Here is a 50338-nt window from a genome sequence, read left to right as displayed (position 1 = left end):
AAGCGCGATAAATCTCTTTCCGCTGTTTCGGAGTTAATTTCGTGTTTTTATGAATGTCCATAGGGCCTCCGTTGTTTCCAGTTACGCTAGTGTACAAGCTGAGTAAACTGTAAACAACGCGCTATTTTCTAACATGTTAATGTGTTAAAGTGTTCCTGTGTTCCAGTTCCCCCCGTCGGCCCCCGCTTGGCGTTAGCCGTTTCCAGCGCCGATGACTGTTATAACATCGTGGTATGTGGACACGAATGGCGTTTCAACGAATCGTCAACGATACTTAACAAAAACCCTCTTAAGAAGGAGCTACCACAATTTTTGAGTGCGCTCCTTACATTTTGACAATTGTTTCTACACAATTTGCAATAATGGAATTCGCAGCGACAGAGAATAAAGAAGAAACAATCTCCCTCAAACACTTTTGTTGCGCCTTTCTCCAGCTGAGAAAACATCCGGCCAAACTTAGGAAACATGAACTGTAACACGATAACACTCTAACACATTAACACTGCCGTTCCCGTCTTTTCATTGGAAATTCTGTTTGAAAACAGTGAGATTTAACCTTCGGAAATTCTGAATGAAAGGGAGTGACAATGGGGAGTTTTTGGGAATGGTGGCAGTATCTGCCGGCAAAGATGGATCCGGTTATATTTACCATCGGCAGTTTTCAGCTTCGGTGGTATGGCACCATGTACATCGTTGCGTTTGCTGTAACCTACATTCTGACTCAGTACCGTGTTAAGGATGAAGACCTGGAGTATTCCCAGGAAGTCATCGAAAATTTCTTTATGTATGCCATCATCGGCGTGCTGGTTGGCGGGCGGCTGGGATACGTACTCTTCTACAATTTTGGATACTATCTTCTGCATCCGCTGGAAATTATTCTGCCGGTTCGGTTCGGGAATGGTGTGGAATTCACCGGGATCAGTGGCATGTCGTATCACGGTGGCGTGATTGGAGTGATACTGGCATTTGTTTACGTGAGCAAAAAGCACAATTTGAACTTTTTCCGGTTTACCGATCTGGTTGCTCCTGCCATTCCACTGGGCTACATGTTCGGTCGCATCGGAAATTTTATTAATGGGGAATTGTATGGCCGGGTCACCGACGTCTCCTGGGGAATGTATTTTCCGTTAGATCCCACTGGCCAATTACGCCATCCATCCCAATTGTACGAGGCATTCTTTGAGGGCCTTTTTCTCTTTGCGATTCTCTGGATTATAAGAAAACGGACACCGTTTCAGGGATTCCTGCCCGGCCTTTACCTTATTGGATATGGCGTCGTTCGGTTTTTCATTGAATTTTACCGGATGCCGGATGAACATTTGGGGCTCGTTTTTCTTGGAATGACTGCCGGACAGATCCTCTGCCTTGCGATGATTGCTGGTGGAGTGGTCTTCTGGCGACTTGCGAAACGCGCGGATTGAGCGGATTTCGTTATCAGGATCACACCTTCGGAGTTCGAAGTTGAAAACATGTAAAAACAATCGTAAAATCGGAACCGAATCGGGTTAAATTTTAACTTCCACCGCATATTAATTCCTTGGACGGACAGGGGAGGGGCGTAATGAATCACAAAATTATCATCGTATTGACGGGTATCCTGGTGAGTTTAGCGTGGAGTAGCCCGGGATCCGCGGCAGAAGTGAACCTTTTGAAAAAAAACGGGGATGTCACGATCAAAAGAGCTGATGAGGTGGCCTATTCCGACGCAATTGAAGTCGGTGATACGGTTACAGGTGGCGATTCCCTGAAAACCGGGGAAGACGGTTTTGCCGCATTATTGTTCAGGGATGATAAAAGTATAATCAAAGTCCGCCCCAAATCACTATTCACGTTAATATCTCAGGAAGAAGTGGATGCGGAAGTCCGGGAAATACGAATGGAGCGTGGGAAGATATTGCTGGAAGTCACAGGCTCCGGTGGAGTTACCTATCAACTGGCCACTTCCACCTCTGTCGCCTCTGTTAAGGGTACCAGTTTCTGGACCGTTTCCGATGGACAGGGGAATGATCGGTTTATCGGCCTGGACGGTACCGTCGAAATCGTAAATACGGTAAGCGGTGATACTGTCCAGCTTCACGAAAATGAAACGGTCATCTCGTCGCCCTCCGGTTCCATTATGGCAACGCCAATGATCCAAAGCGATCCGCCGGCCGACCCGTATCCCGAAGGGATAGAAGAAGGCGAGAGCGAGCCAATGGATGAATCGGCACCGGGCGGTGAACCTGCCATGCCCGAGGAGCCGGAACAGCCGGAAGATACCGGTGAAGGTGGAGGCCCGTTCGGCATGAGTACGAAAGCAAGTGTCGGTGCAGCGACTATTGGTGGCCAGGTATATAATCAAATTCGGATTCAGCCGGAATTTTCCATCGGAAAAGTAGGGGTCGGTTTGGATCTGGCTCTCTATGTAGATCAGGATGGAAATATCCGGAGTGAAGATTGGGATGACGCTGGCGATGTTATCGACAAGGTTTATTACATCCGATATGGACAACCAGGCCAGCCATTATATCTTAGAGCAGGGGCAATCGATAATGTGTCTTTGGGATATGGTCTGCTCGTAAACAGGTATTCCAATGCCATCGAATATCCCGGTGTTCGTCGCGTTGGTCTGGAATACGAGGTCCAATTCGGAGATTATACGGTGACCGGTTTTCTCAATAATTTTCGGGAATTCACAACGAAAGATGGTCCCGGTCTCTTTGGTACGCGGGTCGCCTACAATCCGTTCTGGAAGGTCGACGTCGGTTTCACCTATGTGGTGGATGGCAATCAATATCTGGGAGCGACGGATACCGACGGTGACGGCTATCCCGATCCGGTCGACAAATTCCCTGAGGATGGCAACCTGGTCAACGATTCGGATAACGATGGGCTCCCGGACTGGTATATTGACCAGTATGAACAACATGATGGGAATCCGCCAATTTATGACAAGGATATTAACAACGATAATATCATAGACGAAGGATACACCCTTACGCAGGCGTTGCAGTCAATCAATGGGGTGGACCAGGTGCCGTTCAGCATCGCAAATCGCTTTTTGAGTCATGCCGCGGCTGTTGACGTGGGAATCCCGGTGCTGGACTGGCGATACCTGAATCTGCACCTGTTCTCTCAGTTTGCGCAGATCCTGCCCACCGGCAATGAAGACGCCTCTAAAATCGATATGTTCAAGAACAGCTGGGGCGCCACGCCGTTCGGCATGCTGATGCAGATCGGTTTTGTCCAGACGCAGTTCGAGTATCGCTATTTCCAGAAATTTTTTGCGTCGGATATGTACAACAGAACCTACGAGATCGACCGTGTCACCACCGGCCGGACTGAGCAGGGTGATCTTGCCTTCCTGACGAAAACCGAGCAGGTACTAAACCGGTATGATTATACGCAAAAGGGGTTCTATGGGAGTGCTTCAGCAAATCTGTTTGATATGGTGACGCTGACAGCCTCCTACCAGGATATGTTCGCCGGAAATGACCGGCTGCGTTCTGCCTATACCGAACTGGGGTTAAATACGATGTTTATCCCAAAGATCCGGACGGCCAGCGCGTACATATACAAGTCAAATGTGAACAATCTGACCGTACTCCGCACCCCGGGAACCATTATGGGATATTCGTTTGAATATGAGATTTCAGGCGGTGCGGCACTCCGGTTGAATATGCAGGAGACGTACCGGGATCTAAACGGGAATGGTGAGATCGAAGACGGCAATGAAGTTGTGCGATCTACCAGTATAGAGACGGTCTTCTCCTTCTAGTTCCGCTTTGGATTAGGTGTGGTGATTTTGTCCGACGGTAATTAGTTTAATATTAAACTAACGTTGGAAACACGCCGTAAAAGGAGAAGACGATGCTACAGAAAAAAATTGAGCAATATAAATCGTATGCGCCATTATTGCTGCGATTAGGATTGGCCGCGGTCTTTATTGTCCATGGATATAATAAACTTTCCGCAATCGCCAATACCACTGAGTTTTTCGCCAGCATCCAAATCCCGTTAGCCGGTTTCTTTGCCTGGCTGGTCGCGTTTGTTGAATTTTTTGGCGGAATTTTAGTTGCGATCGGGCTATACACCAGGATTGCAGCGGCCCTCATCGCCGTAATTATGATAATGGCTATGTTCCTGGTCAAATTTGCCCAGGGATTCGTCGGCGGCTGGGAGTTTGATTTTACGCTCTTTATGGTGGCGCTTGCCCTGATTCTTCTGGGAAGTGGCGACCTTTCGTTCGGTAAATATCTGGAGTCGAGATAATTTATCCCTCCGTCTGATGACAATAATTCTAAATCAGAACAGTTAGTATTGAATCCACCACATCGAATTTCGGGAGCACTTTATGTTTGCCTCATTATCGTTGTGGCTAGCCTCCTTGCCAGCGCCACTACGATCTATGGCCAGTCCCCTCCAGAGTCTTACAGGCAAACGCTGTCCTCCGATTTTCGGGCGAGCGGGAATACCCTTATGGCGTATGCAATCAGCCCGTTGCATTGGGAAAAAACGGGGTGGGTTTCTAATGGGGCACGTATCGCCGGTGTCGGCGCAGTGAGTCTCGTTGATGAGAGCATTCGGTCGCAGATGCGAGACTGGCGCGGAAATTCCAACCACTGGTCCATGCGATCCGGGCGGGTTGCCGGGAGTAAGTACACAGCCGTTTCTTTATCCAGCGGGATGTATCTGGTCGGTTTATTCGGGGAGTTCCCTAGTGTACGTGTTACCGGGCGATTGCTCATGGAAGGATATGTGGCCGCCGGAGCAACCACCACCATATTAAAAACCCTGATCGGCCGGCATCGGCCATATACTGATGACGGTGTTTATGTTTTTACTCCGCCCGGCCTCGAAAGTCCATCCAGAGCATTACCTTCAGGCCATAGTACCACAGGGTGGGTGACAGCGACTGTGCTCGCCAAACGGACAGACAATACCCTTGCCGATGTTCTGTACTATTCCGGGGCGACACTCATTTCCGTCTCCCGGATTTACCATGACAAACATTGGCTCTCGGACGTAGTCGCCGGTGCGTTTGTCGGTTATGCTAGCGGCGCATTTGTGGTTCGGAAGGAACGGGAACGGCAAGACGCTGTTCGCAAAAATAACAGCAAGATGTCATTTAGCGTGCATCCACAACCGGGTATTACACTTCGGTGGCAATTCTAACATTATAGCGGCTTAAAGACCGGCGGAGCCGGATTGAACTACCAGTTGCAACTTCTGTGGAAGTCCCCTATAATCTTACTGTTTATTTTCGTTTATCTGGCTCGGATTACCCGTGAAATTGAAGGAAGTTTTCTATGCCTGAAGACCAGTTCTATGAAAACCGTTCTCTTTTTTCCGACTACTACCTGGAACATCGACTGACTGACCATCCCGAATGGGATGAATCCGTCGAAAAAGCATACCAATCATTCCAAGACCTGTATCAACAGAACACAGAGCTGTATCCCAAGCTTACAGGCAAGGAAGCCAAGACCGAAGAAAAGTTTATCAAACCGGCATTCGACATCCTTGGGTTCTATCCCGAAGTACAGGATAAGGCCGAGAGCTATGGCGAGTTAAATTTTCCGGATTATTCGCTGTTTGTCAGTGAGGAGCAGCGGACTGAGGCGTTACAGCATCTGGACGAGAGTGAATACTTCAATTATCCCGTGGCCATTGCCGATGCCAAATACTGGGACCGGCCCCTGGATTCGCAATTTTCGGATGCAGAAGAACGACTCTCAAATCGCAATCCCAGTTTTCAAATCGTCCATTATCTTGTTGCCACCGGAGTCGAGTGGGGTATCCTGACCAACGGGGCAGTCTGGCGTCTGTATTCAACCAGGGCCCGGTCTCGTGTGGATACGTATTTCGAAGTGAACCTGCAAACCATTCTCGAAGAAGAGGACAGAGAAGCCTTTAAATTTTTCTACCACTTCTTTCGGGCTGCCTCGTTCGTAGAATCTCCTGAAACGGGTGATACTTTTATCGAGCGGGTGTTTACCGGTTCCATTCAGTACGGAAGTGAGCTGCAGAATCGGTTAAAGGAACTGATATTCGATGAAATTTTTCTGCATCTAGCGGAAGGGTTTATCGAATTCCAGCAGAAAAACGGCACAAAGGATATTAATAGTCCGGAGAATCTGGACGATATCTACGAAGGGACGCTTCGCCTGCTCTACCGGTTGCTATTTATCCTCTATGCTGAAGCCAGAGATTTGCTCCCGGTGCAGGAGCGAGGCTACCAAAAATACAGTATGATGCACCTGAAACGGCGGGCCTGGAAAGCGGTACGGGAAGGAGAGACACTGAGCAGAGTAGGCCATGATTACTGGAATGACCTGCAAAGTCTCTTCCGGATTATAGATTTAGGTGACTCGGATTTAAATGTGCCGCGATACAACGGCGGTCTATTCCGGCAGAATCATCCCCAGAATGCCTTCTTTATTGACCATTCGGTGCCCGACAAATACCTGGTGCCAGCGCTGCACTTGCTCACAATGGACGAAGACCCGGAGACCGGCGAGAAGCGCTTTATCGATTACAAGACCCTCGATGTGGAGCAGCTGGGTTCCATCTATGAAGGACTGCTGGAATTTCATCTCCGTATCGCCGATGAGCCGCTGGCTGTCACCAAAGAAAAAGGGCGGGAAGTCTACAAGCCGGTAGATGAGGTTGACAAGCCTCTCCGTATCATCGAGCAGGGTGAGCCATACCTTGAAAATGACAAGGGCGAGCGGAAAGCCACAGGCTCCTACTACACGCCGGAATACATCGTGCAGTATATCGTGGAAAATACGGTGGGACCGGTTTTAGAAGACCGGGCAGCGAAATTTGCAGAGCTGATGGAGGAGATTAAAGAGAAGAGCAGCGGCAACCGGAAACAGCCGGTGAAGCAACTGGAGCAGGAAGCAATCAATACCTTTCTCGGCATTAAAATCTGTGACCCCGCCATGGGCAGCGGGCACTTTCTGGTACGAACCACAGATTATCTCGCAGAACACATCATCGTGGAGCTTGACAAATACCCGGATAATCCGGTTATCCGGCGGCTGGAATCCATTCGGCAGGATATCATTGAGACGCTGGAGGAGCAGGATATCTCCATCGATGAACGGGTGCTGAAAGATACCAACCTGCTGAAGCGGATGGTGATGAAGCGCTGCATTTACGGCGTTGACCTGAATCCCATGGCCACCGAACTGGCGAAACTGAGCCTCTGGCTGGATTCGTTTACCGTCGGCGCTCCGCTGAGTTTTCTGGACCATCATCTGAAGGTGGGGAATTCTCTCATTGGAACCACCGTCCATGAAGTTGAAGAAGCGTTAGAGCCAGAAGAAGGCGTAACCGAAGACCTGTTCGGCAGCCCGTTCCGGGGCCTGCTCCAGGCGGCCAACCTGATGCGGGATGTGTCTGCGCTGACCGACGCCACCTTCTCGGAAGTCGAGCAGAGCATCTCCAAGTACGATGCGTTCGAGCAAGCCATACAGCCGTATAAAACCATCCTGGACCTCTGGGTGAGCCGTCACTTCGGAAACGACGGCGTCAAGCAGGTGATGGAAGTCCACGGCCAGGACGTGCTGGACGCTCTCAAACAGGGGAGCCGGGAGAACCTGCATACCTCCGAAAACGAATCCCTCCAGTTGACTGAAGCATTATCCGGGGAACATCACTTCTTTCACTGGGAGCTGGAATTCCCGGAAGTTTTCATCAACCTGGAGCGGTCTGACTGGAAGGAGAATCCGGGATTTGATGCGGTAGTGGGGAATCCTCCTTACTCGTTTGGCAGGGATTGGGGACAAACAGGTATAAAAAATTATTTTAATGCAGTTTACAAATGTTCAAAGTATCAAATCGATCTTTATCAATTATTTACTGAGCAAGGTATTAGAATCAATAAATCGGGAGGATATTTTTCACATATTGTACCTGATACATGGACAAATGCAATTTATTCGGATATTCTTCGAAAGTTTATTCTCAAACAAACTGAAGTTTTAAAAATAACAAGCTCAGATATTCAAATTTTTCCTGATGCAACAGTTGATACTATAATTTTCTTATTCAGGAATTCTGAAAGGCATGGTAGTAATGAAGTATCAATACAAAAATTTACTAAAGACTTAACCATACATTATTTATACAGTATTAGCGTTTCAAGGTTTGAAAAGAATGAGAATTCACTTTTCAACTTTTGGCTATCACCTGAAATTGAGACAATAATTAATAAAATCAGGTCGAATGCAATTGTATTATCTGAAGTCTGTGAAACAACCAGAGGTATAAATGCTTACGATAAAGCAACCGGACAATCAGAAGAGGTTATTAGTAACCGAGAGTATCATGCCGAAGGAAAAATAGACGATTCATTTGTTCCTGAACTTATGGGGAAAGATATTGGTCGGTATGAGAATAGATGGGATGAAAATCATTATATAAAATATGGTAAATGGCTTGCCGCTCCACGGGAGATTAGGTTTTTTAAATCCCCAAAATTGCTTGTTCGTAAATTATTATCTGCCGGTAGAATTGTTTCCATCGTTGATTATGATGAATTTTTTGTTGACCAACAGCTATATATTGGAATTCCACATAATAAAAATTATAACCTGAATTATTTGTGCTCAATCTGTAACTCAAAGTTGATTAGTTTTGTTTTTAACAATGAACAGAGAGAGGAAGGAGTATCATTTCCTCATTTAAGAGTAGACGCTTTTGATAATTTGAAAATCCGAAAAATCGACTTCACTTCCTCCAATTCTGAAAGGGAATCCGGATTAAAAGAATTCACCGAGTTGCACAGTGAGCAAATCGAAACCGCTCAATTCGATAAAATGCTGGAATTGGTCAGCGGGCATTTGTCCGCCTCGCCGGAGCGGTCGGGTGTGGTTCATGACATCCTCGCCCACCTGGCGCAGCAGATGCTTCACATGCATGAACAGAAGCAGGACGAAACCTCCGGCTTCCTCTCCTGGCTGGAGCGGTTTATGGGGACGGCGCTGGAGAATCTCTCCGGCTACACCATCATCCAGGAATATTACGACATCGACGGCGGCAAAGAGGAACTCATCGACCGCCTGAAACGGAACAACAGTAAAATCCCCGACGCAGACATGACCGCCCGAGCAGCCCAGGAAAAGGTCATTGAGGAATATGAAAAAAGTATGGAGACACTCCGACCGCTCCTTGACCGCATCGAGAAAACCGATACGCTTATTGACCGGATTGTGTATCAGCTGTACGGGTTGACGGAGGAGGAGATTAGGGTAGTGGAGGATTCACCATAATTATTAAGCAAATGAGTAGAACAGCGGGATTTTCTGCCGCAGATCTAACATCAAATGAAACAAATCCTATTGTCGATGATTACAGTTATACTTAGATACTTCCAGGTGTAAAAAAAGTCGATAGGTGCAGGTTCCGAAATTTGAACAGATTTTATTTGGGTAGGAATTAAATTGGGTCAATACCATGGATATAAAAAAAGCCAGGCTGGGAACCGGGCAATCTGATGGCACACTACCTGAATAAAGCCGGACTACCGGGGAAATGCTTTCCGCATTAGTTTCAGTATACTTTTGCCTCCAATCATACAGCAGATCACATGTGCGTGAAAGCGGCCCTGAGGGATTCCAGTATCAAATTAACGGAAGGGTATACACATGAGAATTTAAAGCGGAAACTGGTAGTAATACAGAAACATATGGATGTTTAATTTGTTACTAACCAATTGCGGATGTCTGTGGTAATACTCATAAAAGATTATTATACTATATTCTAATCCAATTAAAAGTATGGATTGTTTATATTAAAGGAGGATTTATGTCTGTTTGTGTCGCTGTAAAGGTGGGTGAGGGATTAGTTTTTGCTAGTGATAGTGCCACAACAGTTGCTGGGGCCCCTGCATCATCTGGAGGACAACAGGGACCACAAGGTATAGTTAAAGTTTTTTATAATGCCACTAAAATATTTCAGATTGATAAATTACCAGTAGGAGTAATGACTTGGGGTGCAGGTTCATTTAAAGCTAGAACGATTGCTAGCCTTATAGAAGAGTTTGAAAACCAAGAAGAAATTAAACAACTTAAAGCAAGTAGTTTAGAGGTTGGCGATTTAGCAAAAACGTTATGGGACTTCTTAAATAAGAAATCTGATGAATTTTTTAGTGAGATCCCGAAACAAGCCAGACCACAAACCGGTTTAATACTTGCTGGTTACTCCGGAGATAATTTTTTTCCAGAAGAATATTTAATGGCAATACCAATGCAAAAACCGAGAAGGGTTCGGGAAGATGTTGAAGGACAACCAAATTTTGGAGCCAATTGGTATGGAATGACAGATGCTATAATTCGATTCCATCATGGTAGAGCAGATGAAATCACCGATATTTTAAATGAATTGGAAATTGATTCAGATACAATTGACAAATTTGAAAATCGCATACAACAAGACATACAATACAAGGTGCTTTTTCACGCTATGCCGTTGGGTGATGCTATAGATTATGCTCGATTCTTAATTGACTTGACAATAGCTAGGTTTAGGTTTGTGGTCGGGGCTGAACTTTGTGGGGGACCGGTAGATATTGCCACTATCACACGAAAATCTGGTTTTAGTTGGATCAGTCATAATAAATCTGAGTATGATATCAAATCACCAAAGATATATAAAACGAATACGGGGGGACAATCAAATGAGTAATTTCAGGGAAAGTACCAGCGGATCTACTGTAGAGTTAAATTTCACCTATAGATTAGATGAACAATCCATGGAACTGTTTAGTGAATCTGAATGGGTTATTGATGAATCTGTTTTAAATATAGACGAGAACGGTACTGACAATGCAAAGAGCTCTTCATCCGGTAGCTGGGATGATGTGAAAGAATTAATACCAACATAATATTAACTGTCACGGTAATTGATTAGGTGTGAAATTAAATTCAATTTTTGTAGATACTGCAGCTATATTAGGATTATTTAAACCAAATGATTATCTGAAGGAAATTTCAAAGACAATATTGGCAGAGTTATTAGATGATTATGATGTAAATTTGGTAACTACTAATTGGGTTCAATACGAAGCTCTATCTGCGTTAAAACAATTTGGATTTGAATACTGTGAAAGATTTTCAAGGTTTATCGATAAAGACATATTAAAAGTATATCGTATCAATAAACAATATGAGTTAAAAGGCCTTCAAACTTTTTGGCGATATAAAGACAAAGCATGGGGAATTGTTGATTGTACTAGCATGGAATTTATGTTCTCAAATAGCCTGATTTATGTATTTACTGATGATAATGACTTTGCCCAGGCTGGACTATTAAAATTGATAACATCAGATAAATCTGGTACTCCAATTAAGAACTATAGTATGCTATCATTCTTTGAATAGTCAGATTACGGTCATCAATAAATTGACAAATCAACTGACAAATTGAAATCTGCCCTGTCATACCAGTATTTCAGAGGAACTCATAATCTATTGGTAGTATATTCGAGCCCTGCTGGAATGCCATTGTATAGACAAACCCTCTAAGAGTTTAGGTGCAGATTAGTAGATAATCTTAAACATCTCACACTGAAGTGGGGAGGGGGATGACTAAAATTTTCTCCGCAAATGGTGCCCAATAAAATTCGCCTAATGGTAACTGAATGGTAACTTATTTTTCAGGTGGGAGTAATGGATTAAAAATGAAAAAACCCGCAAAGCCTTATGTTTAGTGGGTTTCTTAATGTGCGTCAGGGAGGAATCGAAACACAAGCCAATTGACTAAGAATCAATCATGAGTGAAAAATAAGCAAATGAGATTAGAAGTCAGCTATTAATTGTGCACAACAGATCAAGAGTAATCCAACAGAGACCAATCAAATAGTTCTAAGCTTCATCAAAGAAATCCGGAAACTGCTGTATTATTACTTCTGTCCCATCATGTACTTCCAGAAATTCGACCGCAGTTAATTCGTCAATAGGTTCAATATCATCTTCAACGGTGTCCTTTTCATCGAATTCCAGGTTAGACGATGAACCGGTTTCGAGATGTAAGAACAGATTGCCTTTGTGAGTCCGGTACAGGGTTTTTCTCCGGAAATCAGAATCCGCCTCTGGCTTTCTATTCGTCCAGGTGTTTAAGATTTCGGCAGTCTCGGTATCGTACAGTTTACCTTGAATTATTTTACGCATGGTGAATCTCCCTTCAATTAGGTTGTTCGTATGACCTGTTTGTCTATGAAGGGAATGGGTGAAAATAGGGGGGAAATCCCGGAATTGTTGTACCTATAGCTGTACCAAAAATTAAAAACCCCCTGCTATCGCGCTGATAGCAAGGGGTCGAAAATTACTCAGTACGCCCGGAAGGATTCGAACCCTCAGCCTCCTGGTCCGTAGCCAGACGCTCTATCCAGTTGAGCTACGGGCGCAGCAAAAGTAGCGCATAGGGGATTCGAACCCCTGTTACCGGCGTGAGAGGCCGGCGTCCTAAACCCCTAGACGAATGCGCCATGTCAAAAATCTTTTGTTGCAGTTGCGGGACAGGGATTCGAACCCCGATTGCACGGTCCAGAGCCGTGTGTCTTGCCATTAGACGATCCCGCAATATGCCTCACTTCTCAAATAGCGAGGCTAATTTATTTCAAGCCCCGGCGAATGTCAAGGAACTACAGTGTTCAAGTTCGGAGTCTTCGGGTGTTTCCCAAAGGGATCTCTTCGGAGCAAGTGGTAAAGTAACAGCGTAATAATGTGTTAGTGTTATCAATGGTAGTGGCGGTTGCTTCTTTGTTGGTTGTTGGTAGGTAGTTGTCAAACGAATACCCCCTTCGTCCTTAACCTCCCGGAAAACTTTCGATACGCGCCCACAGCGAACCACCAACCACGAACAACTAACAGTCTTCATTCTTCCCTTTTCATTATGAACCAATAACCGCTGAAGCGGTTACTACCAACGGCTTTTCTTTTTCCTTTTTCCCTTCTCCTTTTCTCCCGCTTAAACCCGCTTCGCGGTCTTTAAGCGGGAGACGAAGCCCCTTATACCTTATACCTAAAACACCGCGCCACCACCATCGTGACAATCGGTACAGGCCATGCTCTGCCAGGCGCCGCCGATATCCATGGGATGCTCAAATTCCAATCCCTGCTGATCGTTTTCGGCAAATTCCATGTCGCCCGGCGTCCCCTGTTCCAGGATTACGTGACAGGCCGTGCATTCATGGGTGATATTGTTTCCACTCTCGTTCGCCATATATCCATTATGACACCGATAGCACCCTAAATATTTGCTGTGACCTACGTTGTTCGGGTGAGTATCCCAGCGTACCTTCATATACGGAAAGAAGTTATTCCGGTATTTCTCCTGAACCGTAGAGATCGCCTGATTCAGTTCGGCTCGAAGCGAGTCCTGGACATTTGGATAATTCTCCCGATAGAAGCTGCGAATCTGCTCTTCGATTTTTGTCAACGCTGAGTCCTTCTCCGTGTAATCGGCTCGGAGTGCATAAACGGCCTGCTGCTTGATGTACGGCAATTTTGGGCTGATTTCGCCAGTATACAGAGCGTTGTCAACTAGATCGACCGGCGTGCGGTAAATGTGCGTCGGCCGATTGTGACAGTCGATGCAGTCCATGACCCGGGTTTCCGCCTCTTCTATGGTAGAATCGGCCAGCGGTTCGTACATGGATTCGTACACTTCTTCGCTGCCGTCCTCATAGGTAACCTTCACCCAGGGAATGTCCTGGCGGGCGGAATCTCTGGCGATATATTCAACTTCATTATCGATATGCCAGTGAATGCCCGAATGCTTGCTGCCTTCATATTTTTTCCCACCGATGTCGATGAGTAGATTGTACGTCCATCTGGTATTATTTTCGTCGGCCATGTAACGGTGGATTTCCTTTTGACGGGAACCATAAAACTTATCCGGCCAATGGCACTGCTCACAGGTTTCCCGTGCCGGACGCAAATTTTCAACCGGCGTCGGAATCGGGCGGGGATATACATTGGCTATTGCGGCATACACCTGATACGCCCCGGACATTTTTGATTTGACATACCAGCTGGCGCCTTCGCCCACATGGCATTCTGCACAGGTAACCCTGGCATGGGGAGATTGCTTATATGCGACATATTCCGGTTCCATAATATTATGGCATACCTGGCCGCAAAATTCGACTGTCTCCGTATAGTGATACGCCTGATAACTTCCCACAGCGGTGCCGATGAGGAAAATCGCCGTAATAACCAGAAATCCGGCAAAGGCGTTGCGCTGCTTTTTGTTGGTGAAATCCACGGTAAACGTATACGGAATGAGCGGGGCAATGTCATCCCGGCGATTTCGCCGTTCATGCAGCATCCCGATGGGGATCAAAATCAGTCCCAGTAATACGCCGACCGGCAGAATCATATACGTGATAATACCGAAATACGGGGAAGATTGTGCGGTGGTCAAATCCAAAACGTATAAAAATGCAATAATCGAAAAACTGACCAGCGCAACAGCGGAACCGAGCAAACTTATCCAATTATAGTAAAGCGCCGGAAGTTTTTTATTCTCCATGAGCGAGCCTCCTTTATTCGAAAAAATATCCGCTACAATATAAAGACTCATCCATCTGATTACACGGAAAAATCAGTAAGGAAGCCGATTGGAAAGATCTTGAGTTTCGAAGGCTAAATCAGTAGAATAATTTGAAATTAATCAGTCCGTATCGATATAATTTAATCCGCCAGAATCAAAGGCCTGAGAACAGTATGGTAGAGACAGAATCAAAAAAGTTAATGGTAGTGGATGATGACCAGGGAGTCCGAGATATGCTTTCGGAATTTCTGGCTGGCCAGGACTATGATGTTACGACGTGCAAGGATGGTGAGCATGCGCTGGAGGCAATGAGGGAGCAAACCTTTGACCTGGTTATCAGCGATCTGCGCATGCCGGGAGTCGATGGCCTGGAAGTCATTCAGCATTATAAGGAATCCTATGAGGACGGTATCGGTATTATCATTACCGGACTGGCTACCGTCGAATCTGCCGTTGATGCTCTGCGATTAGGTGTAGATGATTTTGTGCTGAAGCCGTTCAATCTGAAACACCTCAGTGATATATTGGACAAGGCGTTCGACCTGCGGCGGATTCAGGAAGAAAACCGGCGTCTCCAGCAACAGATCAAGGAAGAGCGCGATGAGCTGAAAAAGACGGTGACTGTACTCGAAATCATTAAAAGCATCGCGCTGAAAATGAACTACAATTTTTCATTCAGCGATCTCATCCTGCTGGTGATGAAGCATATTGCCCGAGTTGTCCGGTACGATTATTCGGTGTTTGTGGATACGCGTCAGGAGGTCATTTTTACCCATAGCGATACACCGTTAAACAAACAGCAGAAAATTACAATTGCCCGGATCGCTGCCCATACACTGAAAGAGAAATATGATTTTGGGCAGGAAATAAAAAAGTACAAGTTCATCAGCGACTCCACCGCATCCCACGATGATTCGTTGCCGGAGATAAAGTCGACCCTGTCACTAGAACTCAGTTCGGAAGATGACCAGGCGGGGATCATTATCGCGTTGGGGACGGACGAGGCTCAGTTCCGGAATGTCGAGGAGTCATTTCTGGAACAGCTCTCCCGGGATGTCACCCAAATTTTCGATCAATTCTGGCACCTGCTGACGGAACAGAAGCACAGGATCCAACTCTTGGTAGACAATCTCTCCGACGGGGTGGTCCTCATCGACGTTTTTGCCAAAGAAATCGTATTTAACCCGGCGGCGGCTGAAATTTTTGAACGGCATTCCTCGGCGTTTACCATTGAATCGTTCCTGGAGACGCTCGGATTTGACATGACGGAAATCAAGGAGGCCTGCTTCAAGAACGACGAAGTCCTTCAGCAAATAGTCGATCTGGAAATTGAGGATCAGAAGAAGGTGCTCGATGTGCAGGTGAAGGGGTTTAAATATTCCGGATATATGGAGGAGGGGATCGTGTTTTCCGTCCGGGATATCACCAAGAAATCCCAGGTAGAAAAAATGAAGGCCAATCTCATAGCCAATGTGAGCCATGAGTTGAAAACCCCGATTGCGATTATCAAGGAATTTCTGTCCCTCCTGGAAGATGGCATTGGCGGTGAATTGAATGAGCAGCAGATGGAATTTGTGCAGATTTCAAACGTGCATCTGGATCGACTGGATCGGCTAATCTACAACTTCCTGAATTTGTCCAAGTTGGATTCCGGGCGGCTGTATATTAAACCGAGCCTGTACAATATGAACACGATTATTGACGAAGCCGTGGAACCGCTGAAATACCGGATAGGTCAGGAAAATATAACCCTTCAAAAGAAATACGATACCGACATCCCGGAGACGCAGATTGACCGGGATGCATTTTTGCAGATCATGATGAATCTCCTGGACAACGCAATCAAGTATTCACCGGAAGAGGGGACCATCACGGTGGGTACCCGCAATGACAACGGGGAAATTCTCGTCTGGGTGAAGGATGAAGGGAAGGGGATTGCGAAAGAGAACGTCGATAAAGTCTTTGAACGGTTTTATCAGGAACTATGGGATGAGAACAAGCCTCCGGGTACCGGGCTGGGACTGGCCATTACGCGGCAGTTAGTGGAAGAGCACGGGGGAGAAATCTGGGCGGAAAGCCCGGACGATGCCGGTGCACATTTTTATTTGAAAATTCCGGTCAGGCAAAATTCCGAGATGGAAAACCGGGAATAAATTTGCGCAGATACGGGACATTTTGTAGCAAAAATTGCTATGCGAATGTAAAAAAGATTTGACAATACTTGCCGATGGCAATATACTTGTGGTGCTCTTTTAAAAGCTATCTCGGTTTTTCCGGCGACAGAACAGCAGGAAGACGAGGTAGTTTTTTTTGATGCTAAAATCAGCTCAATGGTTATGTAGCGAGATGTAGAACCATTGAGTAAAAAAATAGGCCGATTTGGAGTAAAGAATTATGGAAAATATTTACCTGATTGGTGACTTGGCAAAGAAAACGGGTTTATCAATTGATACGCTCAATTATTATCTGCGCATCGGGTTGATAAAGGAGACCGCCCGGAGCGAACGTAGCGGGTACCGGCTGTTCGACGATGAAGTGCTCGAGGAACTGGAACAGATCGTTGAATTGCGCTCGGACAACGTGCCAATTAAAGACATCATGAGGCAGCGACAAAATGGAGTACTTTAACCTACTCGGGTTAGAGCGGGAACCGTTTTCCACTACTCCTGATCCCGAATTTTTTTACCGATCGCAGGAGCACAAGGAGTGTCTCTATCGTCTTGAGATCACGCTGCGGCTCCAGCGGGGACTCTCTGTTATCATTGGAAATGTCGGCACGGGAAAAACTACTTTGTGCCGGACGTTTCTCCGTACCCTGGAGGATACCGATAATAATAAATTCATTTATCGTATGATCCAGGATCCTTCGTTCAATTCCGAATACCAATTTCTGCAATCCCTGATCGACCTGTTTGAAATTCCGGAGTCACCACGCTCAACCCTGGAAAGCAAGAATGTGATCCAGAATTTTCTGTTTGAAAAGGGGGTGGTCGAAAAAAAATCTCCCGTGCTGATTATTGATGAAGGTCAGAATTTGACTCCAACGTATATCGAGGCACTCCGGGTATTGCTGAATTATGAAACGAATAAGGAAAAACTGCTCCAGCTCGTCATCTTTGCACAAAACGAATTTCTCGAACGGCTCAAAAAGCAGCAGAATTTTTACGACCGGATCGCGATGGGATATTTCATTAACGCCTTGAATGAAGAGGACACCAAGGCACTCATCCGGTTTCGTCTGAAAAAGGCCGGCCTGGATGATGACAAACGACTGTTCGACGATAATGCACTTCATCGGATTTATCTGTATACCAGGGGGTACCCGCGCCGGATTATCTCCATTTGTCACGAGGCACTCATAACGATGATTCGGGAGGAAAAGGAAATCTGTGACAGCGAACTGATAGAAGACATCATCCTGGAAAAGGAGAAATGGAGTCCCTGATATAGGCATCCTATGGCTGATAAGAAAGAAATAGCGACAAATCGATTGCTCAACCTGCTCCGTGAAACGGAAGAAAAAGATTCTATCAAAGATCAGGAGAGCCTTGAAATAACCAAAGCGCGGGGGATTCAGCCGAAGACTTCAGATACCGAGACGGCTGAACAAGCAAAGGCTGATCAGGATTTTGACGTTGCCGTTGAGGAAATCGAGGAATCTGACGAGGATGAATTTGAGGCACTGACCGGGGATCTACCGGACGAAGATGACATCTCCGAAGATTTATTGAGCTATATCTTTGAAGAGCCGTCCGAGGTGGATAAGGTCCGGGTGAAGCCTGAAGATAAAAAGGAAGAGCCTGAAGGACAGGGAATTGAGGTCGGCGAGTCAGAGGAAACAGAGCCCTCGCAGGAGTCATCTGAGGAGCAGGAATCGCTGGAGGAGGGCTCACCGCACCCGGAAGAGTTTGAAGTTGAAATCGAATCACATGCCGGGGAGGAGGAAGAAGCCGAGGGGAGCCCGGATCACGATGAAGCGGAAAACGAGACTTCCTCCTATTTTGACCTCGAATTGGACGAGGACGCGCTGAAGGAAAGTGTAGATGACAAATCCGACGATTCCCTGGATTTTGATTTCGAAGAATTTGTAACGCCTACTGAAGACAGGGAGGAGACCGGTGGGAAGGATGTCTCCCCGGAAATTGTATCGAAAGAATCGGAAGAGCGAACAGACGACACTCAACCAGATGTTGATGCAGGGGAAGAGGAGAGTGCTGAAGCCAGGGATGAGGATGCCAGCGCCAGAGTCGTTTCTCAGACTGGTATTGAGATGGACGAAATCCAGTTTGACGAGTCCCTTGACCTGGAGAAAGAGGCTGAGGAGGAAACAGCCGATGATATGGGCAGCTCTGGCGAATTGGAAGTTGAGGATGAGGTCCGGGACGTTGTTGAAGATGATTTAGATGCGGAAGATCCGGGCGCTGACGAAGCCGGATTTGAATTTGAGATGGAAGGGGTTGCCGAAGAGGAGGAGGACGATTGGGATATTCCTGCCTCAGGTTCTAACGGGGCGGAACACCGGGAGTCAGAACCGCCGGTATTCCATATTGGAGAGACGGAGTCTGATACGGGCACTACCGCTCAACGGGAGTCCACCCCGGCGGCGGACGAGTCGTTCTGGGAGAAGACAATCCGGTTGGCTCTGTCGTCAGGAATTCCGCAGCGGGTCAAATCCTGGCTGGATCTGCCGGACCTTAGAGAAATTGCCGCGATTTTTCCGATCCAGAAGACGTGCATTGGTATTGATATCAGTGAGTATTCCCTGAAATACGTCAAACTCCGCAAAGGAAAAAAGGCCACCATTGAGGATTACCATTATGAGGTATTTCCGGTGGAGATGATCGAGGATCCCCGGTCCAGAAAAGCCCATGTGGAGGAAATCCTGCACGGATTATTGGATGGCAAAGAGACCTTCCAAAGTTATGTGCATACGACGGTGGTCAGCAGCGAAATCAGCATCAGAAATATCAGTCTGCCGCAGGTTTCCAAGAGCGATCTGGATACAGCCGTCCAGTGGTCCAGCAAGAAGTCCCTTCCCATGGATGTCAATGACGCCGTTATCGACTATAAGGTTGTGGGCGAAATCGAGGAGTCTGGCGTTAAAAAAAATGACGTACTGGTCGTGGCCGCGCTGGAAAAGGACATTGAATCTCAGATAAAATTCTGGGAGAGTTTCGATCTGATCCCCAATAAGATCTCCCTGCACCCCATTGCTGCCTGGAATGCATTCAAAAACTTTGTACCGGATACGGGAACGGAGACGGTGATGCTGGTTGAACTGGGGGCTAATTCCTCGTTCATATGCGTGATCACCAAAGGGAAACTCCGGTTTGTGCGCATGATCAGCGTCTCCGACAGCGACTTCACCGAGGCGCTCACCGGGAACATCAGCACGGGGAACACCAGAATAAACATCGGTATGGATCTGGCTAATCGGCTGAAGGACGAATACGGGTTACCTCTGCCGGATGCCGAAGGGAAAACAGACGAAGGGATCTCCTATGCACAGATTTCCTCGAGATTTCGGCTGCCTGTGGAGCGCCTCGCCAAGGAGATCCAGCGTTCGCATTCCTACTATCAGAAAGAAATTTCAGACGGGAAAATATCCAGAATCTTTGTTTCAGGTGAAGCGGCCCGGATTAAAAACCTGGAATATTATCTCCAGGAAGAATTAAAGAACACGGGCGGGTTAGACATCGACCTGGAAATTATGGATCCGCTGAGTCAGGTCGAGTTCGACGAACATCTGGAAGACACGCAGCAATTCGCCGATGTGGCGCCAGCATTCGCTGTGCCGCTTGGGCTGGCAACGGACCGGAGTAATTTACTCAATATGCTGCCCAAACGATTAAAGGATCTCCCGAAGTTTGCTTTGGTCAAGGTGGGTACCCTCGCTGCGACATTTATCCTGATTCTGAGTATGATCATTATGTCCACGGTGACCGGCATCCGGCTGGAACAGAGTCGGGAGCAGCTGGACCAGGTCTGACAGGAATATGCCCAAATCGATCCGGAGCGGAAGGGATTCATGGAAGCGCTGGATCGCAAGGAGCAGATGATGCAGTCTCTTACCCAGCTTCAGGAGCAGATCCAGTTTGCCTCTATTGATGCACGGCCACTCAAAGCACTCAGCAACATTGTGCCGCCGAGCGTTTCCCTGGAATCCCTCGGAATCTCATTAGCTGATAATGCGCGAACCCTCAAATTTGACATCTCCGGGGATATTTACGCCAAGGTAACGACCACCGATGTGGAACTTATTAAATTTGTTCAGCAGCTGGAAGGCACAGGCTATTTCCAAAATATTCAAATCGAAAAAACGAAAAAATTTACAGATGTGGAGCAACCCGGAATGTTCTTTAACCTGACATTTCAAACACGATGAACGAATTTTTAAGCAAAATTTACCTGACCAGGAAGTACGCGATTATTTTAGCTCTCGTGCTGCTGGGCACTGGTGTCTGGTTTTTCACTTCTCATCAGAGTCGCGTATCGCAGTTGGCAACACTTGATACGGAAATATCCGAAATGCAGAACCAGATTTCTCAGGCACAATCTGTCATCGGCGATGTTGGGTCGGTAAAACGGGAGATCGCGTCGTTACGGGAGATGAAGCAGACACTCACCAGTAGCATCCGTAAGCAGGAAGAGATTTCCGAATTGGTGAGTAAAATCGTCTCCGTGGGGGAAGAGGTTGGCGTGAATTTTACCTCCATCAATTTGGAGGCAAACAAATTGTTCTCCACCAGGGACCGAAATTCGGAGTATGTTAAAGTGACAATGAACCTGGATGCCCGGGCGGAATATCTGGAATACGGGCAGTTTCTGGAGCGCGTAAACAACTTACCGTTCACTCTGAGCATCGAGCAGGCAAAACTGAATTATAGTTCGGCACTCTATCCGGACCTGAAAATTTCGAATAGAATTTTACTCGTTTTAAAATAGGTCGATAAAAGGACTATGGGAAATTTTACCACGTCTCAAAAAGTATTAATGGGAATCCTGATTATCATGCTGGGGTATTTGATGTATGATATCTGGTTTGGCGGAAACCAGGATCAACCAATCCAGTCTGGCACCAGAGCCGTGGTACAGTCTCAGAGAAATGCCGGGCAGGGATCATCCGGTAATACTGCCGGCACGGCAGGCGGGACACCGACCCCGGCAAATCTGGCATCCCTGTCAAATAACTGGTTCAAAAATTTTTCCCACGACAATTGGGAGGACGATCCGTTTCGTCATCCTTCACGCGCCCTCCCGCAGTCCCAGGGAAATTCACAATCGCAGCAACCGGTGTCACAGGTGCTTTCTTCACGGTTTCATCTGACGGCAATCAGTAAACGTGGCGGAGACGATTACGTGCTAATTAACAATGAAGTGTTAGCGGTTGGCGACATGGTCGATGGCGCGGAATTGGTGGAAATTCGGACCAATTCTGTGGTTATGGATTACCGGGGAAATAATATCATTGTACCATTATCATCCCCGCAGAATAACAATTTAAACTAATGATAAGGAATCGACAGATGTTTGATTCTATGCTTCGTTCCGTGCGTCAATTAATAATTCTGGGCATTATAGGGTGTCTAACGGCCACTGCCCTGGCTCAGCCGGGTAATAGTTTGGAGCAGCGGGGCGATCAACTCATGTCCCTGGAATTTGTTGATGCGGATCTCAAGCATGTGCTGCGTCTCATCGCCAAACAGAATCAGCTAAATATTATTACCAACGATCAACTGTCCGGGACGGTGACCGTTAACTTCCAGGAAGTTACCCTCAAAGGTGCACTGGAGGCGATCCTTGTTTCCAACGGATACAATTATGTTATCAAGGATAACATTATCATAGTGAAAGAGCGTGGCCAGCGAATGCTGGGCGAGGTAGAAACCCGGGTTTATGAGTTTGATTACATTGAGGCCCCGGATGCGATCAGTGCACTGTCCAACGTGGTTACCTCTGAGCACGGCGAGATGGAAATCTTCCGCAGGAGTAAACCGGGGGGAAGCAACCAGACAACCACCAGGACATCGACAGGTGGCAGCAAGTATATGGTGATCACCGATGTTCCGGACAATTTCCCCCAGATCGAGGATGTGATTGACCAGATTGACGTCCCCGTCCCCCAGGTAATGATAGCGGTCAAATTTATCGAGACGCGCCTGGATCATGAAGATACCCGGGGAATCAACTGGACAGTCAAAGCCCGACTGCAGGGTGGGCCGCCACAGTCCCGGACAGGGACCACCACTGGCGGAACCGGAACCACGGTCGGAGGGACCGGAACCACTGGAGGCATCGGAACCGGATCTGCCGGATTCCCGGTCTTCGGTGAATACCAGAGTCTGGATGTCGCTACCCTGAACCTGCAGGAATTCCAGGCGGTCCTGGAAATGTTATTTACCAAGGGCAATTCCCGCTTACTCTCCGATCCCCGGATTACAACCCTGGATAACCAGGCGGCGACTATTGAGGTCGGGACGACGGTGCCCGTGTTAGTTCCCCAGCAGCAGGGAGCGCAGGGGGGAGGCGTCAGCGGATTTGGCTTTGTGCAAAATACCTTTGAAGACATCGACATTAATATTAGTCTCCGGGTGCTTCCCCGGGTAAATCCGAACCGATATATCACCATGTCCGTCGAGCCGCTGGTGGAGGCCATTACGGGCTATTCCGGTCCGGATCAGGATCGGCCGATCGTCGCCAGTCGCTCTGCGCAAACCCAGGTGATGATCAAGGATGGAGAAACCATCGCTATCGGCGGCCTGATAAAAGAAGACAAATTTGAGACATATAAGAAGGTACCTATCCTCGGAGATATCCCGCTGGTCGGACGGCTGTTCCAGTACAAGTCAAAGCAGACTGAAAAGACCGATCTGATCATTTTCATTACGCCGAACATCGTCGGGCCGGTCACACAGGCACAGGCCAGCACCGAAAGCGGGAGGGGGCAATAACATGGCATTTAACCTGTTCCGGGTCCTGAAATATGCAACATCCCAGGGATGCTCGGATCTGCATATCACCGCCGGTGAACCGCCAATTATCCGGGTCAACGGGCAGATCCGCTGGATTAAACACGACCCGCTGACGGAAGAGGAAGTGCATGACGCCATCTACAGTATTTTAACGGAGCGCCAGATTACCCAGTATGAGCAGGATTTCCAGCTGGACTTTGCCTGGAAGATAGCCGACGTCGGGCGGTTTCGCACCAACATATATAACCATAATCGCGGCGAGGGTGCCGCCTTCCGGATCATCCCGCCGGAGAGTATGACCCTGGAAGAGATCAACGCCCCCAAAGCGGTGTATTCGCTGACACAACGTCAGCACGGCTTTATTCTGGTGACCGGCCCGTCCGGTTCCGGAAAAAGTACCACGCAGGCGGCGATGGTGAACCGGATCAACCAGAATAAACGAGCGCATATTTTAACCATTGAAGATCCGATTGAGTATGTACACGCCAGCAAGAACTGCCTGGTTACCCAACGGGAGGTCGGAGCGCATACGCACGATTTTGCCTCGGCCCTGCGCGCCGGACTCCGTGAGGATCCGGACGTCATCCTGGTAGGGGAAATGCGCGATCTGGAAACCATATCTCTGGCATTAACCGCTGCCGAAACCGGGAACCTCGTCATCGGAACCCTCCACACCAGAAGTGCGGCTGGCGTGGTGGATCGAATTGTGGATGTCTTTCCGGCCGGCCGGCATAATCAGATCCGCTCGATGCTCGCCAGTACGCTGGAGGGAGTGGTCGCACAACAACTCCTGCCTACCAAAGATGGAAAAGGGCGGGTGGCCGTCATGGAAGTTATGTTGGCCAATTCGGCTGTACGAAATCTTATTCGGGAGATGAAGACCAACCAGCTCCATTCCACAATGCAGACTTCAACCAATGAAGGGATGCAGACGTTTGATCAGGCGCTGTATAACCATTACGAAAATGATTTGCTCAGTCTGCAGACCGTACGCGAACATGCGAATGATTTAACCCAGATTGACAAATGGCTCAGGCGCGCCGGCGGTGGATCGCTGCGGTCACTGACGGAAGAGGAATCCCAGTCCGAAATGAATATAGAGGAAGAGCATGAAATCAATTACTAACGGAATTTTACTGTTCAGTGGAGTACTGTTGCTGGTCGGATGGTTCGGCTGTTCCCAAAATCAGATGGCGAACGAGGATAATAACAGGGAATATACAGTGGCCGGATATGTATATAGCCAAAGCCACATCCCTGTCTCGAATGTCAACGTTCGGTTGATAAACTGGGGCCAGGCGTATTCGACCACCACGGACAGCGCCGGGTTTTTTATGCTCGAGTTCTCTGTCTCCCGCCAGGACACCATTTATAACAAGCAGGTTGCGTTAGTGCTGGGAACATCGGACGCTCAATATCAGTCACGGAAACTGACGGTTTCCATTCGCGAATTTGATAACCAGCGGTACGTTTTCGAAGACATCCCCCTTCACTATGCTCTGAGAAGGCAAGAGCCCAGCGCTCCAACGGCAATGAACTGGGCAAAGCTGGATTCCCTGCAGCACCGGATTGATTCTCTGCGGGCCGTGATGGAAAAATACCCCGCGCTGGTTGACTCTCTGGAATCGGTGATTGCGGGGTTGCAGACAGAGCGGGATCAATATTTTGAAAGGTATGTAGTGAAAGAGGGAGACTTTCTGGCGAAAATTGCCGCGGATTCCAGCTTCTATAAGGATCCCGAACAGTGGAAGGCAATTTACAATGCCAACCGGGAAATTATTGACAATCCAGACTTAATCTATCCTGACCAGATATTAAAAATCCCCATGGAATCGCCAGCAGAATAATCCCTGTGCCGGTTTCAATTGGGTGTTCGATGTCATGAGGACCGGACACCAGCGGAGGTAACTTTCAGGAGAACCAAGGGGGCTGCTCTGATAACTGAAAGAGGGATATTGCCAAACTTAGGAGGCAGAAATGGCTGAAGGAAATACAATACTGATTGTTGAGGACGAAAAAGATTTTGCGCGGGCTCTGGAAATCCTGTTAAAATCGAAAAACTATACCATCGAAATTGCGTACGACGGGATGACCGGCTTGCAAAAGGCACGTGAGTTAAAACCGGATCTTGTTATCCTGGATATTATGCTGCCGAAAATTAATGGGTATAAGATCTCCCGGCTGCTGAAATTTGACGAACAGTTTCAGGACATTCCGATTATTATGCTGACCGCCCGCGCGGAAAAGCACGATAAAGAAGTCGGCATGGAAACCGGTGCGGACATTTACATGACCAAGCCGCTGGACAACAAGGAATTACTCCGGAATATGCAAGATTTACTCGGAGAGCAGCCTGCCGGTGATGAGTAGGGATATCCTTGCAGCATTGGCGTTTGTTCTCGGGAGCATCCTGGGGAGTTTTTTTAATGTTTTAATCTACAGGCTGCCAAGGGAAGAGTCCGTGATTGCGCCACCCTCAAAATGCCCCCACTGTGGACATCGTATCCGGCCATGGGAAAACATCCCGATTCTCGGGTATTTTGTTGTCCGCGGCAAATGCCGGAATTGCGGACACCGAATTTCTGCCCAATACCCATTGGTTGAGATGGCAAGCGGCCTCATTGCGGCGTTGATCATGTGGAATATCGGATTGTCATGGTATGCGGTGAGCCTGGTAGTACTCTTCTATTTACTCGGGTTGGCTACAATCACCGATTTCAAGCATCAAATTATCCCGGACGAAATTACTATCGCTGGTATCATCCTTGGGATCATTTTCTCCGCGTTTCAATTTCCGGGTTTCGACGGCATCGTGCGGGCAGTATTGGGCGGCCTCGCCGGCGGCGGGAGTTTGTACCTGATCGCACTGTTTGGAAACTGGTTGTTTCAGCAGGACAGTATGGGGGGAGGCGATATTAAACTGGCGGCCATGTTTGGGACATTTTTGGGATGGCAATTAACGTTCCTGGGGATCTTTTTGGGATTTTGTGTCGGCGCAGTATTTGGCGGACTTTACCTCCTGCTGACGCCGAGAGCCGGGAGTGAAGCAAAGACCTCCGAATCCGCAAAAAACCAGACAACGAAGAGCGAAACACCGCGGTCAGGCACTATACTGCCATTTGGGCCATCGCTGGCATTCGGGGCTGTATTAAGTTTGTTTTGGGGCCATGCCATACTGGACTGGTACCTGAATTCATTCATCCACTAACTGATTAAGAATTTCTGACTCCATGGCAAAAACCAAGAAAAAACGACTCGGCGAAATCCTGATTGATAAAGGGCTGATTACCGAGGAGCAACTGGAACAGGGCCTGGAGCGGCAGGCAGAAACCGGGGAAGCGCTCGGCACCGCCCTGGTTGAGCTGGGATATGTCTCAGACTATGAGTGGCTGGAGGCTACCAGCGAACAATTGGATATCCCGTATCTCACGCTGAGCAATTATATCGTATCTGCGGATGTGGCCCACCTGATTTCGGAAAAACTTGCCCGGAAATACAAGGCGATTCCACTCTTCCAGATTGAAGATTCCCTGACCGTTGGCATTGCTGATCCCTCCAACGTGGTAGCCATCGATGACTTAAGCCGCCAGACCGGATTAGAAATTGAACCGGTCCTCTGTGCGGAACGCGAAATCCAGGAGACACTGGACGAAGTATACGGCGGTTCGGAATCGATGGATGAACAGATGAAGGAGTATCACGAGGGGAGCGAGGACGAAGGGCCCGAAGGGGAAGGCGAAGTCGAAGCGCCAATTATTAATATCGTTAACCTGATATTTAACCGGGCTATTAAGATGGGGGCCAGCGATATCCATCTGAACCCGGAGGAGAACAGCCTGCGGATCCGGTACCGCATTGATGGCATCCTGGAAGACATCTGGACCCAACCCAAGCATCTCCAGGGATCTATAATCTCCCGGATAAAAATTATGGCGGATATGGATATCGCAGAACGGCGCCGGCCACAGGATGGCCGATTCAAGCTGAGCATTGATAATAAAACGATTGATTTTCGTGTTTCAACCCTGCCGACGGTTTTTGGCGAAAACGTGGTGCTCCGAATTCTTGATCCCACGTCGGTGAAGGTGACACTTTCGGATCTCGGCCTCAGCGAATCTCTGGAAAAGACCCTTCGCCAAATTATCGCCAATCCGTACGGAATCGTACTGGTGACCGGGCCCACCGGCAGCGGGAAAACCACCACCCTCTATGCTTCGCTAAACGAACTGAATGAAGTTGAAAAAAATATTATCACCATTGAAGACCCGGTGGAGTACCAGCTGCCGCTCATTCGTCAGGCAAATATGAATCCCAAAGCGGGGATGACATTTGCCAGCGGGCTGCGGTCTATTTTACGTCAGGATCCGGATATCGTGATGGTGGGAGAGATCCGGGATGGTGAGACGGCGACCGTTGCAGTGCAGGCGGCGCTCACCGGTCACCTGGTGCTGAGCACCCTGCATACCAATGATACCGCCGGGGCACTGACCCGGCTGGTGGATATGGGGGTTGAACCGTTTTTGGTCTCGTCTTCTACCTCGGGGATTATTGCCCAGCGACTGGTGCGTAAACTCTGCGACCACTGTAAAAAATCATATACGCCCGCCAAGGATGAATTGAAATCCCTGGGACTGGATAAGGTAGATCGGGAGTTCCAATTCCATAAGCCCGTGGGGTGCAAGAAATGCCGCGATTCGGGGTATTTGGGGCGAATAGGTATCTTTGAGATTATGGAACTCACGGATCAAATCCGGGACCTGATTTTGAAGGATGCCAGCTCCGACGTCATAAAAAAAGCCGCAATTAAAAACGGTATGACGACCTTGCGACACGACGGTTTGCGTAAAGTCGTCAATGGAATTACATCCGTGGAGGAGTTGTTGCGGGTAACTCGTGCATAGGAATGATTGATTCCTATTCCATATTATTGATTTCAGAGTCAAAGGCAACAGTACGGAAATTTCGCACACCCCTGCAATCTCTGGGAAAAGTGGAGGTGGCGCGGTCAGGCTATGATGCTCTGCAACTTATCGTACTGGAGCAATTCAATCTCGCCCTGCTGGATTTTGACATGTCGTTGATGGGCGGGATGGAAGCCCTGAAACATCTCCGGAAAGACACCCTGACCTTACCGGTGCTCATAATTCCCAGGGAGAATACGTTCGTCAGCGACGTGGCAAAATCATTGGAACAAAACGCCCAGGGATATGTGCCCGGAGATGCAGACGACGAGTTATTGCTCAGCAGGTGCCGCGCGTTTTCAGCGCGTGCAAATGTGCCCGAAGTAGTTGCACGCTACCGTCGGGATATTTCCCGGAAAGGGCGACCCTTGCAATTAATCGGGAGTTCCGGCCCGATGAATGAAGTATTCCAGCGGGTGGCAAAAGTTGCCGGCAGTGACGTTTCCATTATGCTGCGTGGGGAAAGTGGAACGGGAAAGGAATTGGTTGCCCGGATGCTGCACACGATTAGTCCCCGGGCTGACCATCGTTTTGTGGCGCTGAACTGTGCAGCAATCCCGGAGCATTTGTTAGAGTCGGAGTTATTCGGCCATGAAAAAGGCGCATTTACCGGAGCGGAATCTCAGCGAAAGGGAAAATTCGAAATCGCTGATGGTGGAACACTCTTTCTGGATGAGATCGGGGACATGAGTCCTGTACTGCAGGCAAAGTTGTTGCGGGCGCTGGAATATGGCGAATTTGAGCGCGTCGGTGGTAACGAGGTTATCAACACGAGCGTGCGCCTCATTTCGGCGACAAACAAGGATCTGGAAGAACAAATTGAATCCGGCGAATTCAGAGAAGACTTGTACTACCGGCTCAATGTCTTTACCGTGCAATTACCACCGCTCAGAGAGCGCAACATGGATGTAGCACTGCTGGCAATTTATTTTGTCCATCAGTTTAACAAAAAGAATAACCAGGCTGTGGAGCATATTGAGGACGATGTGTTTCGTCTGCTGCGCACATATCACTGGCCGGGAAATATCCGGGAACTCCAGAACACCATGGAACAAGCTTCGCTGCTGGTCGAGGGTGAACAATTGCGCCCGGAACACTTCCCCGGACTTCCGGTGGCGGAAGATCTGCTGCATGGTGAGGCCAGGGAATTCAACGGCGAATCGCGGGGAATATTCGGGAGAATGAAAGAAATTATTCCCATGGAACAGCTGGAAGCCGCCGCAATCGAACACGCTCTGCACCTGACCGAGGGCAATTTGTCGAGGGCGGCGGAACAGCTCGGATTGAGTCGTGTTACGTTGTACCGGAAGATAGATAAATACAACCTGGATGTTACCGGGGCAGAGTGAAACAAGGAAAATGGAAAAAGGGAGGAAGGAAAAGCTGTTGGTAGTGACCGCTTCAGCGGTTTTAAGCGGGAGAATAGGAAAAAGGGAGAAAGGAAAAGGGAACTAAAAACTGAAAGAATAGCACGCAGATGACGCGGAAACACCGGATGACCACGGATTAAAACAAAGAGAACACCGAAAAGCACCGAAGAAAAGCATAAATTAGCCGCGAAGATACGCAAAGAATCACGAATGAAACAACCACCATCAAACATCAGACAACAACGGATGACCACGGATTAAAACAAATACACTCACCACTGAAAAGCACTGAAGGCACTGAAAACAACGAACAGAAAATAATCGAGTCCCATAGATACGCGAAGAAAACACCAATTGAACGATAATCAACCGGGACCACCAACAAGCCAGATTTTGGGACACATGATTGAGGGACACACGACACATGACCGTTTTAAACACTAACACTCTAACACGCCGTTACTTGAACACATGAACACTATAACACTTGAACACTAAATAATGCCCACATTCAAATACAAAGCGATGGACGAAGCCGGTACTGAGATGACCGGTGAATTCGAAGCCGAAAATGTTGCGGTGGCGTACGAATACATAGAAGATAGTCTGGATGCGATCCCGATTAAAGTGAAGGAGCAAAAGACCAATCCCGTCGACGATTTTCTTCAGCAACTCCAGGGAGTGAAGCGGCAGGAACTCATCAACTATACGGCCCAGCTTACCACACTTCTGAAAGCAGGGGTGCCTTTGCTCGGTGCGCTGGATGCCCTGCGGGAGCAGACCGACAACCCGGTGCTGAAAAAGGCCATCGAGCAAATTTATCGCGACGTGGAGGCCGGTTCCAGCTATTCGGATGCCATTGAGAAACACGACAAGATTTTCCCGCATTTGTATGTCAATACGGTGCGAGCCGGTGAGGCCGCCGGAAACCTGGATGTGGTGCTGGACAACCTGGTGAAGCAGCTGGAACGGGACGAGGAAACCCAAACGAAAATAAAAAGCGCGCTGCGGTATCCGCTTATCGTAATTGTGGGGATGATAGCGGCAATGGTTGTGTTGGTCACCTATGTGATACCGAAATTTGCCAGCCTGTTTGCCTCCGGGAACGCCGAACTGCCGCTGCCGACCCAGATCCTCATCGGACTGAGCGAGTTCTTTCAGGCCTATCTGCTCTATATACTCATCGGCGCAGCCGTATTTGGCTTCCTCTTTTACCGGTGGATTAATACGGATGCCGGCAGCAGAGCCTGGGACGGCATCAAACTGGAGCTGCCGCTGTTCGGCAAGATCATCCGGCTTATGTCAATCTCCCGGTTTGCATTTATCCTGGAGACGCTGAACAAGAGCGGCTTACCCATCCTGGAATCCCTGAGTATTTCCGGAAATACCGTCGGCAACAAGGTCATCGGAAGATCTATCGATCAGGTGGCCGACAACGTGGAGAAAGGGAAGGGTCTGGCTCTGCCGCTGAAGGAGACCAAACTCTTTCCGCCGCTGGTGATCCAGATGATTAAGGTGGGCGAGGAATCCGGGGCCCTGGACGAAATGCTCTCCAAGGTTGCCGCGCACTATGAATCCGAAATCGAGGAGATCACCGACAGCATTATGGCGGTTATCCAGCCGATTATTACGATATTCATGGGGGTGATGGTGATTATTATGGCGCTGGGTGTCTTTCTCCCCATGTGGGGCCTGATGGACGCCTTTCAGGGGGCGATGTGAGGAACGACAGTGAAGAAAGGGTAGGGTATAAGGTAAAGGTATAAAGGGCTTCGTCTCCCGCTTAAAGACCGCGAAGCGGGTTTAAGCGGGAGAAAAGGAAAAGGGAAAAAGGGAGAAAAGGAGAAAAAACTGTTTGTGGTTCGTGGTTGGTTGTGTGTTGTGGGAACGAATCGAAAATTTTCCGGAAGGGGAAAGCAAATGTTTTACCCGCCAGGTAGCTCTTCCTGGCGGGTAGCTCCTAGGCAAGCTAGCCACCTTCCGGGAAAAATAGCTACCCGGAAGGTGAAAACGCGGTTAAAGCCACAACTACCAACTATAACACAATAACACAATAACACTTTAACACATTAACACTGCCGTTGAATCTGTAACAAAATGAAACACAAGGAAACGCAACTGTTACATTCTAATGCAGATATTCGGGTACTCAGAACGAATATCCCCTTATCTCCCGGCATTTTAGAATTGGCATTATAATTGAAGTATTACATACATGAATTTGAAGGATAGAGGAGCTGATATGAACAGAAAAGGTTTTACCTTAATTGAGCTCACCATTGTGATTGTGATTCTGGGGATTCTGGCCGCGGTAGCTGTCCCGCGATTCACCGACCTTGCTGACGTTGCAAGATCCCGGGTATTCGAGGCAACCATGGGGAATTTTGCCAGCGCAATCAGTATTACCCATATGAAGGCCCGGGTGGACGAAGTGATGTCCGGGGAAATCCACATCGATGAAGACGGGATTGCAGATGCGTATGTAAACCAGTACGGTTATCCCCAGGATGCTGCCTCAGCCCAGGGCGGGAGTCAGCGGGCAGACGCCCAGGCGGCGGCTGCGGTATGGCGAACGGTGTTGTCGAGTGCACCCCAAATTCGCGCCGAAGGGGAACCGCAGGCGGAAGAGGACTGGGTGGCGTCTCAGAACGGTACCACCGTGGACGGGGCCCCGATTTACGAATATACCTATACGGCGCTTACGACCGGCGTAAACAGTTTTATCTATAATACCCAGACGGGTGTGATTCAACGGGTGACAGGTTAAATGAATAAGAACAAGAGAAAAAGGAGTACAACAATGCGTAACACAAAAGGTTTTACCCTCATCGAGTTGGTGATGGTCATCGTGATCCTTGGTATCCTGGCTGCAGTGGCCATACCCAGGTTTAGTGATTTGAGTACGAATGCAAGGACTTCATCCTTTAAAGGTGCAATTGGTGCTGTGAAAAGCTCAGTCGTATCACACCTTGGTAACACACAGGAGTACCCTGCAGTTGAAGCATTCACGACAGCTGATTCAATATTTACAAGTGACGATTTTAGCATTACAGATAGTGACCCATCTGGTTCCCTTGAATCAATTCCAGCGACTCCAACTTTTAGCACTGCGGGTGGTAATGCATCTGAGACGATGTATTTAATTGATGGCCCGACTGTAGCATCTGCTAATTATTATGTTACATTAAAATACGAACCCACTTCAGGTACAGTCTATGCACCAACAAATATGGAATAAATCCATATATAAGATACTACTATGGGGCGAATTATTGCAGTTCGCCCCGTTTGGTATTAAGGATATCGGGAGTTGAAAATACCGCTTTTCTGGGAGAATTATTAATAGTGGTGCGGAACGGTTTTACACTTATTGAACTCGTAATGGTGGTTCTGATTCTGGGGATAATGGCAGCCGTTGCTATTCCTAGATTTGTCGGACTCCAGGATTCTACCAAGGTAGCGCTGTTCAAGGGGGCAACGGGTTCACTGGTTTCGGGGCTTGGGACGGCATACGCGCTGAAGGGCGGTGAATATCCCACCCTCACCGAGTTAGTCGATAACTCCTATACCGCAAAAGACGGCGAAGAACAAAATATTATGGACGCCTCGGACTTCGAACTGTCTCAAACGAGTCCGGGCGCCGGAATCGAGGAGGTTGGTGCGGCGCCGGCAGATCCCGGAGAAGGATGGGAGGCAGTATATCTTTACTACCCCTCTGAAACCAACGCAGAATACTATACCCAAATTTGGTACAACGAAGACGAAGGACGATTAGAAGATGGGCTGTGAAAGAAGGTATAAGGGGTATAAGGGTATAGGGGTAGTGTCGTTTCATAATCTTAATCTTACTCCTAATCTTACTCGGTTTTGTTTAAAAGGAAAATGGAAAATGGAAAAGGGAAACAAGGAAGCTGCTGGTAGTAACCGCTTCAGCGGTTATTGGTACATAATGAAAAGCGACGAATGAAGAATGAAGGCTGTTCGGGTGGTTCGTTGTGTGAGCGTATCGAAAATTTTCCCGCGAGGGGAGAGCAAGGGCTTTACCCGCCAGGTAGCTCGGGCTACCTGGCGGGTAGCTTCTAAGTACTAGCCACCTTCCGGGAAAACCAGCTACCCGGAAGGTGAGTACGAGGGCTTTCTTCACACAGAAACTTGAACACCCAAACACTTGAACACTACCGTCATGGTTAACATCACCGAACTCTTAGAATTTACGAAAAAATCCGGGGCGTCGGATCTGCATCTCAACGCTGAAGCCCGGCCCATGTTGCGCGTCAACGGGGCGATGAAGAAGTTAAACCTGCCCGTCCTCTCGGCAAAAGAGATGCACGTGTTGACCTCGGATATTATGACTGAAGACCAGCAGAACCGGTTCGAGGAGAAGAAGGAGATCGATTTCTCCCGTGAACTGGGGAATGTCGGGCGGTTTCGGGTGAATGCATACTACCAGAACGGCGGCAAAGCGGCGGTCTTCAGGGCCATCGAAAATGAAATCAGGAGTTTTGAAGAATTAGGGTTGCCGGAAGTCGTTCGGTCCCTCTCAATGCGGCAAAAGGGAATGGTGCTGGTCACCGGCCCGACGGGTAGCGGCAAGTCCACAACCCTGGCGGCAATGGTGGATCATATCAATGAAACCAGGCCGTATCACATTATTACCATCGAAGATCCCATAGAATATATCCATGAGAGCAAGAACAGTCTGATTAGCCAGCGGGAGGTTGGTCGGGATACGCACAGCTTTGCGAATGCGCTACGCAGTTCACTGCGGGAGGATCCGGATGTGATACTGGTTGGGGAGCTCAGAGATCTTGAAACGATTCAGCTCGCCATTACTGCGGCGGAGACCGGCCACCTTGTCCTCGGAACCCTGCACACGGCATCGGTGGCAAAAACGGTCGCCCGGATAGTGGATGTGTTCCCCGCAAACCAGCAGGCGCAGATCCAGACCATGTTTGCGGATGCGGTGGAAGGGGTTATTGCGCAAAAACTGGTGGCGCAGAAGGACGGGAACGGCCGGGTCCCTGCGCTTGAAATACTGGTGGCAAATACCGCCATCCGGAGCCTGATCCGGGAAAAGAAAACCCACCAGATTCCCTCGACGCTGCAAACCCACGGATCGCTGGGCATGCAGACCATGGATCAGGCGTTAAAAAACCTCTATACGGATAACAGAATTGCCAAAGAAGTGTATGAGCAATACGGCGATGAAAGGGTATAAGGGTATAAGGGTATAAGGGTATAGGGGTATATGGGTATAAAGGTATAAGGGTATAGGGGTAGTGTCGTTTCATAATCTTAATCTTACTCCTACTCTTAATCGGTTTTGTTTAATAAGGAGATGGGAAAATGGAAAATGGAAAATGGAAACAAGGAAGCTGCTGGTAGTAACCGCTTCAGCGGTTATTGGTTCATAATGAATAGCGACGAATGGAGAATAAAAAGGGAAAAATGAAGACTGTTCGTGGTTGGTGGTTCGTTGTGGGCGCATATCGAAAGTTTTCCGGGAGGGGAGAGCAAGTGCTTTACCCGCCAGGTAGCTCGGTCTACCTGGCGGGTAGCTTCTAGGTAAGCTAGCCACCTTCCGGGAATAGCTGCCCGGAAGGGGAGAACGAGGGCGTTCTTCGCACATGAAACAGGGCTCTCTTGTGATACCAGTCACACAGGAACTTGAACACTTGCCCCGAAGGGATCCCTTTGGGAAACACCCGAACACTCTAACACTATGAAACATACAAAAACCTTGGAATGACAGCGGTTACAACGTATAATGAAGTACTAAAAACTAAGGCAAACTTGCGGCGATTATGAACCTGAATGAACTCATAAAAAAGATGGTCCAAAAGGATGCCTCCGACCTTTATATCACGGTTGGGGCCCCTCCGATGTACCGGATTGAGGGCGGAGTGTATGCCATGTCTCCGACCAAACTTACACCGGAGATGACCAAGGCTATTGCATACCAGTTCCTGAATGAGGAGCAAAAGGAGAAATTCGAGAAGGAAAACGAGATCGATCTCGCCTACTCCATCAGCGGCGTCGGCAGGTTGCGGCTGAATATTTACCGCCAGCGTGGTTCTATCGGTATTGTGATCCGGCATATCAAATCCAAGATTCAGACACTGGACCAATTGGGGATGCCGTCGATATTAAAAGAACTGGCCATGGCGAAGCGGGGGCTGATCCTGGTTACCGGCGCGACGGGCAGCGGAAAGTCCACCACCCTCGCCGCCATGATCGATGAACAGAATACCAACCGGACCTGCCACATCGTGACGGTGGAGGATCCGCTGGAATTTCTGCACTATCATAAAAAGAGCATCGTGACCCAGCGGGAAGTGGGCATGGATACGAAATCCTACCAGCGTGCGTTGAAAAGTGCGCTGCGCCAGGCGCCCGATGTTCTGTTGATCGGGGAAATACGGGATCAGGAAACCATGTCCTCCGCCCTAAAATTTGCGGAGACCGGGCATCTGGTGCTGTCGACCCTCCATTCGGTCAACACCAACCAGACCATGGAGCGGGTGATGAACTTTTTCCCGTCCGAGCAGCACAAGATGGTGCAGTTACAGCTGTCGCAGAACATGCGGGGGATTGTCTCCCAGCGATTGGTGGAGCGCAAGGACGAAGATGGACGAATTGCGGCCCTGGAAGTGATGCTGAATACTCCCAGAATTTCTGATCTGATTTACAAGGGAGAGTTCGATAAGATCAAGGAGACCATCGCGGCCGGTTCCCAGGAAGGGTTGCAGACGTTTGACCAATCGCTGTTCAAACTGTATCAACAGGGGGATATAGGCTATGAAGAAGCCCTCAGAAACGCCGACAGCGCCAACGATCTGAAGCTCCGGATCAAAATGGAGGCCGGGGGAGATAAAAAATCGGAAGAGACCGACAGCGACGAGAACATCGAACTGGCCATCGAGGACGATTGATGGATATCAAGAGTTCATACGATCTGTTAATCGGGTTACTGGTGGTCTGCGGCGTATTATTTACCTTTTTCCCCAAGGCGATGATCAAACTCAACCAGATAGGCAATATTGTTCTGTTCAGTGATGAAGACATCCTGAAACATCCCAAGGCCATGGGGATTATTTTGATATTTATTGGAATCGTGATCTTCGTGGATTTACTGGTGTTTTTATGAGACACAGACTGAATAAATCCGCTGGCTTTACGTTGATTGAACTCGTCATGGTGATAGTCGTACTTGGAATTCTCAGTGCGGCCGCGATCCCGAGAATCACCGGGGCCATTGAAAATGCCCGGATTCAATCCACCAAAAAGGAGCTGCAGACTATCAAAGATGCGATTATGGGCGATCCGGAATCGACTGTGGGTGGGCAGATTGCAGACAAAGGTTTTTACGGGGATAATGATGCGCTACCAGACGATTTAGAAGATTTAGTGTCCCCGCAGCCAACTTCAGGACCGGGTAGTGATACCTGGGACCCATTTACACAGTCAGGATGGAATGGCCCTTATATAAATCCCGAAGGTGATGACGACTGGAAAAAGGATGCCTGGGGGAATCCGTACGAAATTAGCACAACAAATGGGGGCTCAATAACTAGTGCGGGACCAGACGGCGAGATCAATCAAACTGATGATAATATAACCATTCAACTAAATGCGGGTTAAGCATTCAAGTATAACAAAAAAGGAAAACCCAGAAAGGGCCAAACGATGAAAAGGCTACCAAATATCATTTTATCTGGGAATCGAGGATTTACTCTTTTCCAACTTATTGGTGTATTAGTTGCAGTTGCTATTGTAGCAACTCTTGCTTTACAGGTTGTTGCAAAAAGTGTAGCAAAATCTAATTATACCATTGCTAAACAAGAAATGGTGGAAATTGGGTACGCAATTGCGGGGAATCCGCAAATTGCGGGTGAATGTGGATATGTTGGAGATGTCGGGGCTTTACCGTCTTCTTTGATGGATTTAATAAAGAAACCTGCCGATGTGTGTGATTCTTGGAATGGGCCTTACCTGGATGTCACTGAATATCCAAATAATCCTGAAAAAGCAATTAAAGATCCCTGGAATAATGAATATGGATATGATGATGGAACTGTAGTTGTGTATTCAAATGGTCCTAATGGCGTTGATACACTCCTCACTTACAAATTTGCGTCCTCAGAAGAGGATATTTTAAACAATGATATGACAATTTCATTTAATCGGGCCGGTTATACCCCATATGTATTGAGTGGTTGTGATACCGTGCCATTTACAAAAGTCAACAACACGGATAATCAATGGATAGCAGATGGATTAACAAAGTGTCCTGGCGATATTTTTTATATCGATTCAAATGGTGATAAACAGCCTATAACCGGGAATGAAAATATAGCATCTCAGTCTGAAACCAATTCGCCTGGTGTTGGAATTATCCAATATGTTAATTCCCCTGAATCCAAGAAAGCGGATGTATATGGTGGCAATAACCATATTGTTGATTATACAGCTGAAAATACGGGTGACGTATCTTTCCAAATTCGTCAAATGAGAATTACTTGGGAGTCTTTTGGGAATTATTGGGGGCCCTTTCAACCCAAATTAGCTTCTGCTACAGTTGAAGGTAATACCCTATTTAATCATGTTAATCAGGGTGAGGGAGCACGGCTCAATAGTGGTGGTATCATCCATTTTGGGTCAAATGAGCCGTTTACATTTACGCCAGGGCAGATGGATTTTACCTCCATGGTATTTCAGGACGTTGTCAAAGGAGATGTTTATAATGTTGATATGAGAGGTACCCGGTTCACAATAGACTATTGGCCAATTAATGCCGGGAAACAATCAATTGCCTTCGAGATTGGCAATTATGGGATACCTGGACAGATACAGTATGTTACTAATTCCTTAGTAACTGGTCCTGAAGAGCAAACCGGTGGAGAAGAGACCGATGAACCTCTCACAGATTACTTTATTTTAGTTGATGGTGATATAGATATTGCCGGAAACCATCACAATATTAACCCAGGGGATATCCACTCGAATAGTGATATCACCATAAACGGAAACACCCAGAGTACGTTCTGTGGAAATGTCACTGCCGTCGGTACCTTCTCATCACCCGGAAGGGATCCGGCATTTTGTAACAATACTCCGCAGGGTAACCAGGCAAACGTGGAACTACCTACAATGGGAGAACCGTGGAGTTATGATTCGAATGAAGTCAAAGTTGGGAATGAATCTGGGAATTACACCCTGTCCGGCAGCGCTCTTACCTTTGAGTATGACGTCATAAAGGTAAATAATGGCTCACTGACCATCAGCGATGCCACCATAAGCGGCAGCGTGATATTTGATGTTTCCGGTAATGTGAACGTTCGTGGGGATCTGCTGACTGCAAGTGAGGACGATGAGATAATCATCCTGGCCGGGGGGAATGTGACCACGAGCGGAGGTAATACTCACACCGTGAACGCTTCTATCCATGCTGATGGAGCTGCTCAAATCAGCGGGAATAGTCATACGTTTGAAAAGCTGATCTGGGTGGACGGAAGCGCCCAAATTTCAGGGAATTCGAACGTATTTAATGAAGGGTTCTGGGCCGGCGGAAGTATACAGTATACGAACACGTCGGGTTCCCTGACTGGCTTGCTCTGGAGCGGTGGTTCAACGCATATTGCAGCCAGTGATCACGATTTTGTCGGCGGAATCATAGCTGGCGGAGATTTGGATATCAGCGGATCTCGTCTCGGAAGTGGGTATAATTCTGAATATGTAGTATCACCAATTGATAATTCAAATGTGCCACAAGCCAAGGTGTACGAATTGGATTTTACCCTTAAAAATGGTGGTGAAACAAAGGTTTTCGTGAAAGAAATTTATTTTGATTGGCATGATAGTGAAGTGTATTTGACGGAAGCCGAGTTTGGTGGGGTTACTGTTTTTAACAGCGAAGCAAATGGAGGTGATAGATTGTCCAATAATAGTACCCTGACATTGGATTCTCCCCTTACATTTGGTCCAGGTAAAATTGCGCCCAATTTACTTCATGGATTCTATGATGCAAGTACAGGAGGTGACCCAGTTGATATGGAAGGCATTAGTGTTGAGGTTATCTTTAAAGACCCTTATGGAAACGAATATCCGATTGCTATTCCAGTCTCTGGATTGACAAGTTAAATAATGCGCTAAGGCACTGGTGGTTTGAATTTCTACTATTGAAACCTGAAAAATATTTCGTAAAAGGAATATTAGGAGGAAAATAGTTAAAGCTTCAGTAAAGCCGAGTAAAAGGAGCAAGGATTAAGAGCACATTAAAAAGTTTGTTGCAGGCTGAGAATGGATTCTCACTGCTAGAACTTGTCTTGGTAATAATAATCATAGGTATCCTTACAGCTGTTGGTGTTAGGTCATTAAATAGGTCGTTGGATAATCGCAAATTCCTTGGAACTCAACAGGAAATGCAGGTGATTCGAACAGCGATAGTTGGTGACCCGGATCTGCGGGATGGAGGAGTACGCACTTACTTTGGATATGTAGGGGATATGGGTAAATTGCCAGATACTCTTGGACAGTTAGTTGAAAATTATGAAAATTCACCTAATTGGGGTGGGCCATATTTAGAGATAGATTTTGCTGATGATCCCAATTCATACAAATACGATGCGTATGGAGAACGATATGAATATTATCCAGACCCTCCTGATAGAACAACGCCTTACATTTATAGCCCAGGAGGCAATTTCTCTATTAATATAGCATCTTCAAGAGATGCAATATTAAATAATACTGTTGAAGTTCGTTTGTTCGACCAAAATGGAGTCGTAATAATACCCAGTGAGGTTCCAGCGAGCAATATCTCAATACCAGGTGTACCAGATCCCAGTTGGGTTTCTGCTGACAAATTGTATAAGTTTAATAACAATGTACCAATTGGGAACCGAGAGATTGACATTGATGCAAGCTCACTTGGTATTACAAAAACGGAACCTGTATCCGTCGATTTAAATGATGACATAAGGATGAACATTACCCTGGAACCGAATTATGGAGAATTACAGTTGTCAGGAACTGCACCGACTACACAATGGGCAAATTCATCTGATCCAGAAATTGTTAGTTTCACTGTCTCTAATACTGGTGTACCACCCTACATAATTGAACGAATGACCGTAAATTGGTCCTCTTCGGCGAATGGAGATTGTTGGAACGGAGAGACTCCATATTTAGGTTCAGTGCAGTTATCCGGTGGTAGTACAGAATATTGGGATTGGGATAATCCTCCTGATAGAACCTCCAGGGTTGGCTCAGGGAGTCAAATTGTCCTAGATAATACCATAACTATTGATAGTACGAATTCTCCCTTTACCCTTGAGATGCATTTTGCTGATGACATAGGTAGTGGTGGTGGGGAGTTAAATATGTCCGGAACGACCTTTGAGGTTGAACTTGATCCGATGAAAGGGCCAACGCAACGAATAACTTTCGATATAGCACGCAGCTGTAGTGCCCCAAATATATCGCGAATAGGCACATACAGCGTCACTGGTTCGAACATTGCAGTAACTATTGATAATGAAGGTACTCTTGGCGCGAGAATAAATGCGATGACCGTGACTTGGTCGGGCGGAAGTGGTAATCTTTTACAGCAAATTGTGAATACTACCGGTTCAACTAATGTTACCTACTATAATGACGATGGACGCGCAAGTGGTGATAAAGTATATCTTAATAATACTTATTTACTCCCGGGTAGTCCTAACCAAAATTTTCAATTTCAATTTAATAACGATATGACCTCACCAGTCGTCACTGCCTTTCAGGTAAAATTTCATTTTACTGATGGCAGTGCACAAACTGTCGTTTTCTAAACTATGTATCTCGCATTCATTATTATTGGCGCGCTCTGCATCCTGTTCGGGATCATCTTTCTCGTTGCGCCTGAATTACTTATCAGGCTGAATGAGAAATCCCGCCGGGTAGTGACCACGGACAGCTTTGCCATCAGAAACCACCGGGTGGTCGGGATTATCTTTCTAATCATTGCGGTGGTTTTTCTGTATTTGCGTCTCACCATGTAAATCCGTTATAATCTCACATGGAACGAAATAAGCGATTTATGAAGATGGCCCTCCGGGAGGCGGAAAATGCTTTCCGGGAGGGAGAAGTCCCGGTCGGGGCGGTGGTTGTCTCCCCGAAGGGGGATGTCCTGGGCAAAGGATATAACCAGCGGGAGCAGATGAACGATCCGACTGCACACGCCGAAATGCTTGCAATCTCCGCGGCGGCAAACACCCTGCAGGACTGGCGGCTGGAGAACTGTCTGCTGTATGTGACCCTGGAGCCGTGCCCCATGTGTGCCGGCGCCATCGTGAACGCCCGCATCGAAACGGTGATCTACGGAACTGTGGACGAAACAGCCGGCGCGTGCGGTTCCCGTTTCGAGATCTGCGGCCAGCCGGTAATGAACCACAAAACCAGCGTTGTTTCCGGGGTGTTGGAAGAGCAATGCCGACAGCTCCTGTCCGAGTTTTTTACCCAATCCCGAAATCCGTCGCCACCAAGATTTACGTAATTCCGTATCCGGTCGAAGAATGGGTATAGGGGTATAAGGTATTAGTGACCGGAGATCGGAATACAACAACCGATAACCAACTAACTACGAACAATACTCCTTTAAAAGGGAACTACCACCATTCCCGGGCTTTTAGGTTGAGGATGTGAGACGCGCGACTCGTGACGATTTTAACAATAGCACTCTAACCCATTAACACTTCTGAAACTAGAACACCTGAATACTTTACTACAGATTTTCTTGCGGAGAGGGAGGGATTCGAACCCCCGGTCCGTCAAAGACGGACACCGCATTTCGAGTGCGGCACATTCAACCAGACTCTGACACCTCTCCGTGCAACTCAAATATAACACCACCGGGTATCAGTCCAAAGTGGATTTCCGGCACACCTTTGAAAAGCCGGGGAAATCAGAATGACTAGTCCGGGGCTTTTCCAACGGGCTCCCTGCGGGGCAGGTGTTCAAGTAACGGCGTGTTATTGTGCTCTCGTTGGTAGTCGCGGCTTTAGCCGCGTTTTCACCTTCCGGGTAGCTATTTTTCCCGGAAGGTGGCTAGCTTACCTAGGAGCTACCCGCCAGGAAAAACCGAGTTACCTGGCGGGTAAAACATTTGCTTTCCCCTTCCGGAATGCTCCCGATTCGCTCCTACAACACACCACCAACCACTTACAATCCCGGGAGGGGGCCCTTTGGGGCGAACAGTGTCCATTTGTCCTTCAAAACCAAAAACCGCTAAAGCGGTGACTACCAACAGCTTCTCCGGTCTCCATTCTCCATGGCAATCTCCGCTTAAACCCGCTTCGCGGTCTTGAAGTGGGAGACTCAGCTCCTATACCCTCCCGTTTTCTTTTTCCAGGTCTCCCTTTTTCATTTTTTATTACGGGAGGGAGTGAACAAAATTCAATCTTCATTCTTCAATCAAGGCGAGGAAGGTCACTTGGAGAGTGGCTATTGGATCATTGCTTCTGCCTTTTTAGAGGTTTTATCATCCCCCTGTCCCCCTTTAAAGGGGGAACGGGTTTGTGTCGCGGTTGCGGAAAATTATAAAGTTTGCTGCGACTGCTCCATTGGCCTCTGACTCCTGTCACAACACACAACCAACCACGAACCACTAACAGTTTTCATTCTTCACTTTTCAATCTGAAAACCGCTGAAGCGGTTACGACCAACAGGTTTTCCTTTTCCCTTTCTCCCCCGCTTAAACCCACTTCGCGGTCTTGAAGCGGGAGACTCAGCCCCTATACCCTTATACCATATACCTTATACCCGTTTTCTCTTTTCCTTTCTCCTTTTTTCCTTCTTCGATCGAGAAACCTGCCCCAGTCAATTGGACTTTGATAATTCATTTGGCCAAGCCCTTATTGCCTTGACTGCACCGGAGTCCATACATAAATTCTCCTCTATTTATGGAGACACTGGATATAGACCGGAAGTTGCGCCTCAAGGATATAAAGGCGACGGTGGCCGACGAGATGGATACCTTTCAGGAGGCCTTCTCTGAGTCCATGAAATCCCGCGTTTTTCTTATCAATAAAGTTGCCGGTTACCTGATTAAACAGCGAAGCAAGAAAATTCGGCCGATGCTGGTCATCCTGGCGTCAAAGCTTTGCGGTGAACCGAATAAAAATACCTACCAGGCCGCGGTGCTGGTCGAGCTGATTCATACCGCCACCTTGATTCACGATGATGTGGTGGACGGGGCAGAACTACGGCGCGGTATTCCGAGTATCAATGCCGTCTGGAAGAACAAAATTTCTGTTCTTATGGGCGACTATCTGTTCAGCAAATCCCTGATCAACATGATTAAACTCAAGGATTTTGAGGCGCTCGAACTTTTATCCGACACTGCCGAACGCCTGAGTAGCGGGGAAATCCTCCAGATCGAAAAGGCACGCAGCGACGGTATGGATGAAGATGTCTATTACGAGATGATCCGGGATAAAACTGCCTCGCTGATTTCGGCAGCCTGTAAGCTTGGCGCCATTACCGTTGGCAGCAACACTGACAAAGCAGAAGCACTGGCGGAATACGGTGAAAACCTGGGCATCGCCTTCCAGATTAAAGATGACCTGTTCGAATTCGTCGGTAAGAAAAGTATCATCGGCAAACCGGTGGGGCAGGACGTGAAGGAAAATATGATTACCCTGCCGTTGTTGCACACGGTCGAAAAATTGCCTGATAAAGAATCCAGGAAAATTCTGAAGACCATGAAGCGCGGCGCCAAATCCAAGCAGGTCAAAGAGATCGTCCGAAAGGTTGCCAACAACGGCGGTGTTTCCTATGCCAGAGAAAGGCTCCGGGAGTACACTGAAGCTGCGATCGACGCGTTGGAAATCTTTCCGGATGGACAATACAAACAGGCCCTGATCGACTTCGCCGAATTCAACATGATCCGGGAAAAGTAACCTATTTTTCCGGCCATGTATGGACACGATTACACCATCTTCGCTCAATCGGATTTTACTTATTCGCCTCAGCTCCATTGGGGACATTGTACTGACCACCCCGGTGCTGCGGACCCTGCACAAAAAGTATCCTGACCTCAAAATCGATTTTCTCATCAAGGAGCAGTTCCGTGATCTCATTGCCTATCATCCGGCGGTGGATAACACCATTACTATCCCCAGTGATTTCTCTTTCCGGGATCTCCTGAACTTTCGCCGGGACGTTCAGTACAGCGGGAAATTCGACGCAATTGTCGACCTGCACGATAATCTGCGGAGTCAGGTGTTGACCTTCCGGAGCAAAATCCCGTATACGCGATATGACAAGCAGCGGTTTTACCGGTGGCTCTATGTGTACTGGAAAATCAGGACGCCGGCTGTGGAAAAATACATCACGGAACGCTATTTCGAGGCGGTAGAACCATTCGGCGTGGAAGATGACGGGGAAGGACTGGATTTCTGTTTCCCGGAGAATTTTGGTTTCAGCGATCCGGGTATTGCCAACGAGGTGGACGCCTTCCGCCGGGCGGACAATCCGGTGACCGTTGCACCGGGCGCAGCCTGGGCAACGAAAAAATGGCCGCCGGAGCGGTTCGGGAATGTGATTCAACAACTTATCACGAATTATAACGCCACCGTGGCGCTATTGGGCGGACCGGCGGAAACGGACTTAGCAGAGCAAGTGATCAGCCATGTCAGCGAATCCCATCGGGTTTTTAACTTCATTGGAAAAACCACCTTGCTGGAATCCGCAAAGATTATCCAACATGCTGACCTGCATCTGGCGAATGATTCAGGCATGACGCATATCGCAACCGCGTTTCGAAACAAAGTACTGCTGATTCTGGGGTCGACGGCGATGCCAATTGTATTTTATCCGAAATATACGCAATTTGAGACGGTTGCTGACACAAATCTGAGTTGCCGCCCGTGTACACACATGGGAAGAAAACGATGTCCGCTGGGGCATTTTCGATGTATGAAAAATATTGATGAATCGCAGGTACTTGATGCCTACAGCCGGCTCACGGGGGAAGCATGACAGTTTTTTGGTTTTTGGTGTACAATATATTTGCCGTCCCGATTCAGTATCTGATTTTTCATATCGTTGCCCCGTTTAACGCCAAGGTCCGGCGGGGAATAATCGGCCGCAGACGCCTAAAACAAACGTTGAAAGAGTTTAATGCTTCCCGGGATCGTGGTGCGAACTGCTATGTCGTCCATTGTGCATCTCACGGCGAATATGAGATGGCGAAGCCGGTCATCGAAGAAATTAAACGCCTGGAGCCGGAGACGGTTATTATACTCACCTTTTTTTCGCCCTCGGGATATGAGCAGGTCAAGGAGAATTCGCCGGCAGATTTAGTGACGTATTTACCCTTCGATTCCGGGCGGAGTGTCGCCGATTTTCTTAATCTGATAAATCCGGATAAACTCATCCTGACCAGCTACGAGATATGGCCCAATTTAATCTGGATTGCGTCCCGGTTCGGCATTGATGTATATCTGACGTCGGCCCGTTTGAGCGGTACCAGCAAAAAATTACTACCGGTCATTCGTTCATTCTATAAAACCGTCTACGGGAGCATCCCTTACATTTATCCTATTACCATTGAGGATGCGAAAATCCTGCGTGATCTGACCGACAACCACAACATCAATACCTTTGGTAACACCCGGTATGATCGGGTGCTGGAACGAGCGAATAACGCCTCGGACCAGACGGGATTACCGGATTCTTTTCAGCATTCACCAACACTGATTTGCGGTAGTATCTGGCCGCCGGACAACCGGGTTGTCCTGCCTGCATTTACCTCGCTGTTAGGTGAATTCGAAAATTTAAAACTCGTCCTGGCCCCGCATGAAACTTCAGAGGATCATATTGAAGAACTGTGTAACTGGTGCGATAAGAACAATTTTTTATACACGGTGTACAGTAACATGAATGGGACAGAGGCTCGGGTGTTAATTGTTGATGAGATTGGAATGCTTGCCGAACTCTACCATGATGGCGATGTGGCATTCGTCGGCGGTGGATTTAATGGTTCTGTGCACAATGTCATGGAGCCAGCTGTCGCCCGGTGTGCGGTGCTGTTTGGCCCGGATCACCAAAACTCTGATGAAGCCACTCAGCTGATACGGGAAAACGGTGGAAAAGCGGTGGCTTCGACTGATCAATTTCGGAAGATAGTTCGCAGGATGCTTTCCGACGAGTCAGAGCTACAAAAGATGCAGGATGCCGCCTACAAAGTTATTGAAAGTAACGCCGGGGCCACCCAAAAGACGGTCAGTCACATACTCCAGCACCAGTCGTAAACTAATGGGTAAGATAGCCTGTACACATATCGATTATCGCCCGGAGAAGTCAGCGTCCTACGTTTTCACTGATTTCTCCATAGAGTTGGGTACCGATGAATGCACCGTGCTCCTGGGGGAGAGTGGCACCGGGAAGACGACCCTCGGTCTGCTGCTTGCCGGCGCAGTGCAACCCGAAAACGGGAAGATGACGTTTGAGGGCCAGCCACTTCATACCCGGACAAAGAAAATCGGATTCCTGCATCAGAATCCGGAAAATCAGGTTTTCGGTACTACGGTTGAGCGAGACATTGCTTACGGTTTAGAAAACGAAGATGTCCCGGTAGCCCGGATGCGGAAGAAGGTAAACTGGGCATTGAATCTGTTGGGATTACGGGAGTTACGGGAACGTCCGGTGCAGTCGCTCTCCGGAGGAGAAATGCAGCGCACGGCTCTGGCCGGGCTCCTGGTGATGGACTACGATTATCTTGTCCTGGATGAACCAACATCGTATTTGGATTATCCCTCGCAGCGGACCCTGTTTGAGCATCTTGGGCATTTACAATCGCTGGGAATCGGGCTGCTCTGGATCACCCAGTATCCGGCAGAAGAACGCCTGGGTGACCGCGTAATAGAATTCGGGGAAAATGAAATCCTTCGGGATACTACTCCGGCCCTCAACAGCGAGTACAAATATACTTTTTCAGGTTCAGAAAATAGGTCCCGACACACGACCCCGGAATTAGGACAATCAATTATATCAATTACTGATGCCGAATATTCGTATCCGGAGCAATCGGAACAAAAGCCGTTTTATTTACAGATCCCGAACTATAGTCTCAGAGAAGGGGAATATCAGGGATGGTACGGCTATTCAGGCACGGGAAAATCAACACTGGCGAAACTCATTGCCGGAATTGAATTGTTTGATAGCGGCACCATTGAGATGCACCCCTCGCCGAATGAGATAGTCTATGTACCCCAGTTCGCAGAGCGGATGCTGTACAGCGGTACTCTGGAGCAGACGGTGCAGATGTTACGGTTTCGACCCGGGACGAGTCCTGCGAAGTATGGTAAACGCCTCGATGGTTTTCTGATAAAAATGGGTCTGGAAGCCCAAAATGTAAGAGAGCGACCGGTATGGAGTTTTAGTGGGGGCGAACAGCGACGCATGGTTTTGGCAGTGGCGTTAGCACTGCAACCGGTAGTCCTGATCCTGGATGAACCGACGATTGGAATAAGTCCCGGCGACCGGAAAAAAATTGATCACGTGTTCATAACTCACGAAATTCCAACGGTTGTCTGCATTTCGCACGAATACGATTTTTTGCGACGGATGACTGACCGGGCGGTCTTTTTTTCTGATGGCACAATTGTCGGGCCGCAATCCTGGGATACCCTGGAGGCGCAATTTCAGTCGAATTTCGGGAATATTCTGTATAAAAAACCAATTCAAACCGTAAATGAAGTTTCGAGCTCATGACTGACCGACAGCCGAGAATTTTTACCGCCCCCAATTTGTTGAGCGTTTCCAGGGCATTTTTATTAATCCCTATTCTGATATGTCTGAAACATGACCATATCCTCGGCGCATTCCTGCTAATGGGGATTGGTGCGGTAACGGACTTTCTGGACGGTTTCGTGGCCAGGCGCTCCAAGGTGGTCTCTTCTTTTGGAAAGGTGCTCGATCCGGTATCAGACAAAATCGCCATCGGAAGTCTGATGGTGTATTTAGTCGCCTTCGAAGGGCTCCCGTGGTGGTTTTTAGCGACGCTGGTTGGCCGGGATCTCTCTATCATTGCCAGCGCCGCCTTCTTGATGAGTGCTCACAAAAAGGCGTTCCAGGCCAATTTTTCAGGAAAAGTGAGTATTAACCTCATTGCGTTGACTATCATTTTATACCTGCTCAACTGGATGCCATACAAAAATTATGCGATGTGGGCGGCCTATGTCGTAATGGTCCTCTCATGGGTTCGGTATCTCCGGGTCTACTTTATTTATTTGAAGATTCACATTCGAAGGAAGAAAGGAAGTCAAACATATGCGTAGCGCATTTCAGAAATTAAAATCCGGGTTAAAAAAAACCCATGAGAGTGTGGTGGGGAAGATATCGGATGTTTTCTCCGGGAGAACCTCGCTTGACGATGACCTGCTGGATGATCTGGAAGAAATTCTCATAGAAGCGGACCTCGGCGTGGACGCCACCATGCGGTTGCTGGATGACCTGCGGGATCGGGCAAAGGAACTGGACGAAATAGATATGGAAGCCCTGGAACACGTCCTCCAGGACGAAATTAAGCTCCTGCTGCCCAATGGGAAAATGGCAGAGGAGACCGCTATAAGGCAAAAGCCACATGTAATCATGGTCGTCGGTGTGAACGGATCCGGAAAAACCACCACAATCGGAAAGCTTGCCCATCGATTGAAAAACGAAGGCAAGTCGGTCCTGATTGGCGCCGCGGACACATTCCGTGCGGCAGCCATGGAACAGCTGGAAGATTGGGCAGGCCAGGCGCAGGTGGATATCATCGCCAACAAACAGGCCAAAGATCCTGCCTCGGTGGCATTTGATGCGGCGGCAGCGGCGAATTCCAGAGAGGTGGATGTGCTCATCGTTGATACTGCTGGCCGGTTACACACCCAGGGTAACCTGATGGAGGAATTACAAAAAATTCACAGGGTGCTTGGTAAACAGATTCAGGATGCGCCACACGAAGTCCTGCTGGTGCTGGACGCCACCACCGGACAGAACGCCATCATGCAGGCACGCCAGTTCAACAAGGCGGTTGAGACCACAGGGATTGCACTGACCAAGCTGGACGGAACCGCGAAGGGCGGCGTTGTGGTGGCTATTAACAGGGAGCTGGACATCCCGGTGAAGTACATCGGTATCGGGGAAGGGATCGATGACCTCCAGCCGTTCGACCCTGAGCAGTTCGCCGAAGCCCTGTTTTATTGATACAGTAAACTGAAGTGTTCGGGTGTTCAGGTGTTCAAGTATACAAATAAAACGTGAGATACATAGTGAATAGCCAGAGCGTTGCCCGCTCTCGTTGGTAGTTCTCACTTTAGAAAAATCTTTAATCAAAGAATTCCCCGACGCTTGCGTCGCGGGTGATTGTTGGTAGTTGTTGCCAAAGAAATTCCGGTGGTAAAACCACAAAATTGGCTCAATACCTCGTTGCTCTGCTGCGAGGATAGTCAATTTTGAGGAATTT

42 protein-coding genes and 4 tRNA genes are annotated in these 50338 nt (G+C 48.0%); 40 read left to right on the top strand and 6 right to left on the bottom strand.

The window, feature by feature from the left end; all coding sequences use genetic code 11:
- Nucleotides 1–587 precede the first annotated feature (587 nt).
- From lgt to K9N57_16710, 8 genes are all read left to right on the top strand, one after another.
- Entirely contained in the window at nucleotides 588–1421 is an 834-nt protein-coding gene (lgt, locus tag K9N57_16745; protein MCF7805830.1) for a prolipoprotein diacylglyceryl transferase, read from the top strand.
- A gap of 140 nt (nucleotides 1422–1561) precedes the next feature.
- On the top strand, nucleotides 1562–3757 hold the full coding sequence (locus K9N57_16740) for a FecR family protein (protein MCF7805829.1): 2196 nt from the start codon (nucleotides 1562–1564) through the stop codon (nucleotides 3755–3757).
- Between the two features lie 92 nt (nucleotides 3758–3849).
- Complete coding sequence (locus K9N57_16735) at nucleotides 3850–4251, top strand: DoxX family protein (GenBank protein MCF7805828.1); 402 nt, start codon at nucleotides 3850–3852, stop codon at nucleotides 4249–4251.
- Between the two features lie 207 nt (nucleotides 4252–4458).
- The gene (locus tag K9N57_16730; GenBank protein MCF7805827.1) at nucleotides 4459–5154 is read left to right on the top strand and encodes a phosphatase PAP2 family protein; all 696 of its coding nucleotides are present in this window, start codon (nucleotides 4459–4461) and stop codon (nucleotides 5152–5154) included.
- A 134-nt stretch (nucleotides 5155–5288) separates the two neighbouring features.
- Nucleotides 5289–9260, top strand: coding sequence for an Eco57I restriction-modification methylase domain-containing protein (locus K9N57_16725; GenBank protein MCF7805826.1), 3972 nt, complete (start codon nucleotides 5289–5291; stop codon nucleotides 9258–9260).
- Between the two features lie 535 nt (nucleotides 9261–9795).
- On the top strand, nucleotides 9796–10674 hold the full coding sequence (locus K9N57_16720; protein ID MCF7805825.1) for a hypothetical protein: 879 nt from the start codon (nucleotides 9796–9798) through the stop codon (nucleotides 10672–10674).
- On the top strand, nucleotides 10667–10873 hold the full coding sequence (locus K9N57_16715) for a hypothetical protein (GenBank protein ID MCF7805824.1): 207 nt from the start codon (nucleotides 10667–10669) through the stop codon (nucleotides 10871–10873). Before K9N57_16720 ends, K9N57_16715 begins: the two co-directional genes overlap by 8 nt.
- A 28-nt stretch (nucleotides 10874–10901) precedes the next feature.
- Entirely contained in the window at nucleotides 10902–11369 is a 468-nt protein-coding gene (locus tag K9N57_16710; protein ID MCF7805823.1) for a PIN domain-containing protein, read from the top strand.
- A gap of 483 nt (nucleotides 11370–11852) precedes the next feature.
- On the opposite strand, the gene K9N57_16705 is transcribed toward K9N57_16710, so the two are convergent.
- The 5 genes from K9N57_16705 to K9N57_16685 form a co-directional block, all read right to left on the bottom strand.
- Nucleotides 11853–12158 carry a hypothetical protein gene (locus K9N57_16705; GenBank protein MCF7805822.1) on the bottom strand — a complete coding sequence of 102 codons (306 nt, stop codon included), beginning with the start codon at nucleotides 12156–12158 and terminating at the stop codon, nucleotides 11853–11855.
- A gap of 162 nt (nucleotides 12159–12320) precedes the next feature.
- Nucleotides 12321–12394 (bottom strand) — tRNA-Arg (locus K9N57_16700).
- Nucleotides 12395–12402: 8 nt separating this feature from the next.
- Nucleotides 12403–12475 (bottom strand) — tRNA-Glu (locus K9N57_16695).
- Nucleotides 12476–12498: 23 nt separating this feature from the next.
- Nucleotides 12499–12569 (bottom strand) — tRNA-Gln (locus K9N57_16690).
- 442 nt (nucleotides 12570–13011) lie between these two features.
- Nucleotides 13012–14523: a NapC/NirT family cytochrome c gene (locus tag K9N57_16685; protein ID MCF7805821.1), complete on the bottom strand. Its 1512-nt coding sequence runs from the start codon at nucleotides 14521–14523 to the stop codon at nucleotides 13012–13014.
- Nucleotides 14524–14717: 194 nt separating this feature from the next.
- Between K9N57_16685 and K9N57_16680 the strand changes: the two genes are divergently transcribed.
- The 26 genes from K9N57_16680 (at nucleotide 14718) to tadA (K9N57_16555) (ending at nucleotide 42382) form a co-directional block, all read left to right on the top strand.
- Entirely contained in the window at nucleotides 14718–16697 is a 1980-nt protein-coding gene (locus tag K9N57_16680; GenBank protein MCF7805820.1) for a response regulator, read from the top strand.
- A gap of 241 nt (nucleotides 16698–16938) precedes the next feature.
- Complete coding sequence (locus tag K9N57_16675) at nucleotides 16939–17172, top strand: MerR family transcriptional regulator (GenBank protein MCF7805819.1); 234 nt, start codon at nucleotides 16939–16941, stop codon at nucleotides 17170–17172.
- Nucleotides 17159–17989 (top strand): AAA family ATPase, encoded by an 831-nt coding sequence (locus K9N57_16670; GenBank protein MCF7805818.1) that lies wholly within the window; start codon nucleotides 17159–17161, stop codon nucleotides 17987–17989. The genes K9N57_16675 and K9N57_16670 overlap by 14 nt, the downstream gene beginning before the upstream one ends.
- Nucleotides 17990–18001: 12 nt before the next feature.
- Nucleotides 18002–20533, top strand: coding sequence for a type IV pilus assembly protein PilM (gene pilM / locus K9N57_16665; GenBank protein ID MCF7805817.1), 2532 nt, complete (start codon nucleotides 18002–18004; stop codon nucleotides 20531–20533).
- A gap of 39 nt (nucleotides 20534–20572) precedes the next feature.
- Nucleotides 20573–20929, top strand: a complete 357-nt coding sequence (locus K9N57_16660; GenBank protein ID MCF7805816.1) for a PilN domain-containing protein — start codon at nucleotides 20573–20575, stop codon at nucleotides 20927–20929.
- Nucleotides 20926–21489, top strand: coding sequence for a type 4a pilus biogenesis protein PilO (locus K9N57_16655; protein MCF7805815.1), 564 nt, complete (start codon nucleotides 20926–20928; stop codon nucleotides 21487–21489). The genes K9N57_16660 and K9N57_16655 overlap by 4 nt, the downstream gene beginning before the upstream one ends.
- A 15-nt stretch (nucleotides 21490–21504) precedes the next feature.
- Nucleotides 21505–22053, top strand: a complete 549-nt coding sequence (locus K9N57_16650; protein ID MCF7805814.1) for a general secretion pathway protein GspB — start codon at nucleotides 21505–21507, stop codon at nucleotides 22051–22053.
- A 17-nt stretch (nucleotides 22054–22070) separates the two neighbouring features.
- Entirely contained in the window at nucleotides 22071–23495 is a 1425-nt protein-coding gene (locus tag K9N57_16645) for a secretin and TonB N-terminal domain-containing protein (protein ID MCF7805813.1), read from the top strand.
- 1 nt (nucleotide 23496) lies between these two features.
- Nucleotides 23497–24642: a type IV pilus twitching motility protein PilT gene (locus K9N57_16640; protein MCF7805812.1), complete on the top strand. Its 1146-nt coding sequence runs from the start codon at nucleotides 23497–23499 to the stop codon at nucleotides 24640–24642.
- Nucleotides 24626–25363, top strand: coding sequence for a LysM peptidoglycan-binding domain-containing protein (locus K9N57_16635; GenBank protein MCF7805811.1), 738 nt, complete (start codon nucleotides 24626–24628; stop codon nucleotides 25361–25363). Before K9N57_16640 ends, K9N57_16635 begins: the two co-directional genes overlap by 17 nt.
- A 130-nt stretch (nucleotides 25364–25493) precedes the next feature.
- Nucleotides 25494–25886: a response regulator gene (locus K9N57_16630; protein ID MCF7805810.1), complete on the top strand. Its 393-nt coding sequence runs from the start codon at nucleotides 25494–25496 to the stop codon at nucleotides 25884–25886.
- On the top strand, nucleotides 25879–26724 hold the full coding sequence (locus K9N57_16625; GenBank protein MCF7805809.1) for a prepilin peptidase: 846 nt from the start codon (nucleotides 25879–25881) through the stop codon (nucleotides 26722–26724). Before K9N57_16630 ends, K9N57_16625 begins: the two co-directional genes overlap by 8 nt.
- Nucleotides 26725–26746: 22 nt before the next feature.
- The gene (gene tadA / locus K9N57_16620; protein ID MCF7805808.1) at nucleotides 26747–28417 is read left to right on the top strand and encodes a Flp pilus assembly complex ATPase component TadA; all 1671 of its coding nucleotides are present in this window, start codon (nucleotides 26747–26749) and stop codon (nucleotides 28415–28417) included.
- A 2-nt stretch (nucleotides 28418–28419) separates the two neighbouring features.
- Nucleotides 28420–29826: a sigma-54 dependent transcriptional regulator gene (locus K9N57_16615; protein MCF7805807.1), complete on the top strand. Its 1407-nt coding sequence runs from the start codon at nucleotides 28420–28422 to the stop codon at nucleotides 29824–29826.
- A gap of 522 nt (nucleotides 29827–30348) precedes the next feature.
- Complete coding sequence (locus K9N57_16610; protein MCF7805806.1) at nucleotides 30349–31569, top strand: type II secretion system F family protein; 1221 nt, start codon at nucleotides 30349–30351, stop codon at nucleotides 31567–31569.
- A gap of 520 nt (nucleotides 31570–32089) precedes the next feature.
- Entirely contained in the window at nucleotides 32090–32614 is a 525-nt protein-coding gene (locus K9N57_16605; protein ID MCF7805805.1) for a prepilin-type N-terminal cleavage/methylation domain-containing protein, read from the top strand.
- Between the two features lie 33 nt (nucleotides 32615–32647).
- Nucleotides 32648–33085, top strand: a complete 438-nt coding sequence (locus tag K9N57_16600; protein MCF7805804.1) for a type II secretion system protein — start codon at nucleotides 32648–32650, stop codon at nucleotides 33083–33085.
- Nucleotides 33086–33195: 110 nt separating this feature from the next.
- The gene (locus K9N57_16595; protein ID MCF7805803.1) at nucleotides 33196–33636 is read left to right on the top strand and encodes a type II secretion system GspH family protein; all 441 of its coding nucleotides are present in this window, start codon (nucleotides 33196–33198) and stop codon (nucleotides 33634–33636) included.
- A 394-nt stretch (nucleotides 33637–34030) separates the two neighbouring features.
- Nucleotides 34031–35065: a type IV pilus twitching motility protein PilT gene (locus K9N57_16590; GenBank protein ID MCF7805802.1), complete on the top strand. Its 1035-nt coding sequence runs from the start codon at nucleotides 34031–34033 to the stop codon at nucleotides 35063–35065.
- 586 nt (nucleotides 35066–35651) lie between these two features.
- A complete protein-coding gene (locus K9N57_16585) occupies nucleotides 35652–36779 on the top strand; it encodes a PilT/PilU family type 4a pilus ATPase (protein ID MCF7805801.1) in 1128 nt (375 codons plus the stop codon).
- Nucleotides 36779–36994, top strand: coding sequence for a hypothetical protein (locus K9N57_16580; protein ID MCF7805800.1), 216 nt, complete (start codon nucleotides 36779–36781; stop codon nucleotides 36992–36994). The genes K9N57_16585 and K9N57_16580 overlap by 1 nt, the downstream gene beginning before the upstream one ends.
- Nucleotides 36991–37488, top strand: coding sequence for a prepilin-type N-terminal cleavage/methylation domain-containing protein (locus K9N57_16575; protein MCF7805799.1), 498 nt, complete (start codon nucleotides 36991–36993; stop codon nucleotides 37486–37488). Before K9N57_16580 ends, K9N57_16575 begins: the two co-directional genes overlap by 4 nt.
- Before the next feature lie 45 nt (nucleotides 37489–37533).
- The gene (locus tag K9N57_16570) at nucleotides 37534–39987 is read left to right on the top strand and encodes a type II secretion system protein GspG (protein ID MCF7805798.1); all 2454 of its coding nucleotides are present in this window, start codon (nucleotides 37534–37536) and stop codon (nucleotides 39985–39987) included.
- A 143-nt stretch (nucleotides 39988–40130) separates the two neighbouring features.
- On the top strand, nucleotides 40131–41678 hold the full coding sequence (locus K9N57_16565) for a type II secretion system protein GspG (protein MCF7805797.1): 1548 nt from the start codon (nucleotides 40131–40133) through the stop codon (nucleotides 41676–41678).
- Nucleotides 41679–41681: 3 nt separating this feature from the next.
- On the top strand, nucleotides 41682–41888 hold the full coding sequence (locus K9N57_16560; GenBank protein MCF7805796.1) for a hypothetical protein: 207 nt from the start codon (nucleotides 41682–41684) through the stop codon (nucleotides 41886–41888).
- Between the two features lie 17 nt (nucleotides 41889–41905).
- Nucleotides 41906–42382, top strand: a complete 477-nt coding sequence (gene tadA / locus K9N57_16555; protein ID MCF7805795.1) for a tRNA adenosine(34) deaminase TadA — start codon at nucleotides 41906–41908, stop codon at nucleotides 42380–42382.
- A 243-nt stretch (nucleotides 42383–42625) separates the two neighbouring features.
- On the opposite strand, the gene K9N57_16550 is transcribed toward tadA (K9N57_16555), so the two are convergent.
- Nucleotides 42626–42715, bottom strand: a tRNA-Ser gene (locus tag K9N57_16550).
- A 1072-nt stretch (nucleotides 42716–43787) separates the two neighbouring features.
- Here K9N57_16550 and K9N57_16545 point away from each other — a divergent pair.
- From K9N57_16545 to ftsY, 6 genes are read left to right on the top strand one after another with little or no spacing between them, the layout of a single operon-like run.
- Nucleotides 43788–44786, top strand: a complete 999-nt coding sequence (locus tag K9N57_16545) for a polyprenyl synthetase family protein (protein MCF7805794.1) — start codon at nucleotides 43788–43790, stop codon at nucleotides 44784–44786.
- A gap of 19 nt (nucleotides 44787–44805) precedes the next feature.
- A complete protein-coding gene (locus K9N57_16540) occupies nucleotides 44806–45867 on the top strand; it encodes a glycosyltransferase family 9 protein (protein ID MCF7805793.1) in 1062 nt (353 codons plus the stop codon).
- On the top strand, nucleotides 45864–47141 hold the full coding sequence (locus tag K9N57_16535) for a hypothetical protein (GenBank protein MCF7805792.1): 1278 nt from the start codon (nucleotides 45864–45866) through the stop codon (nucleotides 47139–47141). Before K9N57_16540 ends, K9N57_16535 begins: the two co-directional genes overlap by 4 nt.
- 4 nt (nucleotides 47142–47145) lie before the next feature.
- Nucleotides 47146–48603 carry an ATP-binding cassette domain-containing protein gene (locus K9N57_16530; GenBank protein MCF7805791.1) on the top strand — a complete coding sequence of 486 codons (1458 nt, stop codon included), beginning with the start codon at nucleotides 47146–47148 and terminating at the stop codon, nucleotides 48601–48603.
- Complete coding sequence (locus tag K9N57_16525) at nucleotides 48600–49169, top strand: CDP-alcohol phosphatidyltransferase family protein (GenBank protein MCF7805790.1); 570 nt, start codon at nucleotides 48600–48602, stop codon at nucleotides 49167–49169. Before K9N57_16530 ends, K9N57_16525 begins: the two co-directional genes overlap by 4 nt.
- Complete coding sequence (gene ftsY / locus K9N57_16520) at nucleotides 49162–50079, top strand: signal recognition particle-docking protein FtsY (GenBank protein MCF7805789.1); 918 nt, start codon at nucleotides 49162–49164, stop codon at nucleotides 50077–50079. The genes K9N57_16525 and ftsY overlap by 8 nt, the downstream gene beginning before the upstream one ends.
- Nucleotides 50080–50338 lie beyond the last annotated feature (259 nt).

This window comes from Candidatus Neomarinimicrobiota bacterium (assembly GCA_021734025.1).
Classification (GTDB): Bacteria; Fidelibacterota; JAANXI01; order JAANXI01; family JAANXI01; genus JAANXI01.
The sequence above is the reverse complement of the archived record's forward strand: the minus strand, read 5'-3'. Positions and strand labels throughout refer to the sequence as shown.

Coding starts and splice junctions, on each gene's coding strand:
- K9N57_16720 (MCF7805825.1), top strand. CDS start 9,796: ATGTCTGTTTGTGTCGCTGTAAAGGTGGGTGAGGGATTAGTTTTTGCT.
- K9N57_16680 (MCF7805820.1), top strand. CDS start 14,718: ATGGTAGAGACAGAATCAAAAAAGTTAATGGTAGTGGATGATGACCAG.
- ftsY (MCF7805789.1), top strand. CDS start 49,162: ATGCGTAGCGCATTTCAGAAATTAAAATCCGGGTTAAAAAAAACCCAT.
- K9N57_16630 (MCF7805810.1), top strand. CDS start 25,494: ATGGCTGAAGGAAATACAATACTGATTGTTGAGGACGAAAAAGATTTT.
- K9N57_16540 (MCF7805793.1), top strand. CDS start 44,806: ATGGACACGATTACACCATCTTCGCTCAATCGGATTTTACTTATTCGC.
- K9N57_16645 (MCF7805813.1), top strand. CDS start 22,071: ATGTTTGATTCTATGCTTCGTTCCGTGCGTCAATTAATAATTCTGGGC.
- K9N57_16575 (MCF7805799.1), top strand. CDS start 36,991: ATGAGACACAGACTGAATAAATCCGCTGGCTTTACGTTGATTGAACTC.
- lgt (MCF7805830.1), top strand. CDS start 588: ATGGGGAGTTTTTGGGAATGGTGGCAGTATCTGCCGGCAAAGATGGAT.
- K9N57_16615 (MCF7805807.1), top strand. CDS start 28,420: ATGATTGATTCCTATTCCATATTATTGATTTCAGAGTCAAAGGCAACA.
- pilM (MCF7805817.1), top strand. CDS start 18,002: ATGGCTGATAAGAAAGAAATAGCGACAAATCGATTGCTCAACCTGCTC.
- tadA (MCF7805795.1), top strand. CDS start 41,906: ATGGAACGAAATAAGCGATTTATGAAGATGGCCCTCCGGGAGGCGGAA.
- K9N57_16600 (MCF7805804.1), top strand. CDS start 32,648: ATGCGTAACACAAAAGGTTTTACCCTCATCGAGTTGGTGATGGTCATC.
- K9N57_16685 (MCF7805821.1), bottom strand. CDS start 14,523: ATGGAGAATAAAAAACTTCCGGCGCTTTACTATAATTGGATAAGTTTG.
- K9N57_16670 (MCF7805818.1), top strand. CDS start 17,159: ATGGAGTACTTTAACCTACTCGGGTTAGAGCGGGAACCGTTTTCCACT.
- K9N57_16590 (MCF7805802.1), top strand. CDS start 34,031: ATGGTTAACATCACCGAACTCTTAGAATTTACGAAAAAATCCGGGGCG.
- K9N57_16580 (MCF7805800.1), top strand. CDS start 36,779: ATGGATATCAAGAGTTCATACGATCTGTTAATCGGGTTACTGGTGGTC.
- K9N57_16535 (MCF7805792.1), top strand. CDS start 45,864: ATGACAGTTTTTTGGTTTTTGGTGTACAATATATTTGCCGTCCCGATT.
- K9N57_16705 (MCF7805822.1), bottom strand. CDS start 12,158: ATGCGTAAAATAATTCAAGGTAAACTGTACGATACCGAGACTGCCGAA.
- K9N57_16650 (MCF7805814.1), top strand. CDS start 21,505: ATGGGAAATTTTACCACGTCTCAAAAAGTATTAATGGGAATCCTGATT.
- K9N57_16525 (MCF7805790.1), top strand. CDS start 48,600: ATGACTGACCGACAGCCGAGAATTTTTACCGCCCCCAATTTGTTGAGC.
- K9N57_16725 (MCF7805826.1), top strand. CDS start 5,289: ATGCCTGAAGACCAGTTCTATGAAAACCGTTCTCTTTTTTCCGACTAC.
- K9N57_16585 (MCF7805801.1), top strand. CDS start 35,652: ATGAACCTGAATGAACTCATAAAAAAGATGGTCCAAAAGGATGCCTCC.
- K9N57_16655 (MCF7805815.1), top strand. CDS start 20,926: ATGAACGAATTTTTAAGCAAAATTTACCTGACCAGGAAGTACGCGATT.
- K9N57_16735 (MCF7805828.1), top strand. CDS start 3,850: ATGCTACAGAAAAAAATTGAGCAATATAAATCGTATGCGCCATTATTG.
- tadA (MCF7805808.1), top strand. CDS start 26,747: ATGGCAAAAACCAAGAAAAAACGACTCGGCGAAATCCTGATTGATAAA.
- K9N57_16675 (MCF7805819.1), top strand. CDS start 16,939: ATGGAAAATATTTACCTGATTGGTGACTTGGCAAAGAAAACGGGTTTA.
- K9N57_16570 (MCF7805798.1), top strand. CDS start 37,534: ATGAAAAGGCTACCAAATATCATTTTATCTGGGAATCGAGGATTTACT.
- K9N57_16740 (MCF7805829.1), top strand. CDS start 1,562: ATGAATCACAAAATTATCATCGTATTGACGGGTATCCTGGTGAGTTTA.
- K9N57_16545 (MCF7805794.1), top strand. CDS start 43,788: ATGGAGACACTGGATATAGACCGGAAGTTGCGCCTCAAGGATATAAAG.
- K9N57_16640 (MCF7805812.1), top strand. CDS start 23,497: ATGGCATTTAACCTGTTCCGGGTCCTGAAATATGCAACATCCCAGGGA.
- K9N57_16530 (MCF7805791.1), top strand. CDS start 47,146: ATGGGTAAGATAGCCTGTACACATATCGATTATCGCCCGGAGAAGTCA.
- K9N57_16730 (MCF7805827.1), top strand. CDS start 4,459: ATGGCGTATGCAATCAGCCCGTTGCATTGGGAAAAAACGGGGTGGGTT.
- K9N57_16560 (MCF7805796.1), top strand. CDS start 41,682: ATGTATCTCGCATTCATTATTATTGGCGCGCTCTGCATCCTGTTCGGG.
- K9N57_16660 (MCF7805816.1), top strand. CDS start 20,573: ATGGAAGCGCTGGATCGCAAGGAGCAGATGATGCAGTCTCTTACCCAG.
- K9N57_16625 (MCF7805809.1), top strand. CDS start 25,879: ATGAGTAGGGATATCCTTGCAGCATTGGCGTTTGTTCTCGGGAGCATC.
- K9N57_16610 (MCF7805806.1), top strand. CDS start 30,349: ATGCCCACATTCAAATACAAAGCGATGGACGAAGCCGGTACTGAGATG.
- K9N57_16635 (MCF7805811.1), top strand. CDS start 24,626: ATGAAATCAATTACTAACGGAATTTTACTGTTCAGTGGAGTACTGTTG.
- K9N57_16715 (MCF7805824.1), top strand. CDS start 10,667: ATGAGTAATTTCAGGGAAAGTACCAGCGGATCTACTGTAGAGTTAAAT.
- K9N57_16605 (MCF7805805.1), top strand. CDS start 32,090: ATGAACAGAAAAGGTTTTACCTTAATTGAGCTCACCATTGTGATTGTG.